Annotated in this window: 32 protein-coding genes and 6 pseudogenes; 26 read left to right on the plus strand and 12 right to left on the minus strand. The window is 49.0% G+C overall.

Features of this window, described 5'->3' with window-relative positions:
• From IEW48_RS11800 to IEW48_RS11820, 5 genes and pseudogenes are all read right to left on the minus strand, one after another.
• Positions 1–304, minus strand: a pseudogene (locus IEW48_RS11800) (transposase); the annotation flags it as partial.
• Positions 305–980: 676 nt separating this feature from the next.
• Positions 981–1,517, minus strand: a complete 537-nt coding sequence (locus IEW48_RS11805; protein ID WP_188623936.1) for a Gfo/Idh/MocA family protein — start codon at positions 1,515–1,517, stop codon at positions 981–983.
• 33 nt (positions 1,518–1,550) lie between these two features.
• Positions 1,551–2,210: a carbohydrate ABC transporter permease gene (locus tag IEW48_RS11810; RefSeq protein ID WP_188623937.1), complete on the minus strand. Its 660-nt coding sequence runs from the start codon at positions 2,208–2,210 to the stop codon at positions 1,551–1,553.
• Complete coding sequence (locus tag IEW48_RS11815) at positions 2,098–3,015, minus strand: carbohydrate ABC transporter permease (RefSeq protein WP_229704029.1); 918 nt, start codon at positions 3,013–3,015, stop codon at positions 2,098–2,100. Before IEW48_RS11815 ends, IEW48_RS11810 begins: the two co-directional genes overlap by 113 nt.
• A gap of 188 nt (positions 3,016–3,203) precedes the next feature.
• A pseudogene (locus IEW48_RS11820) lies at positions 3,204–4,323 on the minus strand (ABC transporter substrate-binding protein).
• Between the two features lie 262 nt (positions 4,324–4,585).
• On the opposite strand from IEW48_RS11820, the gene IEW48_RS11825 reads away from it, so the two are divergent.
• The 9 genes and pseudogenes from IEW48_RS11825 (at position 4,586) to IEW48_RS11865 (ending at position 16,311) form a co-directional block, all read left to right on the plus strand.
• Positions 4,586–5,740, plus strand: coding sequence for a glycosyl hydrolase family 95 catalytic domain-containing protein (locus tag IEW48_RS11825; RefSeq protein ID WP_371874872.1), 1,155 nt, complete (start codon positions 4,586–4,588; stop codon positions 5,738–5,740).
• 369 nt (positions 5,741–6,109) lie between these two features.
• On the plus strand, positions 6,110–6,736 hold the full coding sequence (locus tag IEW48_RS11830) for a hypothetical protein (RefSeq protein ID WP_188623940.1): 627 nt from the start codon (positions 6,110–6,112) through the stop codon (positions 6,734–6,736).
• 69 nt (positions 6,737–6,805) lie between these two features.
• Complete coding sequence (locus IEW48_RS11835; protein WP_188623941.1) at positions 6,806–8,167, plus strand: GntP family permease; 1,362 nt, start codon at positions 6,806–6,808, stop codon at positions 8,165–8,167.
• Between the two features lie 254 nt (positions 8,168–8,421).
• Positions 8,422–8,955 (plus strand): annotated as a pseudogene (locus tag IEW48_RS17655) (aldo/keto reductase).
• A gap of 138 nt (positions 8,956–9,093) precedes the next feature.
• Positions 9,094–10,461, plus strand: coding sequence for an MATE family efflux transporter (locus IEW48_RS11845; RefSeq protein WP_188623942.1), 1,368 nt, complete (start codon positions 9,094–9,096; stop codon positions 10,459–10,461).
• Positions 10,462–10,541: 80 nt separating this feature from the next.
• Positions 10,542–12,299 carry an ABC transporter ATP-binding protein gene (locus IEW48_RS11850; protein WP_188623943.1) on the plus strand — a complete coding sequence of 586 codons (1,758 nt, stop codon included), beginning with the start codon at positions 10,542–10,544 and terminating at the stop codon, positions 12,297–12,299.
• 13 nt (positions 12,300–12,312) lie between these two features.
• Entirely contained in the window at positions 12,313–14,148 is a 1,836-nt protein-coding gene (locus IEW48_RS11855) for an ABC transporter ATP-binding protein (protein ID WP_188623944.1), read from the plus strand.
• Between the two features lie 238 nt (positions 14,149–14,386).
• Positions 14,387–14,917, plus strand: a complete 531-nt coding sequence (locus tag IEW48_RS11860) for a hypothetical protein (protein WP_188623945.1) — start codon at positions 14,387–14,389, stop codon at positions 14,915–14,917.
• An 89-nt stretch (positions 14,918–15,006) separates the two neighbouring features.
• Positions 15,007–16,311: a Zn-dependent hydrolase gene (locus tag IEW48_RS11865; protein WP_007502954.1), complete on the plus strand. Its 1,305-nt coding sequence runs from the start codon at positions 15,007–15,009 to the stop codon at positions 16,309–16,311.
• A gap of 89 nt (positions 16,312–16,400) precedes the next feature.
• On the opposite strand, the gene IEW48_RS11870 is transcribed toward IEW48_RS11865, so the two are convergent.
• The gene (locus tag IEW48_RS11870) at positions 16,401–17,960 is read right to left on the minus strand and encodes an AbgT family transporter (RefSeq protein ID WP_188623946.1); all 1,560 of its coding nucleotides are present in this window, start codon (positions 17,958–17,960) and stop codon (positions 16,401–16,403) included.
• 164 nt (positions 17,961–18,124) lie between these two features.
• On the opposite strand from IEW48_RS11870, the gene IEW48_RS11875 reads away from it, so the two are divergent.
• The 11 genes and pseudogenes from IEW48_RS11875 to IEW48_RS11920 all read left to right on the plus strand — a co-directional run bounded on the left by IEW48_RS11875 (position 18,125) and on the right by IEW48_RS11920 (position 28,525).
• Entirely contained in the window at positions 18,125–18,841 is a 717-nt protein-coding gene (locus IEW48_RS11875; protein WP_188623947.1) for an alanyl-tRNA editing protein, read from the plus strand.
• Positions 18,841–20,028: an MFS transporter gene (locus tag IEW48_RS11880; RefSeq protein ID WP_188623948.1), complete on the plus strand. Its 1,188-nt coding sequence runs from the start codon at positions 18,841–18,843 to the stop codon at positions 20,026–20,028. Before IEW48_RS11875 ends, IEW48_RS11880 begins: the two co-directional genes overlap by 1 nt.
• A gap of 366 nt (positions 20,029–20,394) precedes the next feature.
• Positions 20,395–21,753, plus strand: coding sequence for a hypothetical protein (locus IEW48_RS11885; RefSeq protein WP_188623949.1), 1,359 nt, complete (start codon positions 20,395–20,397; stop codon positions 21,751–21,753).
• A 205-nt stretch (positions 21,754–21,958) separates the two neighbouring features.
• A pseudogene (locus IEW48_RS11890) lies at positions 21,959–22,801 on the plus strand (thiamine pyrophosphate-binding protein); the annotation flags it as partial.
• A gap of 1 nt (position 22,802) precedes the next feature.
• Positions 22,803–22,943: pseudogene (locus tag IEW48_RS17765) on the plus strand (aldehyde dehydrogenase family protein); the annotation flags it as partial.
• A 28-nt stretch (positions 22,944–22,971) separates the two neighbouring features.
• On the plus strand, positions 22,972–23,127 hold the full coding sequence (locus IEW48_RS17770) for an aldehyde dehydrogenase family protein (protein ID WP_443092713.1): 156 nt from the start codon (positions 22,972–22,974) through the stop codon (positions 23,125–23,127).
• A 10-nt stretch (positions 23,128–23,137) separates the two neighbouring features.
• Positions 23,138–23,893 (plus strand): LacI family DNA-binding transcriptional regulator, encoded by a 756-nt coding sequence (locus IEW48_RS11900; RefSeq protein ID WP_188623950.1) that lies wholly within the window; start codon positions 23,138–23,140, stop codon positions 23,891–23,893.
• A 177-nt stretch (positions 23,894–24,070) separates the two neighbouring features.
• Entirely contained in the window at positions 24,071–25,477 is a 1,407-nt protein-coding gene (locus tag IEW48_RS11905; RefSeq protein ID WP_188623951.1) for a sugar ABC transporter substrate-binding protein, read from the plus strand.
• A gap of 87 nt (positions 25,478–25,564) precedes the next feature.
• Positions 25,565–26,479, plus strand: a complete 915-nt coding sequence (locus tag IEW48_RS11910; RefSeq protein WP_188623952.1) for a carbohydrate ABC transporter permease — start codon at positions 25,565–25,567, stop codon at positions 26,477–26,479.
• Between the two features lie 19 nt (positions 26,480–26,498).
• On the plus strand, positions 26,499–27,398 hold the full coding sequence (locus IEW48_RS11915) for a carbohydrate ABC transporter permease (RefSeq protein ID WP_188623953.1): 900 nt from the start codon (positions 26,499–26,501) through the stop codon (positions 27,396–27,398).
• The gene (locus IEW48_RS11920) at positions 27,395–28,525 is read left to right on the plus strand and encodes an ABC transporter ATP-binding protein (protein ID WP_188623954.1); all 1,131 of its coding nucleotides are present in this window, start codon (positions 27,395–27,397) and stop codon (positions 28,523–28,525) included. Before IEW48_RS11915 ends, IEW48_RS11920 begins: the two co-directional genes overlap by 4 nt.
• Before the next feature lie 80 nt (positions 28,526–28,605).
• Here the strand turns inward: IEW48_RS11920 and IEW48_RS11925 are convergent, their stop codons facing one another.
• A complete protein-coding gene (locus IEW48_RS11925; protein WP_188623955.1) occupies positions 28,606–28,938 on the minus strand; it encodes a TM2 domain-containing protein in 333 nt (110 codons plus the stop codon).
• A 215-nt stretch (positions 28,939–29,153) separates the two neighbouring features.
• Between IEW48_RS11925 and IEW48_RS11930 the strand changes: the two genes are divergently transcribed.
• The 3 genes from IEW48_RS11930 (at position 29,154) to IEW48_RS11940 (ending at position 31,919) form a co-directional block, all read left to right on the plus strand.
• Entirely contained in the window at positions 29,154–29,585 is a 432-nt protein-coding gene (locus IEW48_RS11930) for a hypothetical protein (protein WP_229704030.1), read from the plus strand.
• 126 nt (positions 29,586–29,711) lie between these two features.
• Positions 29,712–31,145 (plus strand): MATE family efflux transporter, encoded by a 1,434-nt coding sequence (locus IEW48_RS11935; RefSeq protein ID WP_188623957.1) that lies wholly within the window; start codon positions 29,712–29,714, stop codon positions 31,143–31,145.
• Positions 31,146–31,406: 261 nt separating this feature from the next.
• A complete protein-coding gene (locus IEW48_RS11940) occupies positions 31,407–31,919 on the plus strand; it encodes an FAD-binding oxidoreductase (protein WP_188623958.1) in 513 nt (170 codons plus the stop codon).
• Positions 31,920–31,945: 26 nt separating this feature from the next.
• On the opposite strand, the gene IEW48_RS17115 is transcribed toward IEW48_RS11940, so the two are convergent.
• Complete coding sequence (locus IEW48_RS17115; RefSeq protein ID WP_229704028.1) at positions 31,946–33,046, minus strand: SEC-C metal-binding domain-containing protein; 1,101 nt, start codon at positions 33,044–33,046, stop codon at positions 31,946–31,948.
• A gap of 48 nt (positions 33,047–33,094) precedes the next feature.
• Between IEW48_RS17115 and IEW48_RS11950 the strand changes: the two genes are divergently transcribed.
• From IEW48_RS11950 to IEW48_RS11960, 3 genes are all read left to right on the plus strand, one after another.
• Entirely contained in the window at positions 33,095–33,307 is a 213-nt protein-coding gene (locus IEW48_RS11950) for a hypothetical protein (RefSeq protein WP_139023969.1), read from the plus strand.
• 254 nt (positions 33,308–33,561) lie between these two features.
• Positions 33,562–34,014: a MarR family winged helix-turn-helix transcriptional regulator gene (locus IEW48_RS11955; protein ID WP_188623959.1), complete on the plus strand. Its 453-nt coding sequence runs from the start codon at positions 33,562–33,564 to the stop codon at positions 34,012–34,014.
• On the plus strand, positions 34,011–37,157 hold the full coding sequence (locus tag IEW48_RS11960) for an MMPL family transporter (RefSeq protein WP_188623960.1): 3,147 nt from the start codon (positions 34,011–34,013) through the stop codon (positions 37,155–37,157). The genes IEW48_RS11955 and IEW48_RS11960 overlap by 4 nt, the downstream gene beginning before the upstream one ends.
• Before the next feature lie 5 nt (positions 37,158–37,162).
• Here IEW48_RS11960 and IEW48_RS11965 read toward each other — a convergent pair whose 3' ends face one another.
• The 4 genes and pseudogenes from IEW48_RS11965 to IEW48_RS11980 all read right to left on the minus strand — a co-directional run.
• The gene (locus tag IEW48_RS11965) at positions 37,163–37,642 is read right to left on the minus strand and encodes a Uma2 family endonuclease (RefSeq protein ID WP_188623961.1); all 480 of its coding nucleotides are present in this window, start codon (positions 37,640–37,642) and stop codon (positions 37,163–37,165) included.
• Entirely contained in the window at positions 37,642–38,613 is a 972-nt protein-coding gene (locus IEW48_RS11970; protein WP_188623962.1) for a carbohydrate kinase family protein, read from the minus strand. Before IEW48_RS11970 ends, IEW48_RS11965 begins: the two co-directional genes overlap by 1 nt.
• Before the next feature lie 34 nt (positions 38,614–38,647).
• The gene (locus tag IEW48_RS11975) at positions 38,648–40,153 is read right to left on the minus strand and encodes a glycoside hydrolase family 32 protein (protein ID WP_188623963.1); all 1,506 of its coding nucleotides are present in this window, start codon (positions 40,151–40,153) and stop codon (positions 38,648–38,650) included.
• A 48-nt stretch (positions 40,154–40,201) separates the two neighbouring features.
• Positions 40,202–40,714 (minus strand): annotated as a pseudogene (locus IEW48_RS11980) (carbohydrate ABC transporter permease); the annotation flags it as partial.
• Positions 40,715–40,851 lie beyond the last annotated feature (137 nt).

Here is a 40,851-nt window from a genome sequence, read left to right on the forward strand (position 1 = left end):
CATGGGAACTGAGCAACGAGAAGCAGAGAGGAACAAAGGTGTTTCCGTCTGACCAACCTAAAGTAAGCAGGCGAAAACCCCGAACAAACTTGCCGGTGGTGTGATCATGGACTTTGGCCAGTAACTCTACCGCCTTGCTGCGTGCACGAGAATAGAGCGAATCATCCACAATCAGTACCTTTACCCGATCTTTACCGGTTAACGGGTCCAATTTGTTCCGGATCAGCCCGCTGCTCAAAAGCAGCAAAAACTTGCGCCAGTTATAGCGGCTGGAATTCAGAAAACGATAGACCGCATCTTTTCCGGGAAGNGGTAGATGTTGGTTTAGACAACTTCATTTTACCAAAGGATTGGGTGTTTTTCGCGTTTTTTGACCAAATTCCCCAGTTAAATCAAGGGATTCTCGTGTTTTTCAAGGTGCGAAAGTTGAGTAGGTAAGTAATACTATACTCACAAAAGGGTGAGTGAAAACTAATGGGACAACAAAAATGGATGTCCAAAACTGCCCGTTTCCGCAGCGTATGGGCACTGCTTATATTCATAAGTCTTATTTCAGGGTATATAGTTTTAAGATCGACTGGAAACTTCCTTTACTACATAGTGGTTGTATCTATAGTATTTTCACTATTATATACCCTTTTTTTGGCTGGCCCATTTTATTACAAATATAAAAAACCGGACAAATACTCTGGTTTTTGGAAAAAAATCGGTGAATGGTATGGAGAAAAGTAAGATAAAGTTCTTTGTTTATAAAATATTATGGACGTTATAAAACGGGCAAAGGGGGTTCTCTCCTTGCCCGCCATTTGATGCGCCCGTCATGGGCTGTTCTGACCGGCTGATGGCCAATATAGCCGATAAGTAGGCGACAAACAAATACTGAAACGGACCAGGAAATATTTGCAATCCGGTTTCATAGGTGAGAGGACGGGGGTTAGTCCTCTCTGCCCGTTTGGCGGACAGTACAGCAACTTTGCCGCTTACCCTCTAATTTGTCTGTATATCTCATCCATCACACGCAAATTCTCCAACGTGTCCTGTAGAGTATAACTCAGTGTGGTCCCGTTGAGGATGCAGGCTGAAAAATGGGTGACCTGGTTTAAATATTGGTCGTCTTCCACCACAAGAGTTTGCTCCTCATCAGCCTTGTAAACATGGATGATGCCCTTGTGCCCGTTTTTATCAGGCGGGTAAGCATAGGGCACCTCGATTCTCCCTTTGGTTCCCACAATCTCGTAGCTTTGCCGGTTGGTAATGGTAAAGCTGCAATCCACCATGCCGATGATTCCGCCGGGGTAGCGAAGCAGTGCCGTGGTGGTTAGATCGACGCCAGTTTCATATAAAACGGCTTGGGCGGATACTTGTTCCGGCTGGCCCAAAAAGTAATGCAAGGTGTTTACCCCATAACAACCTATATCGTACAGGGCGCCTTCGCCCAGCTCTTTTTTGAGGCGGATATTGTTTTGATCCGCGAGCGGAAAGGAGAAACTGGCCCGAATGAGGCGGACTACCTTCAAATCTTTCGGCACCCATGAAATAGGGGCACGCTTTTACCCTTTAACCGACCCGGCCAATAAGCCCCGGACAAAATATTTACCAACCAGAATGTAGACCAGCAAAGTGGGTAAGGCGGCAATCAGGGCACCCGCCATTTGCACGTTCCAATGGACAATCTGGCTGCCGGACAGATTTTGCAAGGCGACCATGATCGGCTGGGAACCGGAGCTGGTGATGCTGACGGCAAACAGAAATTCGTTCCAGATGTTGGTGAATTGCCAGATGCAAACCACCACAAACCCGGAAACTGAGAGGGGCAGCATGATATGGCGGTAAATACCCAGAAAATCTGCACCGTCAATTTTGGCTGCTTCAATCAGTTCGGTTGGAATGGCCGCATAGAAGTTACGGAAAATCAGGGTTGTGATGGGAATGCCGTACACCACATGGACCAGGATCAAGCCGCCGATCGAGTTGTACAAACCAATTTGGCGCAGGAACTCAATGAGCGGGATCAAAATGCTTTGGTAGGGAATGAACATGCCAAATAACAAAAAGGTAAACACCCACTCCGAACCTTTAAAGCGCCACTTATACGATTCAAAAGAGATAGAGGTGGGCAGCTGCCACATGCGGTCCAAGGAAACTTCGTCGATGGGTTTTAAACTGGTGATGACCATGACATAGACAGGCATCAGAAATACTGCAGCCATGGCGATCAGAAACAAGTAGAGCGAAAGACGGCTGAGACGAATGGTTGGCATCCTCGTCTGTGACAAAGTTGGCTCCCGGACCTGTCATGGCATAAATCAAATCAAAGATTTTCAGGGAGATATGGGCCATAATGACAACAATGCTGACGGTAATGGGCATCAGCATGGGAAAAATGATTTTGCGGTAGATTTGAAATTCTGTTGCCCCATCTACACGGGCCGCTTCCCGTAATTCGTCCGGTATGGCCCGCAAACCGGCCAAGTACATGGCCAGGGCAAATCCGGTCATTTGCCAGACAGCCGCAATGACAACAGCAATCATGGCGACTGGAAGGCCAAATTCTATTTGACCCAGAGGAAAACTAAAGGCAATCTTTGTATCGGTGTACCATTTGGGGAGGTTTTCTAATCCCAACTTCGCTAAGATCAGGTTCACACCGGTACTGGGATTAAGCAGCCACTGCCAGACGACCCCTGTGACGACGAAGGACAGGGCCATGGGAAACATAAAAATATTACGGAATAAGGACTCTTGCCTGATATTTTGGTCAATCAACACAGCCAGGAGAAAACCTAATCCGAGCGTGCCCAGAATAAAGAACAGGGTAAAGAAGAGCGTATTTCGCAAATCCGATTGAAAGCGGTAATCATTAAACAGTGAGATATAATTTTGCAAACCGGCAAAAGACAAGTCTTTGACGATGCTGTTCCAGTTGGTCAACGACACATAACCAGTCCAGCCGATAAACCCGTAAACAAAGATGCCGATGGCCACCACAGAGGGCAGGATAAACAAAACAGGCATGATTTTTTCCCGGTTAATCCTGCTTTTTTTGATCGCGGATACCACTTGGCGCTGACTGTTTACAGATAGATTGCTGCCTTGCATCACCTATTCCCCCGTGTATATCTAAAGTTTCGCACACCAAAATGTGCATCAAATGAAATGAAGAAAAAAGGTGGTAGGTTGCACTACCACCTGCAACGGATGTCTTACTGGCCGATATGTTCATCCTGTGCTGCTTGGACTGATTGGATAAACTGGTCCACATTGCGGGAGGAGACAAAAATGTTAACGGCTTGGTTGAACTGCTGCACAAATCCTTCTGGAGCAGCTGAACCATGGGCCAGGCTTGGCGTTAATACACTTTCTTTAAATTCTTCAATCGTTTGTTGACCGTAGGCGTTATACTTGGATACATCGGCGTCCACGCGGGCTGGGATTGATCCTTTACGTGTATTGAAAGCGTCTTGTCCTTCAACGGATCCGAGGACTCTGAGAAAATCTTTGACGACTTCCGGATCTTCTACCCCTTTAGGCAGTCCAAACGTATCGGTGACAACCATGAACAGGCCCTCTGTACCCGGGGAGGCCACCCAGCCAAAATCTTTTTTCGGTTCAAGGTTAAGATCAGTGGCAAAGTAACCGGCTGCCCAGTCGACCATGATGTTCATGGCCGCATCCCCGTTAGCGACCATTTGAGCCGCATCTTGCCAGTTGCGGGCTGCATGATCCTCGTTGATGTAGTCCAGCATGCGGCTGAACGTCTCCATGACTTCTTTAAATTCAGGGCTGTCAAAACACATTGCTGCGGTGAATGTTCACCGGGACAGAATAGATATTGCCGTCTTTGGAGACCATGTCGATGAGATCTTGTGGATATTTGTCATACCAGCCCTCTTCTTCGTACAAGTCATTAAGGGGCTCCATTTTGCCGGCCGCTACCCATCCTTCGTTCAGCTCAGCCCCGCCATGGACTTGGAAAGTTCCCGGAGGGTCATCCCCTTGCATGCGGCTGGCCAATACGGCTTTGGCGTTGGTTCCCGCACCACCGGCTACCGCGGCATTAATGACTTCTACGTCGGGATGTTTTTCCTCGAACAGCTCAATCAGAGCCAACAAGCCCGCTTCTTCACCGGCACCTGTCCACCAGCTGAAAATTTCAAGTTGTTTTTTCCCTTCAGCGGCAGGTGTTTCACTTGAAGGTGCTTCAGCTTCATTTTCACTTCCTGCTTCACCGGTGTCCGTTTCTGTGTCTGATCCGCAAGCAGCCAAGAAAAGTCCCAGACACAATAACAATGCGGATAAAATGGCCAAATGTTTGAATTTCACTTGTGTTCCCCCTTTTTTGATTTGTAATCGTTTTCACTCTTTATTTAAGCACGTACAGCAACCTGGTTAGGGGATAAAAGCTGTTGCTTTTTGTTTTTTACTGGAGTTTATTGAGTCATGCAGATTTTCGTTAAAGTGTTCTTGGGAAAATAGCATATTATTGCCATGCAGTAGCACAATTTTGTTTTCTGTTAACTCGATGAAGCTATATTTCCTGCTTTTGAGCGCAAACGCATATGAGTTTGATTAATGTAAAGAGCCGATCAAGCGGCTTAAGGAATCGGGGCGGAAAATGGCGAAAGAAATGTACAACTGCCGCGGTTCGGTGGCGCATCACAATACGGATATTTGGGCGGACAGCGCGCCGCAAGATTCCGTCATGACATCGACTTACTGGCCCCTGGGGTTGGCCTGGCTCGCGCTCCATCTGTGGGATCATTATGAATTTTCCAAAGACCGGTCCTTTTTGCAGGAACATTATGATATTCTTAAAGAAGCATCCCTGTTTATGCTGGATTTTCTCGTGGAAAGTCCGGAAGGAGAACTCGTCACCTGTCCGTCCCTGTCTGCGGAAAATACGTATATTTTACCTGACGGGAAGGTGGCTTCGCTTACATACGGTCCGACGATGGATAACCAGATCATCCGGGCACTGTTTACAGCTTGTGAGAAAGCCGCTGAAATTCTGGACATCGACGAAGATTTCCGCCGTCAGCTGAAAGAAGCGGCTGAACGCTTGCCCGAAACGAAGATCGGAAAATACGGCCAGATCATGGAATGGATTCGCGACTATGAAGAGGCCGACCCCGGGCACCGTCACATTTCACACCTGTTCGGACTTCATCCAGGTAATGAAATCTCGGTTTTTCACACACCTGAATTGGCCGAAGCTGCCCGCGTCACTCTGGAGCGCCGGTTGAAACACGGTGGTGGACATACCGGCTGGAGCTGCGCCTGGATCATCAACATGTATGCCCGGCTTTTGGATGGCGAAAAGGCAGGCGAATATTTGCATGTCCTGCTCGCTCAATCGACATTGCCCAATCTGTTTGATGACCATCCGCCTTTCCAGATAGACGGCAACTTTGGCGGTACGGCCGGAATCGCGGAGATGCTGTTGCAAAGCCATGAAGGTTCTTTGCATTTGCTGCCTGCGTTGCCGCGTTCTTGGGCGGGCGGATCGGTCCAGGGCTTGCGCGGACGCGGAGGGTATACGCTCGACATCACCTGGGAAGAGGGCCGCTTGAAACAGGCTGTAATTGTACCGGATCACGATGGGGTGTGCCACGTCAGAACCCGTATGCCTGTGCGGGTAACCGTGGATGATCAGGATGTTACGATTACGGAATCTTCCGCAGGTGTCATTGAGTTTCAAGTGGAGTCGAACAAGAAGTATATCCTTTATGGAGTGAGATGACATGCTTGATTACCTGAAAATGCGAACGGCAGGCAAAACTTCGTTCAAAGTCAACGTGTCCGGGCTAGGCACCGACCATGTGAACATTGCGCACATTCACGATCCGGATGACTACGGAAATGAACAGCAGTAACATCTGTTTTTCCCTCCTCAAGTATGTGTTTTTTCATGTGGCAAACCTGGCGATAGCTTAAATTCAACAGTTCAGCAGCTTCACTCCCTGTTATGAGAACATCAATCCACCGACTAACGACCTTGTAACGCATCAGTTCTATTTTGTTCATTGTGATTTATTAGTTACTGAAGAATCGGACAATTTGTGTTACAATTGAACCTGTCTGAGTAATAAAGGGGAGGTTCTTAATAAGAATGCCAGTTCCCACTGAACGAAATCTAGTTTATGAATGTTTAGATCAAATGTTTAAAGAGAGATATCTCTACGGTGATAAGAAGAATATGGGGTGTATATGTTTTTTCAACAGCCTTAAGATCATTTGGCATCCATTCTGGCGCAAAGCCTATAATATTTCTAATCAACTTCAATTTAAGGATGATTTGAGACAGAAATACAGTCCAGAAACACTGTCTGCCTTCCATAAACAATTAGAACGTGAACTCGATTTTATTGATAAAACAGATCGTTTATACATAATTTCTGTACTAGTGGGATTTGTGGGCGTGATCATTTCCGTGATTTTAGAAATTTCAGGTTGGGCGAATCAAGTTTTTATACAGAGAACATTAATGTTTGAACCAGAACAATTTGATACAAGAACAGATTACTTTTCTATTGTAGAACATTTCTTCTCGGTCATTGTAGAACTTATTCTCGATCTAAAATGGGGAATTTTATTATTTTTGATTACAGCCATTGGTATAGTAGTTTATTTCTTTATCCGATACCTCAACAAACGTTTTAAGGTTCTCTATTTTTTAAGTGTTTTGCAGTTAATAGTAGAGGAACAAGCCTTTCAGAAGTCTGCGGATCAAGGATAGTTAACAGAACAGTCATGTGGTTTCTTAATTTTTAGCATATCACACATTTCATACAACACTTCAGAGAGGATGGTTATTGTGGAAGGATTTGGACTGGTTTTGACGTTAATAGTGGCGGTATTATTTATTGTTATCGCAACGGCAAAATTGAAGATTCATCCTTTTTTAGCTTTGTTAATGGCAACTTTCGGTTTTGGCGTTTTTGCCGGCTTACCATTAAATGAGCTGGTTCAGGCAGTCACGGATGGGTTTGGCGGTTTGATGGGGTCCATCGGGATTGTGATCGTGACCGGAACTATAATTGGCACTATTTTAGAAAAGTCAGGGGCTGCATTTCGCATGGCGGAGGTCATTCTGCGCCTGATAGGTTCCAAACGGCCCCAATTAGCCATGTCCATGATCGGGGGTATAGTCAGTATACCGGTGTTTTGCGATTCTGGTTATGTCATTCTGTCCAGTTTGAAAAAGTCATTGGCCAAAAGAGCAAAAGTCGCTCTGGCTTCAATGGCCGTAGCCCTGGCAACGGGCCTGTATGCCACTCATACGCTAGTGCCGCCCACACCTGGCCCTGTAGCCGCAGCTGGCAATATAGGGGCTGAACATATCTTGGGCACCATCATGATCATTGGTTTGATCGTGGCCATTCCTGTCATTGTAGTCGGTTATCTGTGGGCAGTAAAAGTGGCCAGCAAAATTGAAATTAATCCTCAACATGATGAGTTAGATTATCATGAAATCATAAAGTCTTATGGGCCGCTTCCATCCACCACCAAAGCTTTTTTACCCATTGTGCTGCCCATTGTGCTGATTGCATTGGGGACAATAGTCAATTTCATGGGCTGGACTGGAACGGCAGCTGATGTTTTTCGTTTTGTAGGCAGCCCTGTGGTCGCTTTATTGATAGGTGTTTTGTCTTCTTTCATTTTGTTACCTTCCTGGACGGAAGAAACGATTAACGGTTGGGTAGGGGAGGCGATTAAACATGCCGCTCCCATTTTACTGATCACTGGTGCTGGTGGCGCTTTTGGTTCTGTTATACGGGCGACAGCCATAACGGATTTGATAGAGGGTTTAGCCACTGTCACTGCATGGGCTGGACCGTTGGTGTTGCTTATCCCATTTTTTATTGCGGCTGCGCTGAAAACAGCGCAGGGATCATCTACAGCGGCAATGGTGATTACATCGGCACTGGTTGCCCCATTATTGACCAGCTTCAATATAGTTGATCCTATTCCATTGGCCTTGGTGGTGATGGCCATTGGAGCCGGTGCGATGACGGTCAGTCATGTGAATGACAGTTATTTCTGGATTGTCAAGGAATTTAGCGGCATGACCGTGACGGATGCTTATAAAGCCCAAACCATGGCTACGCTGGTACAGGGTGTGACCGCTATTCTGGTGACTATGTTGTTGTGGTGGATATTGGTGTAAGCGGCATGCGGCGTTCTGCCGGATGGAGCTCTGCCAGATGTCGTTGATACTTTCCGGCATCATATTGGCTGGTTCGCGGTCAGCTATGAAGCATCTGATGAGACGGCCAAAATTTTTCGTTCCCCGAAACACTTGACAGCAGTTCGAATTGACGTTAAATTAAAATAACAATCACAATATGGGTCTCAGCCACCGGCCTGTCCTGTTCAGCCCACTGTTTCATGTGGGCCATCTTATTAGGGAGGAGAATGCGGATGAAATACCGTCGTTTGGGCCGTTCCGGACTGAAAGTGAGTGAGATCAGTCTGGGCAGCTGGTTGACGTATGGCAAGTCAGTGGACCAACAGATCGCTGTCCAAACCATCCAGCGGGCTTATGAATTGGGGGGTCAACTTTTTTGATTCCGCCAACGTGTATGAACGTGGTGAAGGAGAAAGGGTGATGGCCGAAGCGCTGAAGCCTTTTCCGCGGGAATCCTATACCGGCGGGGTCAGATCCCTGAGGACAGCCGGGCAGCCAAGGCAGAGGTCAACATGTTTATCGGCCAGTTTTTAACCGATGCGGTGTTGGTAAAAGTAGAACAGCTTCACCAAGTGGCACAGGAGCTGGACTTAAGTTTGTCCACTTTGGCCTTGGCCTGGGTGTTGCGTCAGGACAACGTGGCCAGTGCACTGGTTGGCGCCAGCCGTCCGGAGCAGATTGAAGCTAATGTGCAAGCTTCAGGCGTGAAATTGGAGGAGGACGTGTTGGCACAGATTGAGCAGATTTTAGATGGGGAATCCGTGTAACGGTTGTAAAGTGCTGCCATTTTTGATATGAGTTGTGCGGATGAGTATGTGCAGTGCCGGTTAGTAAAGAGCAAAGTCCATTCAGAACATATTGTTTGTAAAATAAACTAAGATTCTTAACCGGAGCGTGTTGCGCTTATGTCTACGAGCAAGGGGCGCGGGTTAAGCCTGTGGGCATTAACCTGGCCTATTTTTATTGAATTGCTCCTGTTTATGCTGGTCCAGTTCGCCGATATATTCATGCTCAGCTTCATCTCGGATGAAGCGGTGGCGGCGGTGGGCGTGGCCAATGACCTGATGGTGATCACTTTCATTCTGTTTAACTTTGTGGCCGTGGGCACCAGTGTGGTGGTGGCCCAGTATGTGGGTGCGGACCGCAAGGCGGAAGCCTCCCACATTGCGGCTAATGCCCTCCTGGTTAACCTGGTGTTTGGTCTGTTGGTGTCGCTGGTTTTGGTTCTTTTGCGGCAGCCGCTGTTGGGCTTGTTCAACCTGGAACCCCGTGTGCAGGCCTATGCCACCAGCTACATGCTGATTGTCGGCTCGGCACTGTTTGCCCAGGCCTTATTAGCCACTTTGGCTGCCGTGATCCGGGCCAACGGCTTTACCCGTGATGCCATGTTTGTTTCCCTGGGTATGAATGTGGTTAATGTCATCGGCAACTATCTGTTTATTTTTGGTGCGTTCGGCGTGCCGCAGCTGGGTGTGACAGGCGTGGCCTTATCCACTGCCGTCAGCCGGCTCTTGGGTGTGGCCGTGCTGTTTATCCTGCTGTACCGCCGCCTGGAAGTGCGGATTTTGTGGCAACATTACTGGCAGGTGAAGAAAGCCTATTTGGGCAAAATTTTGAGCATTGGTGCGCCTGCAGCCGGAGAACACATGGTTTATCAGCTGCAGCAGCTGGTGTTTACCTTCTTCATCTCCACCATGGGCACAGTGGCTTTAGCCACCAAGGTGTACACGTTTAACCTGATGATGTTTATTCTCCTGTTCAGCCTGGCTGTGGGGCAGGGCATGCAGATTTTGATCGGCCGGCTGGCCGGGGCGGGTCAAATGGAAGAAGCCTACCGCCGGGCCTTCCGGGGCTTGAAAGTGAGCATGGGCATCACAGCAGGGGTGTCGCTCTGCTTTGCCCTGTTCAGGGAAGAGCTGCTGGGGCTCTATACTGCAGATGAAACGATCATTGCCCTGGGAGGCACGCTGCTGTTGATCTGTCTGATTTTGGAACCGGGACGCACCTTTAACCTGGTGCTGATCAGCGCCTTAAGGGCCAGCGGCGATGCCCGCTTTCCGTTTAAAATGGCACTGATCTCCATGTGGGGGGTCAGCGTGCCCGTGGCTTACCTTTTGGGCATTCAGCTGGGCTGGGGACTGGTGGGCATTTGGATTGCCTATACCACGGATGAATGGTTGCGGGGTCTGGTGATGCTGGCCCGTTGGCGGAGCCGCAAATGGGAAGGCAAGGTGCTGGTTGAGCCCCAGGCTCACCAGCAGCAGGCTCTGTAGCGGTCGGCTGTGACAGGCACTGCCACCGGCTCTGCCCCAGACCCTGTTGCACAGTGAAGCACGGCTTGAGGAGGGGAACAATGGAGACTTTTAAGCGGTTAAAGTCGTTTTATTGGCCCTATAAACGGGATTTTGTGTGGTCGATACTGGCTTTAGTGGTGGTCAGCGGGCTGACGGTGTTCTATCCGCTGGTGCTGAAGTTTGTCATTGACGACATTATTCAGAGCGGCCAGTGGCAGCTGGTGCCCTATGCCGCTCTGGCCTTTATCGTGCTGATGGGCATCAAAGCCTGGTTTTTGTACATTCATCAATACTATGGTGACCTGTTTGGCATTCAGGCCGTTTATGCCTTGAGAAATGCGTTGTACCGCAAGCTGCAACAGCTTCCCTTCCGCTTTTACGACAATGCCAAAACGGGTGATCTGATGTCCCGCCTGGCCCAGGATGTGGAGGTGTTTCGCTTCTTTTTGTCTTTTGGTTGTGCCCAAGTGGTCAATTTTGTACTGTTAGTAGGAACCGGTTTTGTGGTCATGCTGTTTTTGCATGTGCACCTGGCCCTGCTTACGCTGGCGCTCTTGCCCTTTTTGCTGCTGGTGGTCTACCGGTTTGACCGGCAGGTGCATCCGGCTTTCCGGGCCATCCGCTGGTCTTTGGCCCAGCTGACCACCCGGGTGCAGGAGAATGTCAGCGGCATTAATACGGTGAAAGCTTTGTCTCAAGAAGAGACTGAAATTAAACGCTTTGATGAAAAGAATGAAGATTACAGAGCACAGCATTTGCATACAGCGGATATTTGGGCCAGGTACTTTCCCTTGATGGAATTGATCGGCCACTTGTGTGTGGTGGTGTTGCTGGCCTACGGCGGCTATCTGGTCATTGAGGGGGAGTTACCCCTGGGTTCGCTGGTTGCCTTTTTCAGTCTGATCTGGTACATTGTCGGACCGCTGATGGGGATAGGGTTTATTATCAATACGTTTTCCCAGTCCAAAGCGGCTGGCGAACGTTTGCTGGAAATCCTGGATGAAGAGGTGGAGATCCGTGAAGCAGATTCTCCTCTTCAGCCCGAGCGCCTCAAGGGGCACGTCCGTTTTGAACACGTGACCCATTATTACCGGGGCGAAGAAAAACCGGCCTTGGTGGAGGTCAGTTTTGACGCCCCGCCGGGCAAAGTGATTGGCCTGTTGGGAGCCACGGGAGCTGGCAAAACGACCCTGGTGCAACTGATCTCCCGTTTTTACGAACCGCAAGAGGGACAGATTTGGATCGACCAGCAGCCTGTCAGCCGCTATGCGCTGAAGACCCTGCGTTCCCAGATCGGGGTGGTGTTCCAGGAGCCGTTTCTTTTTTCTGCTTCGATCAAAGCCAATATTGCTTACGGCAAACCGGAGGCCTCCATGGAGGAGATTGTGGCGGCAGCTAAGCGGGCGGACGCCCATGACTTTATTTCAGCTTTGCCCCAAGGGTATGACACGATTTTGGGTGAACGGGGGGCTGGGCTGTCCGGCGGCCAGAAGCAGCGGATCTCCATTGCCCGGGCCTTGTTAATCAATCCCAGTATCTTGATTCTGGATGATGCCACCAGTGCGGTGGATATGACGACGGAGCGGCGGATTCAGCGGGCCTTGCGGGAGTTGATGCAGGGGCGCACCACCTTTATCATTGCCCACCGGATTTCCTCTCTGCAGAAAGCGGATGAGATTCTGGTTCTGGACAGCGGACGGGTGGTTGAGCGGGGCACGCATCAGGAACTGATCCGGCGTCCCCACGGGATTTACCGTCACATCTATGCTCAGCAATATCAGGATTACGAACAGGTGCTGGCGGCTAAACAAAGGTAAAAGGGGGCTTATCATGACTCAGCACGACACTGAAAAAATTTCCCCCGGTTTTGACCCGCGCCGGGAGCGTTTTCATTATCCCACGGACCGTATCATGGAAAAACCGTTTGATTGGAAGATCATGGCCAGGCTGCTCCGCTATGTGCGTCCTTACGCTTTCACCCTGTTGCCTCTGGCCATTGTGGCCATGCTGGTGGGCACCCTGGTCCGCCTGGCCGTGCCGCTGTTGATTGCGACCGTGATTGATGAAACCTTGCTGGGGCGTGATCTTTATTTTCTGTGGACCTTAACGGCTGTGATTTTGGCCATGTACCTCATTTCCTGGCTGGCCAACGTGTGGCGCATACGCTGGACCAACCAGCTGGGGCAGAACGTCATCTATGATTTGCGGCGCCGGCTGTTCAGCCATATCCAGCATCTGTCCCACCGCTTTTTTGGGCAGCGTTCGGCCGGGTCGATCCTGGTACGTATCACCAATGATATCAATGCGCTGCAGGAACTGTTCACCAACGGGATCATCAACCTGTTGATGGATATCATAATGCTGACCGGGATCGTGATCATCTTGTTTGTTTTAAGTCCGGAACTGACCCTGGCCATCATGGTGGTCCTGCCGCTGATGTTTTTCCTGTCCACCGGCCTGCGCCGCCGTATCCGCCGGGCCTGGCAGCAAGTGCGCCTCAAGCAGTCCCGGTTAAATTCCCATCTCAACGAAAGCATTCAGGGCATCCGCGTCACTCAAGCTTATACGCAGGAGGAAGAGAACACGCGCTTTTTCATGCGCATGAACCGGGACAATTTGTACGGCTGGCAGGAGGCGGTCCAAAAGAGCGCCCTGTTCCGGCCGTTGGTTGAAATGTCCGGGGCCTTGGGAACGGCGATTTTGATCTGGTACGGGGTGCAGCTGATCGCCACTGAAGTGATCACCATCGGGGTGTTTGTCGCTTTTGCCTACTATCTGGGCCAGTTTTGGGAACCGATTTCCCGGCTGGGCCAGATGTATAACCAGTTGTTGGTGGCCATGGCTTCCTCGGAACGGATATTTGAATTTATGGATGAACAGCCCTCAGTGGCCGAAAAACCTGATGCCATCGAGTTGAAAGAGGTGCAGGGCGAGATTGTGCTGGAGCGGGTCTCGTTCAGCTATGATGGCAAACGGGAAGTGCTCAAGGAGATCAGCCTGAGGATTCCGGCCGGCCAGACCGTGGCTTTGGTGGGCCATACCGGTTCTGGCAAGTCCACCATTGTCAACCTGATCGCCCGCTTCTATGATCCCACCCGGGGCAGGATCTTCCTTGACGGCCATGATCTCAAGGAGGTTCAATTGGCCAGTCTACGCCGCCAGATCAGCATTGTTCTGCAGGACACGTTTATTTTTTCCGGCACGATCATGGACAACATCCGCTTCGGCCGTCCCAGCGCTTCTGATGAAGAGGTGATCGCTGCCGCCCGGGCCGTGGGCGCCGATCAGTTTATTCAGCGGCTGAAGCATGGCTACCAGACTGAAGTGGAAGAGCGGGGCAGTGTGCTCTCGGTGGGTCAGCGCCAGTTGCTCTCCTTTGCCCGGGCACTGTTGGCTGATCCTAAAATTCTGATTCTGGATGAAGCAACGGCCAGTATTGATACGGAAACGGAAGTGAAAATCCAGCAGGCATTGCGCCAGCTTTTACAAGGACGGACGGCCATCATCATCGCCCACCGGCTGTCCACCATCCGGGATGCCGACCAGATTGTTGTCTTGGAGAACGGACAGATCAAAGAACAGGGGAATCATGACCAGTTAATGAACCGGCGCGGCCACTATTACAGCCTGGTCCGTTCCCAGTATGAGGCCCTGCTGGAAGCATAAGCACAAGGGGTGTGAAGTGGGTTGCGCCTTGCAAGTTCAAGGAGCACAAGTAGCCTAACAAAGCAAGGGATACCTGATGGCCCTTGGATCATCAATGGATGATGACATTTGTGGAGCACCACATAGGTGATCTCAGAAACGTACGGCTGATCTTAGCGCTGGTTAAAAGTAGGCGTAATGGAGGATGGGGAATTTTTCAATACCGGGCAGATGCCAATCGTTTCCATGAGGAAACTTCATGGTGGGACGAAAGACGGAAAAGAAACGTCTCAGGTGGATCATTGGTAAAATACAGACAAAATTGCGCTTGATTCACCATTGGCTGATCCTTGAGCAGGTTGAGAAGATTAATCAGATGTTGCGAGGGCACTACAATTATGATGGGATGGCAGGAATTTTAAAGTCACTCTACAAGGTGTACCAAGCAGCAGATAAATATTGGCACAAGATGTTAGGTAGCCGTAGCAGGAAAGGTTATGTGACATGGGAGAGATATGCCCAAATCAAATCCTGGTTTCCCATTGTGCGTCCGAGAATTTCAATCCCTTATAAGGAATTGAAATTGTACGTCATAGATAGTGTGAATCCATTTCTGAAGAGCACGGTGCGGGAAATCTGCACGCCGGGTTCTGTGGGGTTCGGGCCACCAATTGGGTGGCCTCTCTACCCGGAGACGGGGGTTAGTCATCCCCTCCTACTCGATCACTTACTTGGGGATGTGATGATGATGACGACACTTGATTATGTTAGAAATTTTAGATATGTTTGAGGTAAGACAATGTTTGGTGAAGCAGGAAGTATGGATTCCCGAATTAAATAAATGCTTTAAAGCCTAAATGTAGAAAAGGAGTCATGTCTATGGACACACCCCAAGAGAGTAAATGGTTGTGGGAGCGATTAATGCACTCATACAATCATGAACATGACCATTCCGGTGTAAACGGAGAACGCTTGGCCACAAGATTGGCCCAACTTGCCGCTATTGGCCTGACTGCAGAACGAGGGTCAAACCGCATCGGTTTTTCACAGGAAGAGCTGGCAGCTAAAAATTTGGTCAAACAATGGATGGAGGAGGCAGGTCTAGAAGTCAGAGAAGATGGTGCAGGCAATGTATTTGGGAGGCTTGAAGGACACCACCGGCAAGCTCCAGTGGTGATGTCGGGCTCGCATGTGGACAGCGTTCCCAATGGTGGCCACTTTGATGGCACTTTGGGTGTATTGGCTGCTTTGGAAGTGGCACAAGCGTGGCAGGATACGGGATTTTGTCCCGGGAAACCTTACGAAGTTGTGGTTTTTACGGATGAGGAAGGCGCCCGGTTTAATGGCGGCTTAACCGGCAGCCGGGCTATGATGGGTGAAATTAATCTGGACCAACAACTGCAATTACAAGATATTTTTGGTGAATCATTTCAAAACGTGCTTGAGAGCATCGGGTTGACGGTTGATCAGTTTATGGCTGCCAAGCGTGACCCAGCAGAGATTGCCGCTTTTGTGGAAGTGCATATTGAACAAGGGCGGGTTCTTGAGGAAGCAGGATTTCCAGTCGGTATCGTCAACGGGATAGCCGGCCCTTGTTGGCTGGAAGTCACCTTTATCGGAGAAGCGGGCCATGCAGGCAATACGCCGATGGGACACAGAAAAGATGCTTTGGCGGCAGCCAGCCAGTTTATTCTTGAGGTTGAATCACTGCCAAGCAAGATCAGTTCTACAGCGGTGGGAACAGTAGGTAAATGCCAGGTTCATCCGGGAGGCGTCAATGTGATTCCCGGCAAGGTGACAGTGACTGTGGATTTAAGGGATATTCACCGCCAAACCAGAGACCGCCTGGCGGAAGCCGTGCAACAGGCCGCCCAAACCATTGCCCGACAGCGTAGTGTACAAGTTGAAATCAGGGAAACGTTAAACGTTGAGCCGGTTCCCATCCAGCAAGCCATGCAGGAAAAAGCGATCCAAGCGGTGGAAACGGTCGGTTTACGGCCCCTTGTTTTGCCCAGCGGAGCGGGCCATGATGCCATGGTGCTTGGCAAATATGTGCCCACCGGGATGTTGTTTGTGCAAAGCAAACAGGGAATAAGCCACAATCCCGAAGAATGGTCTGACCTTGACCACTGCGTTATGGCTGTCCATGTTTTGAAGAAGTGGTTAGAACAATTGGTGAGCTGATGAAGTTCCAGCCAACATGAAAAAGGGGTATCCCCATCAATGGCCGGTGGGAATACCCCTTCTTTAGGATGATCTCCAAGTTGGTTGCACTATGAGGGAAGGAAGATGTGCCCGTCTGGTCCTAACGGTAAGCCTGTGAAGAACCAAATCACCAGAATTGCAATCCAGGACAGGGAAAAGAAAATCGTGTATGGCAACAGGGCCGACATCAAAGTTCCTATGCCCACTTTAGGGTTGTACATTTTGGCAAAAGACAACAAGATCGCAAAGTAAGGCAGCATCGGGGTGATGGGGTTAGTGATAGAGTCACCGATGCGGTATGCCATTTGGGTAAAGGCCGGATCATATCCCAAAATCATAAACATGGGCACGAAGACCGGCGCCAGAATGGCCCATTTGGCGGAGGAGCTGGCCACCAACAGGTTAATCAAAGCGGAAATGATTACAAAGCCCACCACCAGCCCAATGCCGGTCAGCCCGATCGATTGCAGAAATTCAGCTCCTTTAATGGCAATAATAGGGCCAAGATTGCTCCAATTAAAGTAGGCAATCATCTGGGCAGCCACGAAGGCCAGTACAATGTATGGTCCCATCGTGGCCATGGCATCACCCAGCATTTTGGCCACATCTTTATCTGTCTTGATGGTTTTGGCTCCCAATCCATAGAACAGGGCAGGAATTAAGAATAAAAACATAATAATGGGAACCAAGCCGCTCATCAATGGTGATTCGCTCACCAAGGATCCTGTATCAGGATTTCTCAGTATAGCGTTACTGGGAAGGGTTAGCACCAGCAAAACAGCCACGTAAATCAAAGCGGCCCATCCAGCCCAGCGCAGTCCCCGTTTTTCGTCTTCCGTCAGCTCCTCGATTTCCTGAACTTCTCCTTCATATTTACCTAAACGGGGGATGGTAATTTTGTTTGTGACAATAGTGGCCACAATGACAAGAACCACAAAGGAAACCGCAAGGAAATACCAGTTCATGGCCGGATTGGCTGTATACTCGGGATCCATAATTTGGGCTCCCACTTCAGTGAAACCGGCTACCAAAACATCCAGCATATTGACGATAAGGTTGGCCGCAAATCCCCCCGCTATCGAAGCATAAGCCAGTATCAGACCGGTAAGGGGGTTAAACCCAATCCCCATCAACAACAGTGCGGCAATGGGGGGCAAAACGACGAAGGCCGCATCTCCCGCCATGTTCCCTAACATACCAATAAAGATTATGGCTGGAATGACATATTTGGGTGGCGTGCTGGATAAAGCCCTCCTCATCAAAGCTTGAATCAGTCCCGTTGCCTCTGCTAAACCAACCCCGATCATGACCACTAATACCAGGCCAAGGGGCGGAAATTGGGCAAAGTTGGTCACCATACCGGTTAAGATTTGGATCAACCCTTCACCGGATAGCAAGTTGACTGCTTCAATAGTTTCTTCGGTTGATGGATTAACAGCCGATACTCCAGCCGCAGCAGAAAAGGCTGAGGCTACAAGGATAGCCAGGGCAAAGATGACAAAAAGCGTGACTGGATCAGGCAATTTGTTGCCGTATATTTCGATGACATTTAAGAATCGGTTAAAAAATCCTTGTTTTACAGAAGGTGGTGTTTCTGGCGTTGGTCTGTTCATTCCTGGTGTGGACATCTCATAATCCCTCTCTTCAGCTTTTTAGGATGACGGCAGTATTTTCATTATACTAGCATCGATTATACATGATATTTTCAAAATTTTAAACGCACTCTTTAAAAATTTTAAAAAATTAGGATGGTAAAGTTAAGTTAATGAAATAAAATATGGAGGGGATTGCCGTGACCACAGAATTGTACTTGGAAAACAGTTACCTGAAGACTTTTAGAGCGCAAGTATGCGAAATTAATGGAGAGGAAGTGGTGCTGGATCAAACTCTATTTTACCGTGGCGGGGGAGGGCAGGAACATGATACCGGCTTCCTGATCCAAAACGGGAAGGAGTTTGAAGTCTACGAAGTAAAAAAACAGAACGGACTAATCGTCCATTATGTCAAACAGGCTGACCACTTGTCTAAGGGTGAAGTGGAGCTGGTGCTGGATTGGGAACGGCGCTATAACCTGATGCGCCACCATACCTTGATCCATGTTTTGGGGGCTGTGGTATACAACCGTTACGGTTCCTTGTGTACGGGCAATCAAATCTATGAAAACCGGGCCCGCATCGATTTTAACAATCTGTCTGACTTGAGTGAGGAAGAAATCAAGGACATCGAGGAGGAAACCAACCGGCAGATCCAGGCCAATCATCCTGTCTCCTCCCGGGTGGTCAGCCGAAAGGAGGCCGAGCAGCTGACAGGCATTATTAAGACGATGGTCAATCTCTTACCTCCGGCTGTGAAGAACATTCGTCTGGTTAAAATCGGGGAGATTGATGAACAGGCGTGCGGGGAGACCCATGTCAAAGAGACGCAAGAAATTGGCACGCTCAAAATCACAAAAGTGAAAAGTAAAGGTAAAAATAACAAACGTCTAGAAGTGCAGGCGATTGAAAGCTGATGGAACATCACATTCGTCCTAAACCAGGGGCTGCAGTACTCACAAGCGGACAATACTGGTTAATCACGATTTTCTTGGGGTTGTGCGGTTTGATGGTGGTATCCAGCGTCTACACCATGATTCCCATTAACTTGCACTTGGTTCAAACCTTTGCTGTTCCTGAAAGCATGGCCGCCTTGACCAGCGGGGTTTTTGCGTGGTTTTACGGCTTGGGATTCCTGGTGTTTGGCCCTTTATCAGACCGGATCAGTCCCAAAAAAATTATAATTACGGGACTGGCGGCTTTGGCTGTAGCTACGGTGCTTGTCTCCTGGGCACAATCTATCGAACAGCTGATTGTTTCTAGGGCGGTGCAAGGATTTATCGCCGCCAGTTTTGCCCCTGTGGCTCTCGCTTATATTTTTGAGGTGATGCTCGAACAGCGAAGGGCAACCAGCATTGCTTTTTTAAGTACCGGGTATATGCTGGCAGGTATTATTGGTCAATTGATCAGTTCCTTGGTCACACAAATCTGGGACTGGTCAGCCGTCTATGTGCTGTTTGCTGGTTTGTACGGATTTATTTTTCTTCTGGCCATCAAAATATTGCCGCTGACCCAAGTTCAACCTTCATCGGCTTCCATGGTTGATATTTGGAAAAATACTTTTTGCCTGTTCAAAGAGGGCATGTTGCTTCGCTGTTACTGGATCACGTTTACCCTGTTATTGTCATTTGTTGCTCTCTATGCAGCACTCAGCGGTTATTTAAGCAATACATATGGTCTCAGTACCGAACAGATTTTTTCCATCCGGGCGGCAGGAATTGTGGGGATGCTTGTTTCTCCTTTTGCTGGCAGACTGATTGGCCGTTTTGGATTAAAACGGGTTTTGCTGACGGGACTCATCCTGGCTACTGGCGGGTTATTTCTGGTGTGGGCCATGTCGACTGTTTTGTTCTTAACCATGGCCAGCATCATCTATGTGGCGGGTTTGTCCATCACATTTCCGGCTCTGATGAATACGGTTGGCCAGTTAGGCAGGAAAAAAAAGGGCGGCGCCATCACGTTGTATACCTTTGTTCTGTTCATGGGCGCCAGTGCCGGAGCTGTCATTGCTCCCTGGGCCAGCTTTAAGGTGATTACCTTGGTCCTTGCCATGCTCTTGGCCGCTTCAGTGGTTGTCTCCTTGGGTATCCGTGTCGCTGGCTAGAGGATGGAGAACTGAAAAGAGCATTAAGGCAATTGGCGGGGTGGCAATGGATAGGCTCCTTTAAACGATGCTTCACCTTCAACCAGTCGTTTATTTGGATGACGGTGACTTCATTTAAGCCCAATACCTACTTGGTGTTGAAAAACGGGAGGAACCCCTAATGCTTCTCTTAGAGAAGGTCAGGGGTTATGTACGCCCAGCAGGGCTTGTCCAAAATATTGTACGTATCTTTACAAAAACAATATTAAAGATAGAAAAAAACGCTGTTTGAAAACGAAAGTTTAGACTTGACCTTATGTTGGTATTGTATATAATGCAATATCCAAAGAGGAGTATTATGTTATCGCTTCCGAGGGGGACCTCTTGATGGAGTGCTATGTCACTTCATGTTCGTTTACTGACCAACCCTTTCTGCTGGAACAAGACAAAGAGTTTGTTTTGAAGTTCAATCTAGATTATCCAGGGGAAGTGGTGCTCGATCTGGTTGCCAGTGTGCCTGAAGGGGATTGGGGAACGAAAGGCAAGGAATCAGCATTTGTGACGATATATCTCAATGAGGAATATAACCAGGACCTGATTCTTTTTTACGGAGCGGAGAATTTTTCCTATCAACGCTTACTTGGACGACTGGATGCCGGTCAACATGTGGTTAGACTCACGTTTCAAAAAGACAAGTCTTCCCCAAACATCAAATGTATTAGTATAAAAAAAGCCGAAATCAGGCAGGTAAGAGATACCGATCCGGAAATCATTTTTTACAAGTATGCCCCCATTATTTACGGGCGCAATCTAAGCGATGATTATGAAAGTGTTTATACGGATACTCCGCTTGCGCTTTATTACTATTGTGATCAACATGAAAACCTGTCAATGACGGTTGAATATCAGATTATATTTAGCCACGAGGACGAGGGTACTCCTGGCCCGGCGTTAATGTCGCGGTGGGGCAGAACAACGGATATAGAGTGGGTTTACCGTGTCAAACTGGATAAATACGGAAAGCGGATACAAGGGTCAGAGAAAGTGGAGGAATTTCAGGGACCAGAACATATGACAACCAATTTTAAAGGCAAATATGCGCTTGGTGAACATCCTATTTTGCAAGCAGCTACCAAAAATGGAAATGTGTCAGATCATATTACCTCAAGTTACCGCTTCTTACTCAAACCAACCCTTTGTCATTCCAGGGATGTCAACCGTGAAGAGGTGATGAACCTTCATCCTTGGACCTATCGCGTCTCAGCCAAAGAAATCCAACGGCAACAGAATCTTGAATATCCCGTTAATCCCCAGACTCCCCATTTGGCTGATAAACGGTTTTATCTTTATATTCACTCAAGCAAACAATCGTTTAAAGGTGAGCATAGATATGGCTCGGCAGGGTTTAAAGTTAAGCTAAGAAATCATCATACCTGGTATTCGTCTACGCATGACAATCATTCATTTGCCTATGATGGGGCGGATGGTCCTTTCGCAACCACTGTCAAACTGCCAGAGGGAACTAAAATAGGGGATATTGAGGAAATTGTTGCTTATTATGTGGAATTTCAAAGTGCTCCAGCTGACTATTATATTCAAGTGAACGGCATTAGGTCCGCCTTCTTGTTGAATGAAGAGTATTTACCCAAACGTCCTTTTATCATCAGCAAAAATGTTGCGATACTTTCTCCCCAGCAACGGGAAGTTTCCTTATGGAGGGCTGATGATCTGGAAAGTGGTACATGAATGAGAAACATATTAGCGGGTTAGGAAGGGTATTAGGCCGGCTTATGTTGATGCCGGCTACAATTAACTTTTTTATAACTTATAGTATTGAAAATATTTTGTCTATAACTTAGAATAAGATTAAACCTTTTTAGGGAAAGCGCTTAACTAAAAAATGTGACACAAATAATGCAACAAATCTTTTCCTTGAAGGGGAGGAGAAATAATGCAAACCATTCGCTTGACCATGGCACAAGCCTTGTTAAAGTTTCTGGATAACCAATACGTTGAGCTTGACGGTAAAGAATATAAGTTTGTCAAAGGAGTCATGGGTATATTTGGTCACGGCAATGTGACGGGTCTGGGGGAAGCATTGGAACACTATCGAGGGGAATTGACTTACATCCAGGGCAAAAATGAACAGGGCATGGTGCATGCGGCGACTGCTTTTGCCAAACAGAAGAACAGACTCCAAATCTTTGCCTGTACCTCCTCGATTGGTCCGGGAGCGATGAATATGGTCACGGGGGCAGCAACGGCAACGGTAAATCGTATCCCTGTCCTGCTCCTGCCGGGGGATATTTTTGCCAACCGTCAACCAGATCCGGTGTTGCAGCAGATCGAAGACCCGACGGATTACACGGTTACAGCGAATGATGCGTTTAAACCGGTCAGTAAATATTGGGACAGGATAACGCGGCCAGAACAATTAATGTCAGCAGCTTTAAACGCGATGAGGGTGCTGACTGATCCGGCGGAGACTGGGGCGGTCACACTGGCGTTGCCGCAAGATGTACAATGTGAGGCGTATGATTATCCTATAGAATTTTTTGATAAGCGGGTTCATCACATCGAGCGTAGACCCATAACAGCCGCAGCCTGCAACCGGGCGGTGGAAGTGATTAGACGCAAGAAAAAACCGGTTATTATAGCCGGCGGAGGTGTGCACTACTCCTTTGCAACTGAAACTTTGCAAACTTTTGCCGAGACCTTTAACATTCCGGTGATGGAAACGCAAGCGGGCAAAAGTGCGCTTCCTTGGGACCATCCTTTGAATATGGGCGGAGTGAATTACCCCGTTTAACTTCCCGATGATGGTACCGTGCTGGATGTTTCCTTTAGCCATCGCCTGTGGCAATACGTTTGTGCTGAAGCCTTCAGAGCGCACGCCTTTATTGGAGAACCGTTTGGCAGAGCTTTTTTATCGGGCCCACCATATTTGACGGGGTCAAACCGGGCATGAAGATCTGGGAAGACGAAATCTTTGCCCCTGTTTTGTCCTATGTCCGGGTCAATACGCTGGAAGAAGCGATTGAAGTGGCCAATCAATCCCGCTTTGCTAACGGGGCGTGTCTGTTCACCCAAAACGGCCACTATGTCCGGCAGCGCTGGTAGTTGATGAAAGATGAAACCGACCATTTATGATGTGGCTAAAGAGGCTCAGGTCTCTATTGCGACTGTATCGAAGGTGATTAATGATACGGGCCGCATTAGTGAAAAAACCAGGAAACGTGTTCTGGAAGCCATGGAAAAGTTGCGGTACCAGCCAAGTGTGGTCGCTTCTGCACTAACAGGAAAGCGTACCAATACCCTCGGCTTGCTCATTCCCGACCTGGCCAACCCGTTTTTTGCTGAAGTCGCCCGTCATGTGGAAGACCGGGGGCAAGAAAAAGGATTTAATGTGATCATGTGCAGCACGGATTATAACCCGGCCAATATACGCTGGAGCAGTAAGGAACGCATCCGTGGCTACCGCGAAGCCTTGGAAGCGGCAGAAATTGGTTTTGATGAAGATCTGGTCTTCATCAGTAACTCCACAATCGAAGCCGGGAAACGTGTGGCCGGAGAACTCCTTGATGCTGGTCCTCATCCTACAGCGATATTTGCCCTGAACGATGTATTAGCCATTGGGACGATTAAAGCTGTCCGGGAAAGGGGATTAAAGATCCCTGAAGATATCGCAATCGTTGGCTTTGATGACACCATTTTGGCGACCATTGTCGATCCTCCGCTGACCACTGTTGCCCAACCCATACGGGACATGGGGTATCAAGCCATGGATTTGCTGATTGAAAAGATTGAAGGCCAAGAGAACACCACTAAACGAATCATTTTGTCGCCGCAGTTAATGATTCGTCAGACAACGTGTCCGTTAACCTAATAAATTTTTACTGGATCCCATCCTTTTTTTGCAGGATGGGATCTTTATCTTGAAAAATATTTATAATATAATAAATATCGGGGGAAAAGCACCTAATTTACAACCAAGTCAATTTGGGTTATAATAATATCTTGGGTCCGATCATAAAATCAAATATATAGTGGGGGTGGATCTTTGATGGAGAAATTAAAACACTTGATGATCCTTGTTCTCTGTTTAGGATTCACTTTCACTGTATTGGCAGGCTGCTCAACAGATGAGGATGCAGCTGGCAATGAGTCAGCTGGACAGGAAAATGAAGCTGTTGAGGTCGTCACCATCACTGCCCAGGCTCCAAGTCCTGAAACCACACGGGTGGATAATCTGGTCCGGGCAGCGGAGATGTTAAATGAAGAACTGGAAAAGGAAGGACAAAATATCCGGGTAGAAGTGGAAACCCAAATGTTTGAAGGCAGCTGGGAGGATTACTACAGACAATTTATGTTGGCTTTCCAGTCTGGCAAGGAACCTGACATCTATGTCGCAAGTCATCCCAATACAGGCTGGCTGGCAGACGGCGGCTACATTCAACCATTGGACGAGCTGAAAGAATCTGAGGCTTACGCTGACGTGTACCCTGTGCTATGGGATGCGGTCACCTATAAAGGACACGTTTGGGGAGCCATCCAAGATACTGAAGCCCGTCCAGTTTTTTATAACAAAAATATCTTGAGGGAAATGGGCTGGAGTGAAGAAGAGATTGAGAGTTTGCCCGAAAAGGTCAAAAATGGTGAGTTTACCCTTGATGACCTGCTCCGGGTTGCTGAAGAAGCCGTTTCAAGCGGGGCTGCAAAGTATGGTATCTTGCACCGTCCTGTCAATGGTCCCGATTTTCAGGTCATGCTCTACAATTTTGGCGGACAATTGTATGATCCTGAAGAAAACAAGATCGTCTTTGATAAAGAAGCTGTCCTTAAGCAACTGAGCTTTTTCCATGAAATCGCCCAGAAAAATCTGATCCCCGAAGGATTGTTGTCAATGGAATGGTCCAACATCCATTCCATGGTCGTTAATGGTGAGGTTCTCTTCTACTTTGGGGGTATTTGGAATATCTACAACTGGGGACAAGATGACTTCCACAAAGAACTGGGTAAAGTTGATCCTGAATGGGTGATGGAAAACTTTGGCATGATGCTCTATCCCGCCGCTGAAGAAGGGGGACAACCCATTACCCTGTCTCATCCGTTTGCCTATTTTGTTTCCTCCAACGCCGAGCATAAAGACCTGATTGTCCGCCTGTTGGAGCATGTCATCCATCCAGACCTGCAAACCATTCATAATGTAGAGACATATCACTTGCCGGTAACCGAAAGTGCGGCCGAGCATCCTGATTATAAAGCCAACATCACGCTGGGCGATATTGCCTATATGACGGAGTATACCACCTTCTTGCCCAATCATGAGGGATATGAGCCTTACAGCAATGCCGTCTTTAAAGCCATAGAAGCTGTTCAGCTGGGCAGACAAACACCTGAAGAGGCTCTGGAAGCTTTAGAAGTCCAGTTAAAAAATGACTTGAGAGATCAACTGACCATTTTAGAGTAAATCTTCCCTGTAGAGCTAAATGCAACCCAAGCCCCCTGACTCCTAAGCAGGGGGCTGTCTAAACTGATTGGCAGAAGGAGGGGTGTTATGGAAAAAACACAGCGTTTCTCTTTATATTTGCGTAAGTGGGGATTGCCCGCTTTTATGCTTAGCCCCTTCATGATTCTGGTCACCGTTTTCTACTTCTTGCCTGTCATTTTAATCGTGGTTTTGTCTTTTACCAGCATGGGCTCAGCAATGAGATGGGATTTTATTGGTTTTCAAAATTACAGATTCCTGTTTGAGGATCCCAATCTTCCTACCATCTTGACCAACACTCTGATCTATGTCTCTTTTACGCTTGGCATAAATGTCCTCTTTGGTCTTACCCTCGCCTTGTTAACCACCTATTTTATTCAGAAAGAATCAATCGGATTATTCTTTAGGACGATCTGGATGCTCCCCAGGATGTCACCGCCTGTGGTCTATGTTTTATTATGGTTGTGGTTTTTTGATCCCAGCAGTTATGGTGTGTTAAACAGCATAAGGGAGCTGATGGGGCTGCCACCGACCATGTGGCTGGTCAACCAGCCCATGACAGCTGTTATTCTGGCCAATGGTTTAATCGGCGCTTCTTTCGGCATGATCATTTTTTCAGCAGCCATTAAATCGATTCCTCAAGATTTGTTCAAAGCGGCAAAAGTAGACGGGGCCGGCCATTGGTCGATCATCAAGGACATTATCCTGCCTGCCTTACGCTGGCCGATTATGTTTGTCACCATATGGCAACTTTTGTCATTGCTGACCTCCTATGAATACATTTTGCTGTTAACCAATGGCGGACCTGGTTTTGACAGCACGGTTCTGGCTCTTTATTCCTACCATAAAGCCTTTCAATTTTTTGAGTTTGGCTATGGAGCAGCGGTTTCCGTCGTGCTGGTGGCAGTGGCTATTGTCTTAACGGTGATGCTGTGGAAACTGTTCGGCATGCAAAAAATAGAAAGGGGAGCGCGGATAGACTAGGACATAAGGGGGGTTGGGCATGGACATTTCATATCGCGGTGAAGTAAGGAGCCAGGTTTCTTTTCCCAAAGCATTAAAATGGAAAAAACGAATGCCGTATATTGTGGCTTACGGCGTCTTGTTCATCACGACACTGCCTGTCATTTTGATGTATTTGTGGCTGCTCTTAAATTCGTTTTCCAGCCAGATGAAGTACGGTTTTATACCGGTAAACTTTACTCTGGATAACTGGCGGTTTCTGTGGACGAACGTGGAAATTGCCGGGTCTGTTTACCCGAGTATTTGGCTGGCCACTTGGAACTCCTTGGTCTTTGCCGGCGTATTAACCATCCTGGAGGTCATCATAGGCGTGATGGCCGGTTTTGCCCTGTCCCGCTTAAGGTTTCCCGGCCGTCATGGGTTATTAAAGATTACTTTGATTTTACACGCATTCCCAAGTATCGCCCTGTTGATTGCTGTCTTTTACATCCTTAACTTTCTTGGCTTGTTTGATACCTTATGGGGAGTCGTCCTGGTCAAGACCGCCCTGCAAATTCCTCTCACGGCGTGGATTATTAAAGGTTTCTTCGATGATGTGCCCTGGGATGTGGAATGGGCCGGTTTAATCGATGGGTGCAACCGGTTTAAAGTATGGTATTCCATTGTCCTGCCCTTGGTTAAACCTGGAATTGCCGCCGTATGCATCTTTTCATTCCTGTCTGGCTGGTCGGAGTTTCTGTTACTCTATACCTTTATCATTAGTGACAGTAATATCACCTTGGCCACCTATTTGCAAAAGCTGCTGAGCGATCCCAACTTGGTGCCGTACGGTTTATTGACAGCTGTTTCGGTCTTCTATATGCTGCCTGTCATTGTCTTCTTCATCCTCACCCAAAAATCCTTAATGCATATGCATGCGGGAGGAGGTAAAGGCGTATGAGAATAGAGTTAAGAAATGTGTCCAAGCGCTTCGATAAGGCCGATGTGATTGAGAACTTGAATTTGGTGATTGAGGACGGGGAATTTGTGGCTTTATTGGGGCCCAGCGGGTGTGGAAAATCCACCACCCTGTTGATGCTGGCCGGAATATACAAGCCGACTAAGGGAGACATTCTTTTTGACGGGCAAATTGTGAATGAAGTAGAACCCAAAGACCGGAAAATAGGGATGCTCTTTCAAAGTTACGCCTTGTACCCGCACATGACCGTACTGGAAAACATTATGTTCCCTTTAAAACAAATGAAAGTGCCCAAAAAAGAAAGGGTTGAGCGGGCCAAAGAAGCAGCAGCACTGGTTAAACTTGACCACTTGCTTGACCGCCTGCCCAGCGAACTGTCCGGCGGCCAGCAGCAGCGCGTCGCCTTGGCCCGTGCGGTTGTGAAAGAACCGAAATTGCTTCTGTTGGATGAACCCCTTTCAAATTTGGATGCCCGCTTAAAGATTGAAATGAGAGAGGAGATTAAACGGATTCAGCAGGAGCTCGGGATCACGACAGTCATGGTCACCCATGACCAGGAAGAGGCCTTAACCATGGCAGACCGGGTTGCCATCATGAAAGATGGAGAATTAGTCCAATACAGTAAGCCCCTTGATTTGTATCATCACCCCAAAAACTACTTTGTTGCCCATTTCATTGGCAGCCCGCCCATGAACTTTTTGAAAGGTCAATTATCTGTGCAGGATGATCAGCTTCAGTTTGCCGGTGAGGGCACAAAGATCAACTTGGGCCGCTGCCTCAAGGAATTTAACGTCCGTGACGGCCAAAGTGTCTATCTGGGGGTGCGGCCCCATGATTTGAAACTGGGCAAAAAGGGTCAGATTACATTAACGGGGGTTATCAATCTGACAGAGCCTCTGGGTCACACCACCCTGGTCAATGTGACGGTCGGCAACTCATTGTTCCGCTTCTTCAGTGACAAAAAATTTGTAGCAGGTTTGAGAGGCGAAGTGGAAATATCTTTTGACAGACACGCCTTGCATTTGTTTGATGCTTCAACCGGGGAATCGCTCAGCAAGGGGCACTTGGCTGATGAGCCAGAAGTCAGTGAAAACATTATACCTATGTAACGTTGGGGCTGCCATTGTTACCACAGTATAGAAGAAACCCCTGATGCTTCGTGAGAAGGTCAGGGGGTGTTTTATTATGACTACCCATTAAACTGTTTGATTTTATGGATCAACTGTTCCTCAATTTCCCGGTTCTTTTGCTCAAGACGGCCATTAATCAAGAAAGCATCGATGATAACCCAGATAAAGGTCGGCAGGAAAAAGGTAAACCACCCCACCAGCAAGGTGACCAGGAGCATACCCACAGCGTAACCGGTATCACCTAAGTAGAAGCGGTGTCCTCCCAAACCTCCCAAAAAGAACCATAACAGCCACATGACCACTTTGCTTTTCTTTTTATTGTTGAACTCCGACTGGAGCATAGCCAGTTGGCGTTCATCCAGTTGTTGCTTAAGGTACAAGTTGTCGCTCATGTCTCATCTCCCATTTCAAATTATTTTACGGTAAAGTTTATGCATGATCGAACTGAATATGCCTGATTGACCCGCCGTTTTTCCGCCTTGTCAAATTGTTGTGTGCACTTATTGTTGCAAAGATCACAAGCAACCCGTATAGTAGTCTTAAGCTGCCAGCAATACGCATAACGTATCCTAAAAATGTGTAACGATCAGGGGGCTGGCCAGTGCAAATGAAAATTACACTGAACAGGGGGATGGTCATGACAAATCAGGTGAAGCAAGACGGTGGCTGGATCAGAAAGGTTTATCTGTATCTCACCATGTTGATCACCTTGCTCATGGTGATCGGAGGCAGTGTCGGGGTGGTGATGGCCGTAGCAGACATCGTGGCGCCTACGCCTTACTACATGTCCTTTGAAGAGTATCGTCATATGCATACAGTGAAGCAGGGGGAAGGGCGTACAGAGATTGGCGGGGAAGCGGAAGTTGACGAGCAAACCTTGCGTGCCCAGTATGAAGAGATGATCCGGTTAGAACGGGAACGCTCGGTGGAACGGGCCAAAAACAGCTTGATCAAAAGTTTAGCCTGGGTATTGGTGCCCTTGCCTGTTTTTATTTATTTCCAACGGCAGGTGCGCAAAGGCGGGGGCAACAAAAATTAAGGCCTAACCGCTTCTTTGTTTGGGAGCCCATGGAGCAGACCCTGGCTACACTTAGGCAGATGGCACCAAAATGCTGCTGATCACATTCAAAAAGAGAGCAAATAAACGGACAGGGGAGAGGTGCTGATGAAAATACAAAGTGAACGTTTGGGTAAGGAACCCATCCCCAAATTGCTGGCCAGATTGTCCATCCCGGCCATGGTAGGCATGTTTGTCATGGCCCTGTATAACGTGGTTGATGCCATATTTATTGCCCGCAGTGTGGGCACTATCGGGGTGGCTGCAGTCTCCATCGCCTTTCCCGTCCAATTGATAGTGATGGCCATAGCCGGTGCGATTGGCATTGGCGGTGCCTCGGTGATATCCAGGCGCCTGGGCGCCCAAAAAACAGAAGAAGCTAACCGTGTCTTTGGCAATGTGATCAGTATGGTTTTAATGGTCAGCCTTGCCGGTGTGATTGCGGGTTTAAGTTTCCTGGAACCACTCTTACTGGCCTTTGGTGCCAGCGAGAGCATTATGCCTTACGCCAAGGATTATTTGGGCATTATCTTATTCGGCACCGTCTTTTTTGCTTTTGGCTTCTCGATGAATAACATTGTCCGCTCTGAAGGCAATGCCAAAATGGCCATGTTGACCATGGTCATTTCCGCCGGCCTAAATATGCTGCTCACCCCTGTCTTCATATTTGGTTTCGGCTGGGGCATTAAGGGGGCAGCTGGAGCAACCGTTTTAGCCCAGGCGATCACAGCACTGTATTTGGTTTACTATTTCAAATCGGGAAAAAGCAGCCTCACGTTCAAACCGGCCAATTTACGCCCTGACCTGGGTCTGCTCAAACAGATTTTCGCTATTGGGTCATCTGCGTTTGCTCACCAGGTGGCAGGAAGCATCATGTTTGTCATTGCCAATCATATGCTGGTCACCCACGGCGGCGATTTGGCCGTGGCTGTGTTTGGCATGATCCACCGCATTATCATGTTTACCATTTTGCCTATGCTAGGTATTATGCAAGGCACTGCACCCATCGTGGGTTACAATTACGGCGCCCGGTTGTATCAACGCGTCAGCGAGACGATCAAGCTGGCCTATAAAGTGTCGACACTAATGGGATTGGTTGTTTTTGCCCTGGTGATGACATTTCCTCACCTGTTTTTACGAATTTTTACCAATGATCCGGAAGTGCTGGAGATGGGTACCACAGCACTCAGGTTCATCTTTGCCCTGTGCATGACCATCGGCATCCAGATGGTGACAGGTGGCGTTTTTCAGGCGTTAGGTAATGCCAAGGCGGCTCTCATTTTATCCTCGGCCCGCCAGGTGCTGTTTCTGATTCCCTTGCTGTTTATCTTGCCGCCTTTCCTGGGCTTGACCGGCATTTGGCTGGCCTTTCCTCTGGCTGACCTGTTGGCCTTCTGTTTAGCGCTGTTCTACCTCTACAGGTACAAAAATCTATTCTTTAACCAGAATCAGGAGCCCCCGGCAGGTCATTTGCAACATCAAGGGTCCCCTGCTGATCTGCACAAGGGTACTGTTCAGAAGCCCTCGGTGCCCTCCGCTTAAGTGTAAGGCCACATTCTTCCATTTGCCTGACATGTGCTGCTCCGTTGGGGCAGTACAATGTTGTTTGTTTCAGATTATTTATGATATATTAAAAATACGGAACATTAAACGTGGGCATTCTGGTTTATAAAGGTATGTTGAGGGGATGAAGGATCAGGTGTTGGGTTTGGAAGTGGTTTTGGCCGGCGGGCGCATCATCCGCACGGGGAGCATGGCTGTCAAGTCAGCGGCCGTCCAGCCAGCGTAGAAGAAGATGTCCAGTTGGCCAAGGAGATGACCCGGCATAATGGCGCCAAGGCCTGGGAAGAAGAGCGGGATTCCCTGAGGCGAGCCCGCCTGTGGGAAGCCCGCCACCAGGCCGCATTGGCGATCATCGCCCGCTCACCTGGCAAAAAACATATGGTCACTGATGTGTGTGTGCCTATCTCTGTATTGCCCGAGGCGATTGTCCAGGCCAGATCCGAAATCGAGCGCCACCAGCTGGAGGCAGCCATTTTGGGACATGTAGGGGATGGCAATTTTCATGTGGCCTTTTGCTTTGATCCCGACCATCCAGACGAGCGCAACAAAGCGCTGGCCGTGAACGAAGCTGTGGTCAATTTTGCCCTGGCACATGGGGGGACTTGTACCGGAGAACATGGCATCGGACTGGGCAAAATCAAGTACCTGGAAGTCCAATACGGCCCGGCCGTTGAGGTGATGGCTGCCTTAAAACAAACCTTGGATCCCCGCCACATCTTAAATCCAGGAAAAATCATCAGGACCGGTATATAAACCCGGTCCCGTCTAAGATTATTGCTTTAGGGTTCTAGTGTGTCTAACAAGTCACGTGCAGCCTGCCAAGTCTCTTCGTCAATGTCCGCTTGTGCGGCAACCAGTTCTTTCAATAGCGCCACGGCTTCTGCTTTGCGGCCTGTATCCATCAAAAAACAAGCATAGCGGTAGCGGCCAAAATGCCAGTCTGGCATCGTTTGAAACAACTGCCGAAACTCTTCCTCCGCTTGGGCCACCTGCCCGTCCGCAGCCAGTATATCCGCTTTGTCACACCAATAATTGCCCCGTTGATATTCATCGTTTTCCAGTTCCAGCAAAGATTGGGTCACTTCCAGGCCCAGCTGTGTATACCCGTCATGATTAAAACAAAACATTTGTAAATCTTGCAAGGCATTGCGGAGATAATCCGAATGCCCCATTTGCCTGGCCTGGCTAACGTTGTCTTTTAGTGCCAGTTCCGCCCCCTTGACATCTTCAGCCTGTTCAAAGTACCGGGCAATGTGGACCCGGTTTTCCAGCTGAAAAAGGGGATGTAAAGGGTCGCCGAGAAACCATTTCGCAGCTTCGGTCATATAGGAACCTTGGCCTAAAATTAACATGCCGGCCATGGGATCCACCTGGTCCAGATCCGGTACAGTGGTGGTGACGTCTAAACAGCAGCGTTTATATTTTCGTCCGCTGCCACACGGGCAGGGTTCGTTACGGCCCGTTTTTTTCCGCTGCACGCCCAACAGGCGCACACCAGCTTCATATGCTTGTATATCGAACGGTTGTTTAAACTTCAGACTTTGATCCAGAAAATGAATAAAAACCCGCGCAATATTGGCCCTGGCCGCATGGTCACTTAAGCCCATCGCCCTGAGGCGGCGCATGGTGAGCGGCAAGCTTTCCAGCTGGGGATCAGCCAGCTGGTTTACAATGATGGCTTCAATATAGACATGTAAAAGCGGATTCACCCCATTGATCACCACTTGGCCAGGCAGGTGGTTGCGCCGTTCCAGAAGCAGCTGTACTTCAGGATGTTCTTCCAAAACAGCTGCTAAGCCAGCCACATGGATGTCCCCCTCAGCCAGCTCGGGCCTTAGAAGCTCCTTTACAAGCTGGTCCAAATCCGTCTTGTACTGCACAGGACTCCCCTCTCTCCACCGGTCATTTTAATACTTATTGTAGCGTATTTGGCCACTCACGTCACGTTAAAACATCAGGCGAAAGTCATCGCAGTAGATCCAGCATGGACAGCAAGCAAGGAGGAGGACAAACCCCCGAGATATTACGTAGAAAAAGTGAGCAAGACCATTGAACAAGTGACCAGAGACAACATCCCCTACCTTAAAGGCAAGGCCAATCTGCCCGTGTACCAAGCGTTAAAGGGGTTGGTCGGTTTTTAAAACGGGATAAGATGTGACCAAGAGAGTACCCTCAAACAATGAATCCGCTTACATGAATAAAGGAGATAAAAATACTGCCCACAAATACTTGACTCAGACTTCAATAGACACACGCTTGACAGAAATCCGGCCATATAGTTAAACTGTTTAATAGTTAAATCATTGAATCAATTGGTTGTAAAAGATCGTTGAGTGCGGATTGAGCCAGGAGTTGCGTGTATCGAGGATCTCGTGCCAGGAGGGAGAGTGAAATCGTGCACCAGGAAAGTATCCGGCACTTCATCGACCGTTATCTGTCCATCACTTTCTTCGTAACGAAAAGGGCAGCCATCCTGGTCAAATCAGAGCTGGATCAGGATATGACAACTGATCAATTTTTTTTGCTGCGTTATATCCAACGGTGTGGCCAATGTACATCAACGCAGTTGGCAGCCGCCTTTGTCGTTAACAAAAGCGCAATTACAGCCATCACCAACAGACTGGTGGATAAAGGTTTTCTGGAACGGAAACGCGATCCTCGTGACCGCCGTCTGGTCTGTCTTGAACTCTCACCCGCTGGAAAAAAGTGGCTGGCTGCAACTGAAGAAAAAATATACCAGCTGGTCAAAAAAGTGATCACTCATTTTTCACAACAGGAGATCGAAACCTTTATCAACACATATGAAAAACTGAATCACATCTTACGGGAGATGGAGGAAAAAGCATGAGAGGCATACTGAAAGGCAAGTGGCTGGTGCTGTTAATCTGGCTGGCCGCCTTGGGTATCCTGTGGTTCGCCAGCCCTGACATGGGTGAGCTGGTCCGTGAGAAGGGGCAGATTACCGTTCCTGACGGGTATTCCTCTGCGGTGGCTCAGGACATTTTAAATGAAGTACTGGAGCAGGAGGGCAAAGGAGGCCAAAAGTCTGCCGTCTTGGTCTTTCACCGGGAGAGCGGGCTCGCGGCAAGTGACAGGCAGGAAATAGAAGAGACCCTCCAACGGCTTAAAGAGGAGCAAGGAAGACTGGGCCTGGCAGAGATCATCTCCCCCTTTGAAGACTCAGACCTGGAGGAACGACTGATTTCTGCAGATGGAACCACCATTTTGATCCCTGTCGCTTTTGAAGAGCAGGGAAAGAGTGTCAGGGAAATCAGAGCAACGTTCAATCAGGCCTTAGAACAAGTCAGCGTTGAGCATTATTTGACCGGGGGCTGGCTGATTGACGAAGATATGATTGTCAGCGCACAGGAAGGGCTGAAAAAGACGGAAGGCATTACGGTGGTCTTTATCCTTGTGGTCATGCTGATTGTTTTCCGTTCCCTGGTAGCTCCCCTGGTGCCCCTGGTCACTGTGGGGATCACTTATTTGGTTTCCCAGTCCATTGTTGCTTTTCTCGTTGACCTGCTTCATTTTCCCTTGTCCAATTTTACACAAATTTTTCTGGTGGCCGTGTTGTTTGGCATCGGCACCGATTACTGCATCTTGCTGCTCAGCCGCTTTAAAGAAGAGCTGATCCGCCAGGATAACCGTAGCGAAGCGGTGGTGACCACCTACCGTACGGCAGGAAAAACGGTTTTGTACAGCGGTCTAGCGGTGATGATCGGCTTTGCTACAGTCGGTTTATCCACTTTCCAACTGTATCAATCGGCGGCAGCTGTGGCCGTCGGAGTGGCCATCCTGTTGTTGGCCTTAGGCACCCTTGTTCCAGTGTTTATGGCCCTCATGGGTCCCAGGCTGTTTTGGCCGGTCAGAGGCCAATTGGAACACCGTCCCAGTAAGCTGTGGGATGCCGCCGGCCGCTTTGCTCTGGCCCGGCCGCTCATCGCCCTGGCCGTTGTTGCTCTGATTACCGCGCCTGTTCTGCTCACGTATGACGGACAGATCTCCTTCGACCTGACAGAAGAGATCGGAGATGGCTATCCTTCTGTCAAAGGCTTTCACATCATCAGCGAACGTTTCGGACCCGGTGAAGCCATGCCTGTCCAGGTGGTGCTGCGGCACCATGCACCGCTGGACGGACCGGACCATCTGGTGCTGCTTGAAAAAATCAGCCGGGAGCTGGCCAAAGTGGATGGTGTAGAGCAGGTGCGTTCTGTCACCAGACCATTAGGGGAACCAGTCGAGGGATTCCTGGTCGCTCAACAAGCGGCCACACTGCAGGAAGGTTTGGAACAGGGGCGGAACGGGATTGAAGAAATCAGCTCTGGCCTGGGTGAAGCCAACGCACAGCTGGCTGCTGCCAAGCCCGAACTACAGGAAGCCACAAGGGGCATTCAAGAACTGGTCAGCGGTACGGAGGAGATTCAGGCCGGTCTGAATCAGCTGCACAACGGGCTGGCCCAGCTGGCACAGGGTGCAGACAGCGGCGCCAGTGGCGCAGAAGAGATCAGGCAAGGACTGGTGGAGATGAAAGCCAACGCCCGCCAGCTGCAGGCAGGGGCTGAACAACTGCTGCAAGGCTACCAAACAGCAGAGGAAAGCCTGGCTTCTGTCGCTGAACAGTATCGCCAGTTCCAGGCAGGATTGGCCCGTCTGGTGGAGCAACTGGCTCAGGTCCATCAGTCTTTGCAACGCGTGGAGGAAAGGCACCCCCAATTGCAGCAGGATGAAGAGTACCAGCAAACGAAGCAGGCCACAGCTGTCTTGCTCCAGCAAGGGCAGCAGCTGGCCGCCGGGTTGGAGCAGTTGAATGCGGCCTTGGCCCAGATCAAAACAGGTTTGGCCGAGGCCAATGCCGCCCTGTCCGGCGTGGCTGGCGGCCAGCAAGCTTTACTGGCCGGTTTGGATCAACTGATCACCGCCCTTGAAGAGTTGGAAGATGGTTTGAACGAGTTAGCGGATGGCCAGCAGCAGATCACCGGTCAGCTGCCCTCTTTGTCTGGCGGACTGGACCGGGTGAATAAAGGACAGCAGGAACTGCTGTTGGGCTTTGAACAACTGGGGGGACAAGTGGATGCCTTGATCAGCGGTTTGGATCAAAGCACAGCTGGCTTGCATCAAGTGGCGGACGGCTTGGCCCAGGCAGAACATTATCTGGCTGAACTCTCTGCTGTCGTTGACGAGGAAATGGCCGGCTGGCATGTGCCTCAGGAGGTGTTGGACAGCGCTGAGTTTCAGCAAGCGCTGGAGGCTTATCTCTCTGCCGATCAGAGGATAGCCACCTTTGATGTGATCCTGGCCGACAATCCCTACGCTATACAAGCGTTGGCCATGATCCCACAACTCGAGGAAGCTGTTCAACGGGCGGTCAAAGATACAGAACTGGAAGGGGCTCAACTGGCTGTGGGCGGTGTGACCAGCACCTATGCTGATTTGTACCACATTTCCAGTGAAGACTATGCGCGCACAGTGGTGCTGATGCTGTTGGGCATTGCCCTTATCCTGGTCGTTGTGCTTCGTTCCCTGGTGATGCCCATCTATTTGATTGCTTCCCTTGTGTTAACCTATTATACGTCCATGGCGGTCACAGAACTGATTTTTGTCAACGCATTGGGGTATTCGGGCATTAATTGGGCGGTCTCTTTCTTTGCTTTTGTGATGCTGATCTCCCTGGGGATCGACTACAGCATTTTCTTGATGAACCGCTTTAACGAATATCGGCACCTGTCGGTCAAGGAAGGCATATTGCTGGCCATGGGCAATATGGGCACCGTGATTATCTCTGCTGCTGTCATTCTAGGTGGGACGTTTGCGGCCATGTACCCATCAGGGGTCCTCTCCCTGATGCAAATTGCCACTATCGTCCTGACGGGGCTGTTCCTTTATGCTCTGGTGGTGCTGCCCCTCTTTGTACCAGTCATGGTCAGGATGTTTGGCCAGGCCAACTTTTGGCCGTTTAAGGATACACCTTCCGCCAGTGAAGAGCAGTAGGTGCTTTAAGGGGTTTTGTTCTGTTCAAACTGGAAAACGGGTTTTAACTTAATCGTTAGATCTTTAATAACAAACGACCTTAATTGGCCTTCCTTGCCGAAGGCCTCTTTTGTGCGGTAATAACCATCCTCGAGTCCCAGTACTTCGACCATTTTGTAGCCGGGATCCACAAGCCAGTACTCTTGGACACCAAATTGCTGGTAAAGCTTCAACTTTTCGTTCCGGTCTTTCAATGCTGTTGCAGGTGATAGTACTTCCACTACCAGCGTTGGGGGGCCGTAACACCCTTTGGAAGCCAGTTGATTGGGATTACAGATGACAGCCAGATCAGGCTGCAGGACATGATCGGGATGGTCATAATCTTCTTTTGCGCTCAAATACACATCAAAAGGAGCAACCGCCACATAGCAGGCTTTGTTGCCAAAATACGCCCGCAAAGCAAAATGAAGTTCGCCAACGATATACTGATGTTCCCAGGATTTCATTATACCACTTTCATGACCTCATCATAGCTCGGCAAGGCAGCCATGGCGCCGATTTTGGTGCACACCAGGGCCCCCACCCTATTGGCAAAAGCGACGATCTCCTTCATTTGTCCCATATCGCCTAAGGCCTGTAGGGGATCATCCAGGCGGGCCAACTGAAACAATACGGCTCCCACAAAGGCATCACCAGCGCCTGTGGCATCCACCGCTTTAACCGGGATGCTTTCGACCAAGGTCTGTTGCTCCCCGGCCGAAAGGAATGTTCCTTCCTTGCCAAGGGTGACAGTTACGGCCTGGGGGCCTAACTGAAGTATCCTTTGCACACCCTGTGTTGGATCGTTTGTTCCGCTTATAACCTCCAGTTCCTCGGCACTGACTTTGACGAAATCAGCCTGGCTTAGCGCTTGGCGGGTTAACCGGACAAACTCCTTTGTTCTGCCTTTCCACAGGTCCCCGCGGTAGTTGGGATCAAAGGAAACCAGCTGTCCGTTATCCTTGGCTTCTTCCATGAGGCGCAAGTAGGTGTCCCGGAATGGCTTGTCCAGCAAGGCGGTCGCTGATCCGAAGTGAATCACTTTAGCTTGGCGGATTTTTTTCAGGTCTAACTCATCATAGTTTAAGAGGCCATCCGCTCCCCGGTTGAACACAAAGTCCCGTTCCCCCTCTTTGGTCAGGGAAACAAAGGCAAGAGTGGTGGGAGCATGTTTATCCATGACCAGCATGGAGGTATCCACCTGTTGCTCATCCAACACCTGTTTTAAAAAGCTGCCAAACGGATCATGGCCCACTTTGCCGACAAAAGCAGCCTGGCCGCCCAGTTTGGCTACGCTTGCGGCCACGTTGGCCGGCGCCCCGCCGGCCTGCTTCACAAAGTGAGTGCCCCGGCTCAAATCCACGTCTACATCAGTGCAAAAAAAGTCAATCAAAAGCTCGCCAATGGTGACAACCAGCGAACCGGCTGAGGTTTTCATGGTTTAGTCACTCCTTGTCTGTGTGGCAAAAACTTTAATTAATATTAATTATAGCATGTTTTAAGTCCCACTTTTTCAGGTTGATGATTTGAATAGGCTGATCGGCAAAAAAGCGGATGCCGGTGGCCCCTTCACTGGGATACACACGGGCTGTCATCACTGTTGTCCCGCCGTTGATAAAAATTTCTACAGACGATTTATCAATAAAACAGCGCAAGTGGAGCTGGTTATTTTCCAAGGGCACTTCTGCCTGGCGGATGCCGCCAGGACCTTGACCCGAGCGGTTGCGGTCCAGGCTCACGAGGCTGTCATCTCTGGTGTAAGTCAGGACTGTTTCTTCCCCTCTCTCTTCATTCACTCTCAGTTTCAACCCAAAGCGGGAAGCAGCCTGGGCATCGATGACAAGCTCCAGTTCCACGTGATCGCCGCTGATCCCCTCCAAGGCAAGCTCACCTTCCACCATCACCTGGGTATAATACACTTCATTTTCCCTCAACCGTTCTAACTCGGGAACAGGTGTGGAGACGATCTGGCCGTTCTTGATCCTTAGCAAGCGGGGCAGTGTCATCGCCCCTGCCCAGCCGCAGCTTTGTGTGGGCATGGGACTCTCCCACATGTCCATCCAGGCGATGAGGATTCTTCTTCCTTTGTTGTCAATTGTTGTTTGAGGGGCATAAAAATCAAAGCCATAATCCAAGAGCTGAAAAGGGCCGTGGGAAAGTTGGCCTGTTTCATAGTTTAACGTGCCGATGACATAACCCGATTGATGCAGATTATGGTAATAGATGCCTTCCGGTTTCATGCCTTGGGGGGACATGACCAGCACATCTTGGCCGTCTAAGTGGAAGAAATCGGGACACTCCCACATGAAACCGAAATTTCCTTCCCCTTTGGCCATGACATTGACAAATTCCCAGTTGATCAAATCAGGAGAACGGAACAACAGGGCCTGGCCTTGGTTGGTTTTGGTTTTGGAGCCGATCACAGCATAGTACTGCCCTTCATGCTCCCAGACCTTTGGATCTCTGAAATGGTGGGGGTGTATGTCTCCTTCCGGTGCAGCAGCAATCACCGGGTTCTCTGCCAGTTTGGTAAACCGCACCCCATTGTCACTCACGGCCAAAGCCTGGGTTTGCTGCAGATCCTTATCATGATCAGGGCCTGTCCACACATTACCGGTATACATAATGTACAGTTTGCCGTCTTTTTCAATGGCACTGCCGGAAAAACAGCCATTCTTGTCATAGGCTTCGCCCGGCGCCAGGGCGATGGGAAGGTGCTCCCAAAACACCAAATCCTTACTCTTCACATGTCCCCAGTACATGGGGCCCCATTCGGGGGAAAAGGGATGGTGCTGATAAAACAGATGATACTCCCCTTTGAAGAAACAAAACCCATTGGGGTCATTCATCCAATTGGCCGGAGGGGACACATGATATACAGGACGCCAGGGGTGGCCGCTGATCTTCTTATTCATTTCCTCCACGAATTGTTGAGCTGTTTCAAGGTTATTGTCCATGTGATTGACTGTCTTTTTCATTTCTCTCCACCTTTGCTCTATTTTCTAGTTGTGCCGTGTTGTATCCAATTATTTAATAGACCCTTCCAATACCCCTTTAATAATCTGTTTTTGCATCAGCAAATAGAAAATGATGACCGGAATAATGGCTAACACCAGGGCTGCCATGGCGGCGCCGTATTCAGAGGTGTAATGGCCGAAGAAGTAGAACGTGGACAGGGGTATGGTCCGGTTGCTCTCATCAATGAGCACCAGCGAAGGCAACAGGAAGTCATTCCAAATCCATAACACATCCAGGATGGCGATGGTGATGGTGATGGGTTTTAACAGCGGAAAAACCACATACCAGAACACCTGCAGCAGGGATGCCCCATCAATGTAGGCGGCTTCTTCCAGTTCCTTGGGTATGTTTTTAATAAAACCGTGATACATAAAAGTGGCCAGACTAACCCCGAACCCTAAGTAACAAAAGATGAGGGTCCATTTGCTGTTTAACAGCCCCAGGTTTCCATATACCGAAACAAAAGGAATCATGAGGGCCTGGAACGGAATAATCATAGAAGCTACCAAGATATACAAGATAAAGTGATTCCCTGAATCCGTGACATATGGACGGGATTGGTTTAAATATTTGCCACATGATGACTTATAGACATTAAAATGATCACAAAATATTTGATTATCACCTTAAATACCTATATATTCCAGGCCATCCCCCG

This window comes from Caldalkalibacillus thermarum, assembly GCF_014644735.1.
GTDB classification, from domain to species: Bacteria; Bacillota; Bacilli; order Caldalkalibacillales; family Caldalkalibacillaceae; genus Caldalkalibacillus; species Caldalkalibacillus thermarum.

Bases quoted from the DNA above. Each gene is read 5' to 3' on its own strand.
- IEW48_RS11810 (WP_188623937.1), bottom strand. From the start codon at position 2,210: ATGGCTGCAGTATTTCTGATGCCTGTCTATGTCATGGTCATCACCAGT.
- IEW48_RS11815 (WP_229704029.1), bottom strand. From the start codon at position 3,015: ATGCCTGTTTTGTTTATCCTGCCCTCTGTGGTGGCCATCGGCATCTTT.
- IEW48_RS11830 (WP_188623940.1), top strand. From the start codon at position 6,110: ATGCCAGTTCCCACTGAACGAAATCTAGTTTATGAATGTTTAGATCAA.
- IEW48_RS11835 (WP_188623941.1), top strand. From the start codon at position 6,806: ATGGTTATTGTGGAAGGATTTGGACTGGTTTTGACGTTAATAGTGGCG.
- IEW48_RS11845 (WP_188623942.1), top strand. From the start codon at position 9,094: ATGTCTACGAGCAAGGGGCGCGGGTTAAGCCTGTGGGCATTAACCTGG.
- IEW48_RS11850 (WP_188623943.1), top strand. From the start codon at position 10,542: ATGGAGACTTTTAAGCGGTTAAAGTCGTTTTATTGGCCCTATAAACGG.
- IEW48_RS11855 (WP_188623944.1), top strand. From the start codon at position 12,313: ATGACTCAGCACGACACTGAAAAAATTTCCCCCGGTTTTGACCCGCGC.
- IEW48_RS11860 (WP_188623945.1), top strand. From the start codon at position 14,387: ATGGTGGGACGAAAGACGGAAAAGAAACGTCTCAGGTGGATCATTGGT.
- IEW48_RS11865 (WP_007502954.1), top strand. From the start codon at position 15,007: ATGGACACACCCCAAGAGAGTAAATGGTTGTGGGAGCGATTAATGCAC.
- IEW48_RS11870 (WP_188623946.1), bottom strand. From the start codon at position 17,960: ATGTCCACACCAGGAATGAACAGACCAACGCCAGAAACACCACCTTCT.
- IEW48_RS11880 (WP_188623948.1), top strand. From the start codon at position 18,841: ATGGAACATCACATTCGTCCTAAACCAGGGGCTGCAGTACTCACAAGC.
- IEW48_RS11885 (WP_188623949.1), top strand. From the start codon at position 20,395: ATGGAGTGCTATGTCACTTCATGTTCGTTTACTGACCAACCCTTTCTG.
- IEW48_RS17770 (WP_443092713.1), top strand. From the start codon at position 22,972: ATGAAGATCTGGGAAGACGAAATCTTTGCCCCTGTTTTGTCCTATGTC.
- IEW48_RS11900 (WP_188623950.1), top strand. From the start codon at position 23,138: ATGAAACCGACCATTTATGATGTGGCTAAAGAGGCTCAGGTCTCTATT.
- IEW48_RS11905 (WP_188623951.1), top strand. From the start codon at position 24,071: ATGGAGAAATTAAAACACTTGATGATCCTTGTTCTCTGTTTAGGATTC.
- IEW48_RS11910 (WP_188623952.1), top strand. From the start codon at position 25,565: ATGGAAAAAACACAGCGTTTCTCTTTATATTTGCGTAAGTGGGGATTG.
- IEW48_RS11915 (WP_188623953.1), top strand. From the start codon at position 26,499: ATGGACATTTCATATCGCGGTGAAGTAAGGAGCCAGGTTTCTTTTCCC.
- IEW48_RS11920 (WP_188623954.1), top strand. From the start codon at position 27,395: ATGAGAATAGAGTTAAGAAATGTGTCCAAGCGCTTCGATAAGGCCGAT.
- IEW48_RS11925 (WP_188623955.1), bottom strand. From the start codon at position 28,938: ATGAGCGACAACTTGTACCTTAAGCAACAACTGGATGAACGCCAACTG.
- IEW48_RS11930 (WP_229704030.1), top strand. From the start codon at position 29,154: ATGAAAATTACACTGAACAGGGGGATGGTCATGACAAATCAGGTGAAG.
- IEW48_RS11935 (WP_188623957.1), top strand. From the start codon at position 29,712: ATGAAAATACAAAGTGAACGTTTGGGTAAGGAACCCATCCCCAAATTG.
- IEW48_RS11960 (WP_188623960.1), top strand. From the start codon at position 34,011: ATGAGAGGCATACTGAAAGGCAAGTGGCTGGTGCTGTTAATCTGGCTG.
- IEW48_RS11965 (WP_188623961.1), bottom strand. From the start codon at position 37,642: ATGAAATCCTGGGAACATCAGTATATCGTTGGCGAACTTCATTTTGCT.
- IEW48_RS11970 (WP_188623962.1), bottom strand. From the start codon at position 38,613: ATGAAAACCTCAGCCGGTTCGCTGGTTGTCACCATTGGCGAGCTTTTG.
- IEW48_RS11975 (WP_188623963.1), bottom strand. From the start codon at position 40,153: ATGAAAAAGACAGTCAATCACATGGACAATAACCTTGAAACAGCTCAA.